The following is a 57,671-nucleotide window of genomic DNA, read 5'->3' on the forward strand; positions in this document are numbered from 1 at the left end:
TTGCCCCTTGCTCTCAGCCGGCCAGCTTATGCAGGGGCATTTTTCTGTTTCATCTCATCCAACTGTTGCCGCAGCTCCTCCAGCTCCTTCATTGCCTTGTCATAATTTTCAAGCATCTTATAATAGATCTCTTCTGATATCACAATTCCCTTCTGCATCCTGCGTTCCTCCTTCCTCTGATTCTCCATTTAGGTAATCTTTAAGCTTACCCATATTTATAAGATATTTACTTCCCGATTTCCGATAGACGATCCTGTTCTCCAGGCACCATTTCCTGATACAGCCATAAGACAGACCAGTCTCATCGGCTGCCTGCTGTATCGTCAGCATCCGTGGTACAGTTCCCATGCCTCACACCTCCCTTTAATAAAAATCCGTAATGCGCAGCTCACCATAATCAAAAATGATAAGATTCTTAAACCTTCTTTTATTTTCCTCGTCATAAGTAGTAGCAAAAACACATACTTTTCCTTCTGGAACACCGTCTTTATCTGACAGCGTATAAATGGTATGCAATTTCATTCCCAGAAGAAGGTTTATTGCCTCCTTTTCACTAACTTCGTGTACAGGAACACCATTATTTCCAATTTTCTTAGCAATATGCTTGACTATTGCGCGTACTCCAATTTCAAATACAGCATTTTCAAAAGTTTCGCTTTCATCCGCAGTCTCTCGGATCTGGATAGCCATGTATTTCTTATTTCTCAATTCTTCCTCGGTATAACCCTCCGCAAAATCCTCAATGAATTCTCTAAATTTTTTCTTCATGATTTTTCTCCTTTATTAATGTAGGTATTGTAAGTATTAACGTTGTAACTACACGCCCCATTCTCTTTTTAATTGGTTCAGTAGCTTCATTTCCGCCGATGTATCAATTCCTGGGTTACTATCCGGATGATAGGCTTTAGATAGTGTACGGTAAAACTTTTTGAGTGTAATCTTTTCATCTTCGCTGCAGTTACTAGGAATGCCATCCGTGTAACTACTGTTTGTGCCTCCACTGTAGTTGTTAAAGAATTTATCGTAGTAACTACGGCTGTTCTCCTTACTCTGCCGCTCATATTGCCTACGTTTTTTATACTCCATCTCTATTTCCCGCAGCTTATCCGGATAATGTAGATTACCAAACACATCATAGCACTGGTCATATTCATTGCTGGAGGTTCCATACATTTCATTAAATTTGACCTTCTTTGCAGCATATATGGTAGTGATCCGCTCATGCTCCTGATGTACACTGTATTCCTCTGTCTGCTGAAATTCAGCGACTACACTGTCCTGGATAGGCTGCAGCTTCCTTTCTATCAGTTCATACATTGCCTTCTCATCTACCTGCAGAGTATCCGCCGTGGCTTCTATCTTGCCCCCGCCCCAGTCATACAGGGAGAACATATCTGTTGCCAGGTCATAATAATTGACAGTACATATTGCGAACTGCTTTTTGCGGACCTTACCGTTCTCCCGGTAACTTTCGTGTATGCTGATTCGGTATGCTTTCCTTATAGGCCGTTCAAACCGTTCATAGCCATAGTGATGATAGTAGTGACTGCAGTCTTTTCCCATAATGGTACATTGCATAAATTCCGATATCAGTTCTTTGGGATATCCGTTTTTATTCGGCTTTTTTGTCTCTATTTCCTGTATTACACAAAACAACTTCATCCTCCATTTCCGGCCTCAATACCCAACAAGGACCCCGAAAATTTTAGGGCACCTCTCATGCTATTTGTAAGTAACATTCAGCTTCTTACCGCTTTCAGATGTAATTTCGGTCGGATAGCCATGACAGTTAAGCCAATCTTCTACCTTACCGCATACACTTTCCTTATACTGCACGTCCACTCCACTGTGACCATTCCGGTTATATGGGGTATTCACGCACTCTTCCGCGGAGATCTCTAGTTTACTGATGATTGCCCCTACAGCCTGAGGATGTGGTTTGCCTGATTTTGAGCATATCCCGAATTTCTCAGCAATGGCTGTCTTGTCGTACAGGTGCTCATCTTCCGTCAGCAATGGAATCCCTGAATCATATCCGGTGCTTTCTTTGTACAGATTGTTAACCGCTACTGCTATGAATAAGGGGTCAACCCCAGCATCTGTATATGTATCCTTCAGGATCTTGGCTGCGGTATTTACCGGGGAAGGAATCTGGATGGTATTCGTTGATTTCCTTGCTGTATTGCTAAGTTTCTTCTCTTCTTTCATCCGGAAATACTCATCCATTAACTTATCGTGGATTTCCCAGGCAAGGTCTGTGTCCATAATCTTAATGAGCTTTGCATAGCCGCGTTCTGATAGTATGTAAATGTGTTCTGATTTGGAAATCTGCATTTGGGTGTACCCCAACTGTTCCAATAATTGTTGTGCGTCTTGTGCACAGCTATAAAAATGTGGTCGTTCCGAACGACTACTTTCTAAATTGTTATCGTTCAGAACGATAGCTTTTAAATCAATAATATCCACTGCCAATTTGAATCTTTTGATATTCCGGTTAATCAGTTCCCTGACATGTTTAATTTCAATCCCATGTATCTCTGCCACCGTCTTATCTGAGATGCATTTCGCATTCTCCCCGAAACCTCCAGCTACCACTGGGATCTCTTTTCCCATAAATTTCTGACTTCCTGATACTCTTAATTCGTTCATAATTTTCTCCTTTCATTAAATCAATGTCACTTAACGAGTGACATCTTGAGCAAAAAAAATTTCGATTGGATTTTCGATAGATAGCTCTCTAATCATAATTTCAATCTCATCACTATCAAAAATACCTTTTTTCATTTTACCGTAAAATGTTTTAGGGGTTACTCCAAGTAGTCTGGCCACACCAGATTGCGATAGCCCATTTTTTGCAATTATCCCTCTTAGGCTGTTTGTATCAACCATAATTATTAACCCTCCTTTCTCCACGCTACTTTTTGTCACTCATTGCGTGACACCATAATATCACTCCACTTGTAACGTGTCAAGTGCATTTTTTTATTTTTTTGTTGCATATTAAGTAATTTATGTTATAATGTATCTATACTCGGGAGGCAAAATTATGGGATTAAAAGAAAATATTAAAGCGAAGCGAATAGAAAAACAAATGACATTGGAAGAATTAGCATGTAAAGTAGGCGTAAGTCGGCAAACTATCCAGAGATATGAAAGCGGCACAATCAGCAACATACCTTCTGATAAAATTGAATTAATGGCAAAAGCGCTTGAAACTACACCTGCCTATTTAATGGGATGGAGTGATAGGTCTTCCTCTGAAGAAGTCATCGCTAATATAATGTATGACGTAATGATTAATGAGGACATGCAAATATTATTAGAAAAGACAAAAAAAATGAATAAAAATACTTTTAAGCGTTTATCAAGATATGCTGATTTTCTTTTAGAAGAAGAAAAGGAGGAGAAATAATCTCTCCTCCCGTTTAGCCATGTAATTCAATTTCTCTTTTAATAAGATTAATGAGTATCCTCAAAAATGACACACTCTTCACTTTACGCACCAAAATTGATATAGTTTCTTGATATTCATTAGCATCGTCCGTATTCATATAGCTCCTCCTTTAGAATTAATAAATTGGTTATCATAATATGTAAAGCAATTGCTCTTGTTATTAATAATATATCAAGAGCAATTGCTCTTGTCAAGCTATATTGCTGGTTTCCATTATTTACCATTATTAATGAAACTATTCTTCTTGCCTTAGTGTTTGAGAAGATATATAATTAATATAAAGCAAATGCTCTTGATATAGACGGAGGTATGAAATGGACGAAAATTATATAGGAAATAGGATTAAGCAATGTCGCTTAGAAAAAAAAATGACTCAAAAACAATTGGGAAAGATTATGGGAATATCTGAGACACTAATCAGTCAGTATGAAAGAGGAAAACGGAATCCCAAAGTAGATCAATTGAGAAAAATAGCAGATGCACTAAATATTCCCTACAACTATCTTGTTACAGAACCAGATAAGGAAAATCTACACCAAAGAAAAGGACCAATTGAAATATTGGACGTAGACCGTCTAACCGTTTCAGGGGGTAATGACGACAAAACAACACGACTATATAGTGAAACACTGAAGTTTTTACTTAAAATCCTTCAACTTAAATCAGGACATATAGATTCAATTTCAACTAATAAACGGGAGGATTACACTTCTCTAATAAACAGTTTTTCTGAAGAAGAATTAAAAGAAATTGTTGCTTTTGTCAAAAGTATCTCTACTGAAGAACTATAAATCTATTTATATTATATATTTTATAACAATTAATTCGCTTTGGCGTTTTAATCAAATTCATAAACTGGGGGAATTATATGAAAAAGAAACTTTTATTATTACTCTTTTGCCTATTGATAACCGGTTGCGCAAGTGCCGATAAAAAAGAGAAAACCATTGACCATTCAAAAAAGGATGAAATATCGACTGACAAGGATACTTCTGAAAATTTATCTTCCGAAAGTGTCGAAGGTATTATAAATAAATTTAAAAAAGGTAAGATACCTATCCAATACAGTATTATATATACCAATGAAACAGATCCCAATGGATCAGGTAGCCATGATTATCTCGAAAAAGGTAATTTTTCTGATTCTAGGATAGAAAGTAATTTTGATAAACAAGAACCGTTAAGTGGCACCATAGAAGTATTCAATGATAACGAAAAGGCCAAGCAACGCGCTGAACGTCTAAAAGATTTAGAAAATGGTGAAACTATTGATAATTTTCCTAATAGAATTTTATCCGGTAAAATATTGATACGACTTAGTGGGGATTATACTGAAGAACAGCTCGAACAATTCGTTAATATAATAGACGGTGAGTTATTGATAGAAGAATTAGGGTCTGAAATCAATTTAGATGACTACCCAACTGCAACATATGATGAGATATTGACAGGGAAATATAACGGTCAGACTGTATGTATAGACGCTATCATTGACAGAATAAGCAAGCCCAGCAAAAGTATTTTAGATTTCGCCCTATGGCTGCCTTCTGGGGAAACATACATTTATGATGGCTCATGTCGGTTGCCCTATAAGGTAGAAGAGACCATCAAATCAGTTTTTGATAATGCAAATAATGGTGATATAATAAAATACGCAACTCAAATACATAAAGACGGATCCTTTGGTATTACTGGAATAATTGATGCTGAGGTTATTGGACAGCAAAATCTCGACGATGTGTATGCTGCATATAAAGAAAATTGCATAGATATAAATTATGAAGATCTGCAGCGAAATCAAAGCGATTACAGCGGAACCAATTTTAAAGTTTCTGGAACTGTTTTTCAAATTGTAGATGAATCGTCATTGAGTGCAGAATATCTGATATCAACTGATTCAGGCTACATATATGTTACATGGTACGACAATTCAACTGCTAGGGGAAGTAGATTTTTAGAGAATGATAGTGTATCTATATACGGAAAATTTAGTACGCTAAAAACTTACGACACTTTAATTGACCAAAAAACGGTGCCCGAAATATCTGTTACTTTTATGGAGCTTAACCAATAACTTATAAAAAACCGCCCCGGTGCGCCAACACCAGGACGGCCATATCTCCTGAGAGATACTTCATTAACTTCGCAATTAATATTGTATCATCTCCGGAACAGCCACGCAAGCGGAACAAAAGTTCGCTGGCTGTTATTTTTATACCCATTTTTAAGGAGGATAATATTATGGCAAGTGTAAGAAAAAGAGGAAATGGATACCAGATAACGGTAAGCAACGGCCGACGTGCTGACGGCAGCCAAATATTAGAAATGATGACCTATACTCCAGATCCAGGTATGACAAAACGGCAGATTGAGAAAAAGCTGGAAGAAGTAAAAGTGGATTTTGAAAGAGAAGTACGCTCCGGCCAGAACGTCAAAGGTAAACGCATGACACTGAAAGAACTGTCAGAACTATATATGGAAGATATGAAGCCCACTGGTGATGAAGATAAAGATTTCATGTCTATCACCACCTGGGCCAACTACAAGACCACTCTCCGGCTCCGTGTCGTTCCCAGGCTAGGGCATCTGAAGATAGGCAATATCATACAGAAAACATTGAATGACTATGCGAAGGAGCTCCGCAAGGATGGGGTTAGGAAAGACGGCAAACCAGGTGGCCTCTCTGAAAACACCATACATAAAGACTGTTGCCTGGTCAGTTCTATGCTGTCCTACGCCGTAGGAGAAGGCCTGCTGGAGATAAACCCTATCCTCTACGCTGGCAAGCAGAAACACTCCAGGAAGCCCCGTAGAGAGTATAAGGTGGACTATTTTACCATTGACCAGACAAAAGCCTTCCTGTGGGCACTGGACAACCCCATCGGCATAAAACACAAAGCTCATGACCGGGTACACAAGAACGGTAAAACTTATCATGTGCCTGAATACCTGCAGGAATGGCAACTTTCACTCCAGTGGCGTGCTTACTTTTACATGGCACTCTTTATAGGGGACCGGCGGGGTGAAAACATATCATTTACCTGGGAAGATATTGATTTTGAAACCGGTGAGGTCATGATCAATAAATCAACTGCATATGCCGAACGGCAGATACACCATAAAAGTACAAAGACATATCAATCAAGAGTACCTGTAATACCGGATATAGTGGTAAATATCTTGAAGCAATGGAAATCCGAACAACAACGCATGTGTTTGGAACAGGGATCTTACTGGCAGGGATACCGTGGAAAAGATTTTGACAAGAACTATGTCTTTATCCAGGAGAATGGAAAGCAAATGCATCCATCAAGCCCTTACCACATGTTTAAGAAAATTATCCGGATATACAATGAGAATATTGCCACAGATGAGGAACACATGATACCTCCGGATGCCACTCAGCACGATCTCCGGCACACCGCTGCATCCATCCTTATCTCAAATAACATGGATCCTCGCTCCGTGGCTGGTGTCCTGGGGCATTCTAACCCATCAACCACTCTAAACATCTACTCCTATTTCTTCAAAACAAAGAATCAGGAGGCAGCAGATATCATGAAAAGCTCCCTTTTAAACGCAAAATAATCCGCGTTAGTCATATGTTAGTCAAGCCACCAAAACCGCCCTCCCCGGACGGTTTTTCTCTCCCTTAAAACAACAAAAAACCCTTGAATTTTCAAGGGTTCCCATCAAGCTGCCTAGCGGATTTGAACCGCCGACCTCCGCCTTACCAAGGCGACGCTCTACCAACTGAGCCAAGGCAGCATTCCTTGTGATGCGCTGTATAACTCGTCATCACAATTAAGAATTCTATCAAAAGTTGTGTCAAATGTCAAGATATTTTTGAAAACTTTTTAATTTTTTTGTCGCAGCAGCCAGAACGGTGTAGGGCAGTCTCTGTGCGGCGTCTAAACTTCAGCGCCGCACGGAGGTCCGCTGTCTTATTTTTTGTTTCCGCTGCAGTATCCTGCCTGGAAATCCATTAGATTTCTAAGCTTCTGCCCCTGCATATACCGCTTCAGATTCTCCGTGCAGATATTCACCACCTTATCCAGTGTTTCCGGAAGGTGATAAAAGCCTGACACATGGGGCGTAATGAATACATTGGGATAACCCCACAGTCTGTGTTCTGCCGGAAGAGGTTCGGGTTTTACCACATCCAGGGCCACGCCCGCCAGACGTCCCTCATCCAGCACCTCACAGAGATCTTCGGTACAGACCGCATCACCGCGGCCTCCGTTTAAGAAGAATGCGCCCGGTTTCATAAGATGAAACAGCTCTTTGTTGAATAATCCTCTGGTCTCCGATGTACTGGGCAGGAAGGAAACCACCACATCCGCATGGGGGAGCAGTTCTCTGCAGTCCTTCATCAAATGCGGTTCGTCGATATACTCCGGACAGTTCCCCGGACTTTTCTTAACGCCGATCACATAAGCACCCAGAGCATGGGCCATCTTGGCGAAATGGCGGCCAATATCCCCCATTCCAAAGATAAGCACGGTGGAATCGGCAATAGATGTCACCGTCCCATGTTCATCCCAGATGTGCTTATTCTGGCTGTCACGGTAGAGATGCAGTTTCTTCTGCATGGCCATCAGCATGGCGAACATATGCTCAGATACGGTTTTGCCATAAGCCCCGTTGGATGTTGTGACAATGGTGTTTTCATCCAGGATACCCTCCCCGGCATATGCGTCAGCACCTGCGGAGTTCAATTGCAGCCACTGCAGTTTTTTTGAGGCTCCGATTTTATCTGCAGGCACATTTCCAAGTATCACATCCGCCTCCTGCACCTGCTCCCTGCTCACCTCTTTGATCGAAGAGTATACAAAATGGTTCCCCGGCGCTGCCTCCTCCAGAAGCTCTCTATGTTCTTCTCTCACAGGTATTACTACCAGAATTGTTTTTTCTTTCATGTTACTGCCTCCCGTCCTATTCGCTGAAACACTTTACAGCTCTACTTCGTAACTGTTCAGTATCCTCACAGTTACCAGCCAAAAAGCCATTAAAAACTGCCTTTGACAATAGGAATTCTGCCCGGCTGCTGAACGTTTTCTTACGGCCTCACAGTAAATGCGCAGGCATGCTGAACCGTTACTTTACTTCTTACTATTTTAACAGGGTAAAGGATTTTCGTCAATCAGATGGAGCGTGGTATTGCCGATTCTGTGATTTTCCACAGAGTGCACTTTTACCCGCACACCTGAGAATTCGCACTCAAACCGCTCGCCGTTCTTTGGCACCCTTCCGATAATACTGCAGATAAATCCGTTGAATGTGTCATAAGTATCGGTTGGAAGGCGGACGCCCAGAGCTTCCGCCACGTCATCCAACGGTGCACAGCCCTGTATCTTCCACTCTTTTTCTCCGATTTTCTCAATCTCTTTCGGCCGCAGAGGTTCCTCCTCCTCGTAAAGCTCCCCAACAAGGGCCTCCATCAGGTCATGGAGAGTGATGATACCTGATACACCGCCGTACTCATCGACCAGTACAGCAAAATATGTCCTGTTCTTTTTCATATTGGAAAAGAGCACATCTGCTTTCATTCCATCCGGCACAAACCACGCCTTATCCACAGCCTGCTCCATGACAGCCTCACGTGACCTGTCCTTCATGCGGAAATAGTCCCTGGTATCCAGAATTCCCACAACATCGTCACAGCTCTCACCGCACACGGGATAAAAAGAATGACGGCTGCGGCATATGGTATCCTCCCATTCCTGCATATCATCCTCCAGATACAGGGCATCCACATCAATACGGTGGGTACAGATCTGCTCCGCATCCATATCGTCAAAATCAAAAATATTCTGGATCATCTCATTTTCCTGGGTATCAATGGTTCCCTGGGCATTTCCTTCCATGAGAAGCATACGGATTTCCTCCTCGGAAACCTTCTCCTCCTCTTCTTCCGGATTGATACCCATAAGTTTCAAGATCAAGTTTGTGGAGACCGTCAGCAGAAACACCAGGGGCGCAAATGCTCTGGACACTGTATAGAGCATGCCCGACATGGACAGCGCCATGGAATCGGCCTTTTTCATGGCAATCCTTTTGGGCACCAGCTCACCAAATACCAGATTAAAATAAGCCAGTATCAGCGTGATCAGAAATACAGCTATGGATTTCAGCACTGATTCCGGTATGGACACCCCTGCGGCTATAAGCTTTCCTACCAATGGCCCGGCAAAATTTTCCGCAGCAAACGCACTTCCCAGCAGTCCCGCCAGGGTAATGGCAACCTGGATCGTCGCCAAAAATCTGGCCGGCTGTTCTGTCAGGGCAGACAGCTTCACAGCCCTTTTATCACCATCTGCCGTCAGCTTCCGCAGCCGTGTCTCATTCATGGAGATCACTGCAATCTCCGCGCTGGCAAATGTAGCATTCAAAAAAATCAAAATAACCTGTAAAAGTATTGCTCCTATCATAACTCATATACCTCCTAAAATCGTACTATGGAATTTCCCCTCATGACAGCGGGGTTTTAAAAAAACACAAAAAGGCACAGCCTGTATCCGGATCTCTCCGTATACAGACCACGCCTTACTTATCCATAATACGACATGGGGCAGCTAATCTGCTATATGCACTATCACTATCGTCGCTATCCTCCATGTGCGCAATCACATCCCTTCGTCTTATTGTGTACTAAGATACCACCAAAATGTCCATATGTCAATGCTGTTTTTTACTCTAAAAATTCTCTGATCTTCCCTCGTATTCTCTGCAGGGCGTTGTCTATGGACTTTGGGCTTTTTCCCATATCTTCTGCAATCTGAGTATACGTCATACCCTCCAGATAAGAATCCAGCACCTGGGTCTCAAAGGGGCTTAAATGCTGTCTGATCTTCTCCTGTATGACATTCACATTCTCCCTGTCAATGACAATGGCCTCCGGATCCTGCTGCTCAAAGACCAGGCTGTCCAAGATAGGGCTTTCCTCCTCGCTGAGGGAAATGTAAGAGTTCAGGGGCTTATTTTTAAGCCTTCCCGACATTTCAATGGCCTTATAGAGCTGCCGTTCCACACACAGGTTGGCAAAGGTTGCGAATGTGGCGCTTTTCCCCGGCTGATAATCTCTCAGCGCCCGAAACAGGCCGATCATTCCCTCCTGGATCAGATCCTCCCTCTCACCGCCCACAATGAACATGGCATGGGCTTTTTTCAGGACCATCCCCTTGTATTTTTCCATGAGATAGTCTTCCAGCTCCTGCTCACCGCTTCTCAGCCGTTCAATCAATTCTTCGTCCGTAAATCGTTCGTAATTATCCATATTTTATCCTAAAAGCCGCTGCCTCACAATTTCATAAGCCAATACTCCTGCAGCCACAGAAGCATTCAGGGAATCAATATCCCCTTTCATGGGGATGGAGGCCACAAAATCGCATTTTTCCTTTACCATCCTGGATACGCCTTCCCCTTCGTTTCCGATCACAAGGCCAATCGGACCTTTTAGATCAAGCTGGTACATGCTGGTGCCGCCCATATCCGCACAGACGAACCACAGGCCTTCCTTCTTCAGCTCCTCAATGGTCCTGGCAATATTGGTCACTCTTGCCACCGGCGTGTAATTCAGGGCGCCTGCCGAGGTACGGGCCACAGTGGCCGTAAGCCCCACCGCCCTGTTTTTTGGTATGACAACCCCGTGGGCACCTGCCAGGTTGGCAGTACGGATGATGGCCCCCAGGTTGTGAGGGTCTTCAATGTTGTCGAGGACCACCACAAAAGGCGGTTCCCCTTTCTCTCTTGCCTTATTCAGAATATCTTCCACCTCAGCGTAATCATAGGCTGCCGTCATGGCAATGACTCCCTGATGTTTTCCTGTCTCTGACATCTGGTCCAGGCGCTCCTTTTTCACGAACCGCACCATGGTATCATGCTTTTTCGCCTCTCTTAGGATGGTGCGGACAGGGCCGTCCTCGCATCGCTCCAGCACGAACAGCTTGTCCACTACCCGGCCGGAACGAAATGCCTCCAGCACTGTGTTGCGGCCTTCCACTTTACTCTCCTGGAATTTCTCTTCCATCTGCTTCTCCTTCTTCCATACCTGTTTTAATCAGCTCCAGCATCCGTTCCCACTGCTCCGTAAGATACAGATATCCCATCAGCGCCTCAAAACCGGTTGCCCTTCTGTAATCTGACATGCTGGCATTCTTGGCCATGGTATAAGATTTTGCATTTCTGCCCCGCTTAAATACCGCTGTCTCCTCCTCTGTGAGATGAGGTTTCAATTTCTCTATCATGGCGGACTGTGCAGACGCCTTCACGAGCCTGCTTGCCCGGTTATGCAGCTTATTTACCTGCGTGTTACCCTTTTCCACCAAAATGGTGCGGATGACCAGCTCATAGATGGCATCCCCGATATAGGCCAGGGTCAGAGGAGAATACGTTCTGATATCCGTATCCTCCAGGCCAAACATGTCTTTCAGCATTTTTAAGCTCTCTTCCATTGTACACCTTCTCTTGTATCTTTCAAAATGATGCCCATGGAGGCAAGCTGGTCACGGATCTCATCCGCACGTGCAAAATCCTTTGCCTTTCTGGCTGCCTGGCGTTCTTCGATGAGGCGCTCCACATCAGAGTCCAGAACTTCTTCTTTTTTATTCACGAGCAGTCCCAGTATATCACACAAGCCTGTGATCTTATCAAAGAGCAGCTTTACAAATGCCTTTGTGCTGCCGCTTCCCGCCTGGGTGTTGGTGAATTTCACAAGCTCAAAAACAGCTGCAATGGCATCCGCTGTGTTGAAATCATCCTCCATGGACTCCTCGTATTTTTTCACATAGCCTTCGATCTCAGGAAGCAGTGCCCGCTCTGCCTCTGAAATCTCCTCACCCCCGGCATTTTCAAGCAGGTGTTTTAACTGGTCCACACATGTCACAATACGGTCCAGAGCGTTCTTGGAAGCCTCCATCAGCTCCGCACTGAAATTGAGAGGACTTCTGTAATGGGCATTCAGCATAAAGAAGCGGAGCACCTGCAGGTCGTATTTCTCGCCAATCTCACGTACTGTAAAGAAATTGCCCAGCGATTTTGACATCTTCCTGTTGTCAATATTCAAAAATGCATTGTGCATCCAGTATTTAGCGAAGATCTTGCCATTGCAGCACTCAGACTGGGCGATCTCATTCTCGTGGTGAGGGAATACCAAGTCCTCACCGCCTGCATGGATATCAATCTCCTCACCCAGATATTTTTTAGACATGACAGAGCACTCGATATGCCAGCCCGGCCTTCCCTCGCTCCAGGGGGATACCCAGTAAGGCTCCCCTTCTTTTTTCGGCTTCCAGAGTACAAAGTCTAAGGGGTCTTCCTTCTGGTCCTCGCCTGATACCTGGATGGAGCGGAATCCTGACTGCAGATCATCCAGATTCTTGTGAGACAGCTTTCCGTACTCACTGAAATTCTTCACTCTGAAGTATACCGTACCGTTTACCGCATAGGCAAACCCTTTGTCAATAAGGGTCTGGATCATATGAATCATACCGTCGATCTCCTGGGTTGCCAGGGGATGGGTAGTGGCAGGCTTTACATTCATGTCCGCCATATCCTTTTTACATTCTTTGATAAAGCGCTCGGAAATCTCTTCCGCGGGAACGCCCTCCTCAATGGCCTTTGCAATGATCTTGTCATCCACATCCGTGAAATTGGATACATAATTTACATCATATCCTTTGTACTCCATATATCTTCTCACGGTATCAAATACGATCATGGGCCTTGCATTTCCAATGTGGATAAAATTGTATACGGTGGGTCCGCACACGTACATTTTTACTTTTCCTTCCTCCAGGGGAACGAAATCTTCTTTTCTCTTTGTCAGGGTATTATAAATCTTCATGTCTTTACTCCTTTTCTTCTATTACTTCCTGAAGCGCGTATTCCAGCTTTTGCAGCTTGGACTTCAGGTGTTCATTCTCACTCTGCAGTTTTCTGATGTCCTCCAGTACCGGGTCAGGCAGATGCACCTGGTCCATATCACTTCTGGGTACCTTCTGGTTTTCCCGCTTCACAATACGGCCCGGCACACCGACTACGGTACAGTTTGGCGGTATTTCCTCCAGCACTACGCTTCCGGCACCGATCTTGGAATTTTCCCCTATGGTAAAGGAGCCGAGTATCTTCGCTCCGGCACTTACCATCACATTGTCCTTCAGGGTGGGATGGCGCTTGCCGGTCTCTTTGCCCGTACCGCCCAGTGTCACACCCTGATAGAGGGTGACATTATTCCCAATGACTGTGGTCTCACCGATGATCACACCGGTTCCGTGGTCAATAAACAGTCCCTTTCCTATTTTTGCCCCGGGATGGATTTCAATACCTGTTTTTCTGGCTGCCCTCTGGGAAATCCATCTGGCAAGGAAATAATGACCTTTTTCATAGAGCTTATGAGCCCTTCGATACTGGATCATGACTCGAAAACTGGGATACAGAAGGACTTCCAGCGGCGTCTTGATCGCCGGGTCCCTTTCCCGGATAACCTGAAATTCTTCTTTTATATGTTTGACAAATCCCATGGTTTTATTTCCTTTCTATTATAACAAAAAACGTCCCTATATGGCTGTTAAGGCCATATAGAGACGAAGATATCACTCCGCGGTTCCACTCTATTTGAGGACAATTGTCCCCCGCTCACACCCTTAACGCGGGCTTACGGACCTTCCTGCAAAAGGCCGGTCAGCTCCCGGACGCACTTTCACCCTTTCCTTTTTGGACAGCTCTCAGCCGGTGACTGTCCTTCTCTGTAAAAATTCCCGGAGTTACTCTTTCCGTTCACAGCTTTTTCCATATCTTTTTATAGTTTATGCATAAATGCCCTGTTTGTCAATGGATTTTTCACCTGCTGATGCAAAAACCGTCTTTATCCGACTTTTTCACCCGGTACATAGCCGTGTCCGCGGCCCGGTAAAGCTGGGAGAAGGTGCAGCCGTCCCTGGGGCTTATGGCAATGCCGATACTGGCAGATACCAGCCTCCCGGCGCCTTGGATCTGAATATCCCTTATGGCCTCCAGTACCAGGGCCGCTTTCTTTTCTGCCATTTCAGAATCCACATTTCCCTGCAGGAACACTGCGAATTCATCCCCGCCCATACGCACCACCAGATCGTCTGAGCGAAAGGTTTTGTTTAAAACTTCACCGACTTTTTTCAGGACAATGTCCCCCACCTCGTGCCCCCACTTATCGTTGATGCTTTTAAAATCATCCAGATCGATCATAAAAAGGACACCTGCGGCATTCTCTTTTAATCTCTGTGATATTTTTCCCACTGCGGATTTGTTGTAGGTGTTGGTGAGCACGTCTCTTTCACTGATCTCCATCAATCTCTGTTCCCTGTGTTTGACCTCTGTAATATCCTGCAGCTTGCCCACCACCACGCTGGCGCTTGCTTTTTTGTCAAATATGGCCTTCAAGTGGCAGGAATACCAGTTATACCGGCCCTCCTTTCCCTTTACCCTGAGCTGTATGCTGCGGGTATCCAGAGAATGGGGCATTTCCTTTAACGTTCTGTACACGATCTCCCTGTCATCAGGGTGTACGCTTCCATTGTCAAGCCTATGGGAAAACTTTTCAAAGCGCAGGGTATCAAGGCCCAGCATGTCCCTTGCGTTGTTGGTAAATTCCAGTACATCCTGCCCGCAGAAATACTCAAACAGTACCGTATCGGAAAACTGGGAAAGCGCTGCGAAGCGTTTCTGTTCCATCACCCGCGCTCTCTGCTGCTTTCTCAAAACAACAAAGACTACACTGACAACAGCTATTGTGAGTAGGATGAGGAGCATTCCCGTGAGGAGCACATTTCGGTAAACGGTATGGGAACTGACCAGCACATTGTCCTCACTGACGAAGTTGGCAATATACCAGCCATTATAATCCATTTTTTCCACAGATACATAATAGCTTATTTTGTCCAGGGAGATCTTGTCCGTAATTTCCGTATTTCTACTCTTTTCCAGCATATCCCTGACTTTGTTCTCATCGTCCTTTGATATCCCTCTCTCCTCCAAGATCCCGAATAGACTGCTGTCCGTGGCAAAATCAGGAACTTTGGAATAGACGATCTCCCCGTCCCTGGCCGTTATAAAGGTGCTGACCTCCTTATACATCCTGCTTTCCTGTGTCACAGATGTGAGGATCGTAGCCGGGATTTCCGTCTGCAGGATCCCGGTAACACTTCCCCCTTTGGATACGGGAATACCCACTGCAAAATAATACTTTCCCTCCTCGTCCACACGAAAATGGTCTGAGACGGTGGAACCGTTTTGAAGAAGCTGCTGATAGACTTTCTGTTCTGTGAACCAGCAGTCCCCCTTCTCCAGTTCCTTTCTTATTTCATCCATATCCAGATACTCCAGATGATACCCCTTATTCTTATCCCCAATACGGTTGAGAAACGGCCCGAACCAGTCCTCTTTGGCCGACAGCCCGTTGGTATCCATCACAGCCGCCACGGCCCCCATGGTACTCAGAATGTCTGATATCTTTCCATTGAGCTGTCTCTTCTGGTTTTTTGTGTAGGCAGAGAGGTTATTCCCGATCAGGGTGTCATACTCCTCATTGAGTTTGTTCTGCTGCACTGCAAAAATGGCGGAGACCAGAATAATAAATATGAGACAGCAGGTCCCCAGCACGCCCAGCAGCTTCCCTGTTCTTTCCGGATGTTCCTTCATATCCATCAGCCCTTTACGTTTTCTCTTGCCATCAGCAGACCGGTAAACGCATCTGCCGGCATCGGTCTTGCATAATAATACCCCTGTCCGTATTCACAGCCGACAGAGCGCAGAAACTCTCCCTGCTCTTTTGTCTCGATCCCCTCCGCAATGGTACGCATACCGAGTTTTTTCGCCATCCGCACCAGGGAAGCCAGGATCTCAGGCCCTCTGCCGGAAATACCCTGATTCTCTAAAAACTTCATATCTAATTTCAGGATATCCACCGGTACGTCCTTCAGCATATTCAGAGAGGAGTATCCGCTTCCGAAATCATCCATCAGCACCTGGAACCCATAATTCTGAAGCTCTTTCATGGCTGCCAAAAGCTGCTGAGGATTGTCCGTATAGGCACTCTCCGTAATTTCCAGGCGCATCATACCCGGCTCCAGCCTGTAACGCTCCGTCAGATCAATAATGCTTCTGCAGAGATTGGGATCATAAAACTCCAGCCTGGAAACATTGACAGAGACAGGGATACTGCAAAGACCCCTGCGCCTCAGTTCCAGGATATTTCTGCAGACTTCCTCTCTTATGTAGGCATCCAGCTTGATGATAAAACCATTATGTTCAAAAAAAGGAATGAAAAATCCGGGTGACACCATTCCCTTTTCCGGATGGTTCCACCGCACCAGCGCCTCTGCACTCACTACTTCCCCTGTCTTCAAATCCACAACAGGCTGGTAATACACCTCGAACTGCCGCTGGAGAAGCGCCTCCTCCATGGAATTGGTAAGCTGCTGTTCGCTGAGGACCACCTGGTGGAGTTCGTCATTATATACCGCGTAGGAACGGTTTGAATTTCCCTTGACTGTGCGCAGCGCCAGGTTTGCCCTGTCGCACATCAGATCCACGGACATCTCTCTGTCTTCTATGGTATAGACTCCATAATAGAGATTGATCTTCTGCTCTATCTTCACAGATGACAGACTTTTATCCATCTGCTCCCGTACATACTGCAGTTCCTCCGTTCCCGCAGGCAGACATACGGCAAAATGGTCTGCCTCCAGCCTGCCATAGGTACCTTTGCTCTTCAGGCATTTCTGAAGCCCCTCAGCTATGAGGAGCAGTATCCTGTCTCCCATAAAATTGCCGTACAGCTCATTGATCACTTTAAAACGCTCAATATCAAACTGCACCATATTATAAGTGCCTTCCGGGTTCTGTTTCAGAAAATCCGCGGTCTTCCTGCAGAAAGTGGAACGGTTATAAAGCCCGGTGAGGGCATCATGCTCCAACAGGTATCTCAGCTCCTGATTTTTCTGTTCTATGAGAAGTTCGTTCTCCCGGCTCTCCGTCACGTCAATATTTACAATGCGGTAAATGGGGACTCCGTCCTCCTCCTTGTATTTCAGCGCATTCAAACTCAGCCATCTAAGGCCTTTGTCCTTTCGCCTCACCTGATGGACCACGGAGATCCTTTCATTGCTGTCCTGATTTTCCCTGAGCCGCCCGAGAATATATTCCGTATCACCGCCAACCCACAAAGCGGTCAGGTCTTTGCTGAATCTCTCCTGAAACTCCTCCCGGTCATAGCCGAACTGGCGGCAGAACCCGTCATTAAAATACTCCACCTGCACCTTATCTGTCACCTTCCAGACACCAATACCGCCCGGAACAGAATCAATCAGGGAATTCAGCTCATTTCTGGTCTCAAAAAGGGCATTCTCAAGTCTTTTCCGCTCCAGAATATGCTTTACCACAATATTCTCCACACGTTTTTTCACCACCATGGCCCGGTACGGCTTGTTGATAAAATCGTCCGCTCCGAGTATCAGCGCGTGCTCCTCTGATTTTTCCTTCTCTGAGGTTGCCATGATGACCGGAATACCGGATAGGGCCTTGTCCTCCTTCATGGTCTTCAGAACCTCAAATCCGTCCATACGCGGCATGACAATATCCAATAGGACCACATCAACCGGCTGGCTGCGCAGGATCTCCATGGCTTCCGCTCCGTCTGCGGCCTGAAGAATGCTGTACTCATCCTCAAATATATTCTCCAGGAGCGCTCTGTTCAATTCTACGTCATCTGCAATCAGCATGGTTTTTTCTCTCTGCATCTATTTACAACCCTTCCTCGTTTTTCTCCTGTCTGTTCCCGGAAGCCTCCGGCACCCCGCAGAATTTTTCTATCATATCCTGCATCTTCTTCACATCCACGGGCTTTGCCAGAAAACCGTTCATACCGGCTTTTTTGGCTGCTTCCACATCCTCCTGAAACGTATTGGCCGTCATGGCTACGATAGGTACAGAACCTGCATCCTCCCGCTCCATATCCCGAATGGCGCGCGCAGCCTTCAACCCGTCCATAACCGGCATCTTCAGGTCCATCAGTATCATCCCGTAGGTATCCGGCCCGCTGTGGGCAAAGCGCAGCACAGCCTGCCTTCCATCCGCGGCCACATCTGTCCGGATCCCCCACATTTTCAGGAGTTCCGCTGTTATCTCCGCATTGATCTCATTGTCCTCCGCCAGAAGGATTCTCAGATTTTCCCATCTGCACGCATACTTTGGAGCCTCTTCCCCGCATATGCTTCCCCTTCCGAGAGGCAGCGTGAAATAAAATGCAGCGCCTTCACCCAAACGGCTTTCCACCTTCAGGGAACCTCCCATTAGCGCGGTCAGGCTTCTGCTGATAGAAAGGCCCAGTCCGGTTCCCATCTGGCGGTTTTTTGCCCCTTCCACCTGCTCAAACGCTTTGAATATCCGCTCCTGGTCCTCCACGGCGATTCCCGGCCCGGTGTCCTTTACCAAGAAACGTACCGGCAGAACCCCCTGTTTCTCAGGCAGAACTGCTGCCTCCAGACAGATACTTCCGCCCTCCGGCGTAAATTTCACCGCATTGGACAACAGGTTCAGGAGAACCTGCTTGATGTGCATACTGTCACCTTCCAAAACATCTTCCTCATTCTCTGCACAGACTGTAAAACGGATCTTCTTTTCCTTTGTCTGCATAAGCAGAATGTCTCTTATCTCTTTCATCATCACCTGAAGAGAGAATGAAGTTTTTGTTATCTTCATTTTTCCGTTCTCGATCTTGGACATATCCAGTATATCATTGATCAGTGCCAGAAGGTAGCCGGCAGACACCTTGATCTGCTCCAGCCTGTCTCTGGAACCGCCAGAGCGCTCCTCTGTTCTCAGCGACAATTCCGTAAGACCGATGATGGCATTCATGGGCGTACGGATCTCATGGCTCATCCTGGACAGGAAATCAGACTTGGCTCTGTTGGCCCTGTCCGCAGCCTTCAGTGCCTCCTCCAGTTCCCGGCGGCTGTCCTCCTCTTTCTTCATCACATCGTGCACATCCCTGGATGTCATCAAATACATATCCCGCTGTCCCTCAAAGCAGCAGATGCGCAGTTCCTTATACCTGCCATCACCGGAGAGATAGATAAACTGCACCAGGTCCGTATCTTTCTGAAGACATTTCCCCAGATTCTCAAGGCTTATTCTGGAAAGCCACAAATCCCTGTCCCTCTCTGCCACATAATGTCCGGAAAACTGCTTTGCTGTTGCATCATACACTCCCGCAAGCGGAATGTCCGGATATGCCTCCTTATCTGAAAACCGCATGGCATACTGATTCTTTTTCGCGTCTATAATGCTTAAATATTCGTAATCATGCTCCATGGTAAAATCATAAATAGCCTGAAGACGAATGTTGTCCAGCTCTGTATTTTTTTCTTTTGTGATATCCTCGGCAATTCCAATGACAGAAACCGGTGTCCGCTCTGCCCCGTATTCCACCACAGATAAAAAGGACCTGCACCAGGTTCCCGTTCTTTTCATCCGGAATTCGCAGGATGCCGTCTTATTCCCCTCATAAATCCGGGCAAACATCTCTCGGTATTCCTGCGCAAATTCCGCCTCCACAAACTCCTCAATAAAGCTTTCCGGCATATGATCATATTGTTTCCTGCACCCGAAATACCGGCAGGTGCGCGCTGAATTTAGGAGTGTCCTCTTTTCCGGATAGTAATAGAAATCATAAAATGCCGTATTTTCCAAGGAAAATCTGAGAAGTTCCCGGCTGGCCTCCACCTCTCTTTTGAGATTCAAATTCCTCATCTCTGTCTCTTTGCGCTTGTGGATGTCAATAAATACACTCTGGAAGACCAGCTCCCCATCCATGTCATAGAGAAGCTCCGCATTTCCTACAATCCAGCATTTTTCCCCATCCCTTTTGAGAAGTCTGTATTCATATCCTTTCCGGTCGCCTGCTTTTCGGAGGGTGGAAAACTCCCTCATCACCCGTTCCCTGTCCTCTTTTGCCACCAATGCAGGCAGATTCCAGTCTTTTTTTGCCCAAAATTCTTCCGGGGTATAGCCGAAAATGCGCACAGCCTCATTGTTTGCCATCCTGAATTCCACTTTCATGTCATCCGTAGCCTTATACTGGACAATACCGCACAGGACAGACTGCATAAGTCTGTCATACCATTCCTTCTGCCGTTCGATCTCCCGGCTGTGCTCCACCTCATCGGTAATATCCCGGATCGTACTGATGCAGATCTCCCTGCCGGAGTCAGAGACCACCTTTCTTCCTATATCATTGACCCAGATATAACTGCCGTCCCTGCGCCGCATTCGGTACTGCACCTCGTATTCCTCATCTTCCGCAAGGGCTTTTTCCACTATCTCGTCAACCTTTGGGGCGTCCTGGGGATGCATACAATTCATCACTTTTCCGTCTATGTCCCCCACATATCCTTCATAGGAATCATATCCCAGATAATTGAGAAGCTGGTCATTGATAAAATACAGCGGAAATCCTTCCTCTATGTATCCCCCCATCATACCTCCGGGTATACTCCGTTTGATCAAGTCCATAGAGCGGTCTGAAATCTGCTTCTCCATTTCTTTTCTGGATCTCCTGCCTGTGGAGTCCGGAAAATATGTCTCTTCCTCCTGATCCGCTGCTGCTATGGATGCGTGGATAGATACAATGGTCCATCCCTTTTCTTCCCTTTTACAGAACGCAGTGACCCGAAGGTTAATGGAGATCTCCCCGCGCTCAACCTGCATCCGGACCAGAACAGAAGCACACACATCCAGGTCCCTGCTCTCCACGTATTCAAAATCTATATGATAAGGCATGGGGTCCATACGGATCTCTTCCCTGAGTGCCTCTAAAGCCTCTGCTTTGTTCCTGGCAAACTCCTGTTCGCCGGTACCGATCCACTGGATATCACGGTGCAGAAAACCCTCTGTCTTCTCCACGCTGCGCTCCACCAGATAGGCGTTAAAAAACGATTTTACCAATCTTTCCGCAAAAGGGTTCTTCATGCATACCTCCCCTGCATCTTCCTGCAGTCTTCACTATTCTTTATTATAGCTCACAGCGCGCCTGCAAACAAGATTTTTCCAGACAAAAACGGACGCAAAATCCTGTGATTCTGCATCCGTTTCTTACAAGAGGCTGATTTCTATCTATTTCATTTCTATTTTCAAGGAAGGCTGTTCAAATCACAAAAACTTAGCAGATGCCCTGTGCAAGCATTGCTTCTGCAACTTTTTCAAATCCGGCTACGTTGGCACCCATTACATAATTGCCCTCATTGCCGTATTTTTTCGCTGCATCCGCCATATTGTGGCAGATGTTGACCATAATACCCTGTAATTTTGCGTCTACTTCTTCAAAGCTCCAGCTCAGGCGCTCACTGTTCTGTGACATTTCCAGTGCGGATGTGGCAACACCGCCTGCATTGGCAGCTTTGCCCGGCGCAAAGATAACTCCGTTCTCCTGCAGATATTCGGTAGCCTCCAGTGTGGTAGGCATGTTAGCGCCTTCGCATACTGCAAAGCATCCGTTAGCGACTAACTGTTTTGCATCTTCTAACTGCAGCTCATTCTGGGTCGCACACGGAAGGGCAACGTCCACTTTCACGCTCCATACCCCTTTGCCCTCATGATATTCTGCGTTAGGTCTGTAATTTTTGTACTCTGTCAGACGGGCACGTTTTACTTCTTTGATCTCTTTTAAAGCTGCCAGGTCAATGCCTTCCGGATCATAGATCCAGCCTGCGGAGTCGGAGCAGGTCACCGGTTTAGCACCTAACTGGTATGCTTTCTCAATGGCATAAATGGCAACATTACCTGCACCGGATACTGCCACTGTCTTGCCGGCAAGTTCTTTGCCGTTTAATTTCAGCAGCTCTTCTGTCAAATATAACAGACCATATCCTGTAGCCTGTGTTCTCACCAGAGAACCGCCGTATGTCAGGCCTTTGCCTGTGAGAACGCCTTCGTAAGCGTCGCGGATCCTCTTATACTGTCCAAACATAAAGCCGATCTCTCTTGCGCCAACACCGATATCACCGGCAGGTACATCTGTGTCCGCACCGATATGTCTGTACAGTTCTGTCATAAAGCTCTGGCAGAATGCCATAACCTCTCTGTCGGATTTTCCTTTCGGGTCAAAGTCAGAGCCGCCTTTACCGCCGCCGATGGGAAGCCCGGTGAGAGAGTTTTTGAAGATCTGCTCAAATCCCAGGAACTTGATGATTCCCAGATATACGGACGGATGGAAGCGGAGTCCTCCTTTGTACGGTCCGATCGCACTGTTGAACTGTACACGGTAGCCTTTATTCACCTGCACATTGCCATTGTCATCCACCCACGGTACGCGGAACATAATGATGCGTTCCGGCTCTACCAGACGCTCCAGCAGTGCTTCTTTGCGGTATTTTTCTTCGTTTGCATCAACAACCGGTTTCAAAGACTCCAGGACCTCTCTGACAGCCTGATGAAATTCCGGTTCACCTGGATTTTTCTTAACTACTGATTCAATTACCTCATCTACGTATGACATGACAATCCTCCTATAGTGATATGTGTAAAACTTATGTAGGTTATTATAAAACCTGCTGCCAGATTTTGCAAGTTTTATTTTTAGTTCCTGCAGATTTTTTCATAAATTTTACTTTTTCCAGACTTTTTCAAAGAAAAGTGAATCTTTCTTTTGTGAAAGTGTCATATACTTCTCCCGTTTAAAGTGTTTTATTTGTAGCGTATTGACAATAAAGATTTCCTGTCAGATTCTGGTTGTCCACTCTGAGCAGTCCCACACCTTGGATACCAGGCCGTCGTAGAACTCCGGTTCATGGCAGACCATGAGGATCGTACCTTTATATTCCTGCAGGGCGCGCTTTAACTCCGCCTTGGCATCCGCGTCCAGATGGTTGGTTGGCTCATCCAGCAAAAGCAGGTTGCTCTCCCGGTTCAGGATCTTGCAGAGTCTGACTTTTGCCTGCTCCCCGCCGCTCAACACGCGTACCAGGCTCTCAATATGCTTGGTGGTCAGGCCGCATTTTGCCAGGGCCGCCCTCACCTCATACTGGGTGTAAGCGGGAAACTCCTCCCATATTTCTTCAATACATGACCGCTTGTTGCCCTGGGGCATTTCCTGTTCAAAGTAACCGATCTCCAGGTAATCCCCCAGACGTACTGTGCCGGACAATGCAGGGATCAGTCCCAAGATACTTTTCAAGAGAGTCGTCTTGCCGATGCCGTTTGCTCCCACAAGTGCGATCTTCTCCCCCCGCTCCACGGTCAGGGTCAGGGGTTTTGATAATGGCTCCTCATAGCCTATCACCAGTTCTTTTGTCTCCACCACAAAACGGCTGGGGGTTCTGGCTGTGAGGAAATGAAATTCCGGCTTTGGTCTTTCCTTTGCCAGCTCGATCACATCCATCTTGTCCAGCTTCTTCTGTCTGGACATAGCCATATTCCTGGTAGCCACCCGGGCTTTATTGCGGGCAACAAAATCCTTCAGCTCGCTGATCTCCTGCTGCTGCCTCTGGTACGCAGCTTCAAGCTGGGCCTTCTTCACGGCATAGACCTCCTGGAAATGGTCATAGTCCCCCACATACCGGTTCAGCTGCTGGCTGTCCATGTGGTAGATCAGATTTACTACCTGATTCAGGAAGGGGATGTCATGGGAGATCAGTATAAAAGCATTTTCATATTCCTGCAGATACCGTTTCAGCCATTCAATGTGCACCTCGTCCAGATAATTGGTGGGCTCATCCAAAAGCAGGATATCCGGTTTCTCCAGAAGCAGTTTCCCCAGTAAGACCTTGGTCCTCTGCCCCCCGCTCAAATCCGTCACGTCCTTGTCAAGACCGATATCCGTAAGGCCCAGTGCCCTTCCCACTTCCTCCACCTTGGAGTCTATAATGTAGAAATCGTGCACGGTGAGCAGGTCCTGAATGGTGCCCAGTTCCTCCATCATCCGGTTCAGTTCCTCCTCGGAAGCCTCCCCCATGCGGTCGCAGATGGCATTCATGTTCTCCTCCATCTCAAAAAGCCAGGCAAATGCAGATTTCAGCACATCCCGTATGGTCATTCCCTTTTCCAGCGCGGTATGCTGGTCCAGGTATCCCACGCGGACATTCTTAGCCCACTCAATCTTTCCCTCATCCGGCATCAGCTTGTTGGTGATAATATTCATGAAGGTGGATTTTCCCTCACCGTTGGCCCCCACAAGACCGATATGCTCGCCTTTTAAAAGGCGGAAAGATACATCCTGAAAAATAGCCCTGTCACCGAAGCCGTGGGACAGATGTTCTACGTTTAATATACTCATGTTTCCTAATCCTCTCCTGTTGTTCTTACTTTGTAACGGCTGCTTTCCTTCACAGCCGCTTTTTTCTTTGGAGGCTGCCGAAACGCCACATTACTTTTTCTGGCAGCAGCCGCCGCAGCCGCTTTGCATGCGGTCATCCATCATCAGGTCTCTGGCGTCTGTGAGCGCGCAGATGGCCTGGGCGGAAATCCCCTCCCCTGCCCCTGTAAAGCCAAGGCCTTCCTCTGTGGTGGCCTTTATATTGACCTGGTTTTCCTCCAGATGCAGGACCTCTGCTATATTTTTCCTCATAGTATCAATATGAGGCAGCATCTTTGGTTTCTGGGCAATAATAGTTGCGTCAATATTATTGATCACATACATATTTTCTTCCAGAAGGGTTCCCACATGGGCAAGCAGCTTCATACTGGATATGCCCTTGTATTTTGGATCTGTGTCCGGAAAATGCCTGCCGATATCATGAAGCGCCGCAGCGCCTAAAAGTGCGTCCATAATGGCATGCAGAAGCACATCCGCATCAGAATGTCCCAGAAGGCCTTTCTCCCAGGGGATGTTCACGCCTCCCAGTATCAGATCCCTTCCCTCTGTCAGTTTGTGTACATCATAACCCATACCTACACGTATCATAATATATCTCCTTTCCCGCCGTTCTTTTATCTATTACGCGGGTCTGCGCCGGGATTTTTCCGGGGTTTGCCGCTTTCTTCAATTTTCATTTTTTCGGCCATACGCAAAGTATAACAGATAATCCGTCTGCATGACAAGGCCGTCCTGTGCGCTATCGGCAGCAAAAGGCAGAACGTTACTGTCCACTCCGTGTCCGGTAACACGCTTCGCGATGCACAGATATGGAGCATTCTGCCCCATATCGCGCTGGCTGCCTCGGGATTTTCATGCTACCGGCATGAAAACGCCTTCCGGTACAGTGGCCTGTGAACAGTAACACGCTTCGCGATGCACAGATATGGAGCATCCTGCCCCATATGGCGCGGCCTGCCTCGGGATTTTCATGCTTCCGGCATGGAAACGCCTCCCGGTACAGTGGCCTGTGAACAGAAACGGCAGAACACCCCTTTTCATGGATGTTCTGCCTCTTTTAAACCTTTGTTTTTACAGGTAATGCGAAGACCTGCTATGCAGTTATTTCCGTCACTTCATATCCCGCATCCACAACCGCTTTTTTCAGCGCGTCCCCGGATACGTCCCCGCTGGTTTCCACATAGGCGGCCTTGTCCTCCAGGTTCACGTCTGTCTTTGTCACGCCCTCCACAGCGTTCAGGGCCTTTGTCACTGCTGCCTGGCAGTGTGCACACATCATTCCTTCGATCTTCATAGTTATCATCTTTGTTTCCTCCTTATTTTCCGGCAGTGTTCTGCCTTGATCTCCATTGTCAACGGTTTCTGTCTGCTCCTTTTTGGCAGGTTTCTTCAGTACATGGAAGAAGCGAAGCCGCAGGGCATTGGTCACAACAAAAAAGCTGCTGAGACTCATGGCTGCCGCGCCGAACATGGGGCTTAACTTTAAGCCGAACATGGGATAAAGAAGCCCTGCCGCCAGTGGGATCCCACAGGCGTTATAGAAAAATGCCCAGAACAGATTCTGTTTAATATTGCGGATGACCGCTTTGCTCAGGCCCACCGCTGTCACCACATCCAGAAGATCACTCTTCATGAGTACAATATCCGCACTCTCAATGGCAACATCTGTACCTGCGCCGATGGCGATCCCCACATCAGCTCTGGCAAGTGCGGGGGCGTCATTGATACCGTCGCCAACCATGGCTACAGTCCTTCCGCCCTCCTGGAGCCTTGCCACTTCCCGCTCTTTGTCCTGAGGAAGCACCTCGGCAATGACGGTGTCTATAGAAAGCTGCCGTTTGATCGCCTCGGCAGTTCTTCGGTTGTCTCCTGTGAGCATGATGACCTCAATACCCAGTTTCTTCATCTCCCGGATCGCCTGGGCACTTGTTTCCTTCACCACATCCGCTGCGGCAATGATCCCAAGTATCTCATTCTCGTCAAAGAACAGAAGGGGTGTCTTACCCTCTTTTGCCAGACGTACCATATCCTGATCCCGGCTCTCCGCAGCAAGCCCCTTCTCCTTGGCAAACTTCTGATTGCCTGCAAAGTACCGTTTGCCGTTTATCTCCGCCTGCACACCTCGTCCGGGCACAGCAAGGAAATTCTCCGCTTTGGCAGGTTTTATGCCCTCAGCTCCTGCTTTCTCCAGAATGGCTTCTGCCAGGGGATGTTCACTTTTTTCCTCCAGGGCGGCCGCCACTGTGAGCAGCTCTTTTTCCGAACGTTGAAACGCAAGGATATCCGTTACCTGGGGTTTGCCCTGGGTGATAGTACCTGTTTTGTCCAATACAACACTTTTTATGTTGTGGGTGATCTCCAGTGCCTCACCGGATTTGATGAGGATACCGTTTTCCGCGCCTTTTCCCGTTCCTACCATAATGGCCACCGGTGTGGCAAGCCCCAGTGCGCAGGGGCAGGAGATGACCAGCACCGCAATGGCACAGGAGAGCGCAAATTCAAAGGTCGCTCCCGCAATGAGCCAGGCCGCTGCCGTGATCAATGCGATCCCCATGACAATGGGTACAAAAATACCCGCGATCTTATCCGCGATCTTGGCAATGGGCGCTTTGCTGGAACTGGCTTCCTCCACCAGGCGTATGATCTGGGAAAATGTGGTGTCATCCCCCACTTTTGTTCCCCGGAAACGGATGAATCCTGCCTTGTTCATAGTAGCCGCAATTACCGTATCTCCCACACTCTTCTCCACAGGTATGCTCTCCCCGGTGATGGCAGCCTCATCCACACTGGTGCTTCCCTCGATGATGATACCGTCCGCGGGAATGCTGCTGCCGGGCTTCACAAGGAAGATATCTCCCTCCAGGGCTTCCTCCGCGGGAATCTCGATCTGGCGTCCATTCCGCTCCACAACAGCCGTTTTGGGTGCCATATCCATCAGTTTCCGGATGGCCTCACTGGTCTTGCCTTTGGAACGTGCTTCCAGATATTTTCCTACATTAATGAATGCCAGGATCATCACAGCAGACTCAAAATACAGATCATGCCTGTACTGGTCCACAAGGGCGATATCCTGCACACCCAGCCCGTAACCTATCCGGTAGACGGCAAATACACCGTATACAAGGGATGCCGCAGAACCGATGGCGATCAGAGTATCCATATTGGGCGCCCCGTGCATTAAGGTGGAGAACCCTTTGGTATAATACGCCCGGTTCACAAATGCCACCGGAAGGCAGAGCAGAAACTGGGTCATGGCAAACCCCACCGCGTTCTCCGGACCGCTTAAAAATCCCGGAAGAGGCAGCCCTGCCATATGCCCCATGGAGACATACATGAGGGGAATCAGAAACAGGAAAGAAAGGATCATCCGGTTCCTCATCTCGTGCATATGTTTTTCCACCGGAGATTCCCCGGGCTTTGCTGCTGCCTGAGAGGCTTTCCCGGCCCCGGAAGTCTTCCCGGCGGTTTCCGCATTCTCGTGTTCACCTGCAGCCGCGGCACCGTAGCCGGCGTGTTCCACTGCATTTTCTATATCCTGCACAGACAGGGCGGACTCATCAAAATCCACCTGCATGCTGTTCGTCAGCAGGTTTACGCTGACATCCTTGGTGCCGGGCAGCTTTCTGACACATTTTTCCACCCGGGAAGAGCAGGCGGAACAGGTCATGCCCGTCACATCAAATTTCTGTTTCATAATATTTCGCTCCCTTCAGCTGCTCGTGATCATTTTAATATTTTGCCCAACATAGTCACAAGTTCATCCACCTTTTCTTCTCTTTCTTCATCCGTATCCGCATTTTTGATGCAGTTTTTCAGATGGGCTGTGAGAATTTCCTTGTTAGCCTTGTTCAAAATGGCTTCTGTCGCCATAAGCTGCTGGGAAACGTCAATACAATACCTGTCTTCCTCCACCATCTTCAGAATGCCGTCTATCTGCCCGCGGGCTGTTTTCAAAAGACGGCTGATCTTTGCTTTATCTGCCTGCATGTACACAGCTCCTTTCCTGTATGCATTTCTCCATCTATCACTACACCCCTGGGGGGTGTTATTTCTTACAAGACAACAATAACAAAAAATGGAGCAAAAGTCAACACTTTTACTCCATTTTCTTTCTCACCATTTATTTCTTACTTTTTCCGCAAATCCCAGCATGTGGCGAATCTCCAGTTTTTTCCCGTCGTCTAACACCGCAGTGCCGTCAAAATGTCCGAACACCTGATGCTGGTCACTCAGGATGATTCCCGCAGAAGTATACGCTTTGCGGTCCAGCACAGGGGTAAAGGTCAGATCCAGCCGGTCGTCCGACGATGTAAAATACCAGGGTTTCAGATATTGTTCCTTATGCTCCTTCTCACCGGGAATATGAAATCTCACCTGGTTCAGCTTATGGGCATGGCCGTCATAGAACAGCATATTTTCAGAGGCCGCAGAGGTATCCCCAAACCCGTAACCCAGATTAAAGCCGAAAACTTTTCCGTCGATCAGCCCCTGCATGGCGCTCCAGTACCAGGTGTTGCTGTACGTCCACACGCCCCGCCCCCAGTCCAGCAGCCCGAAACTGTCTTCGCGGCTGAAAGAATGGCGCCGGCCCTTGTACTCCACCACACCTTTTGCCCGCATACCGATGATCTTCTGGTTATAGTAAAATGCCTTTTCCTTTTCAAAAGGAGTGGCGATCACCATGCTGTCCCTCGGCTCATCATCCAGTATGATCTTCATCCGGATCGGCTCCTTTTCCTCAAAGTCTTTCATCCAGGCCCTGAGTACCCGTCTGCCCTCCTCCACCTGAAACGAAAAATAACATTTCCTATCCCGGTATCTTGTCTCTCCATACCGGGAGTCAGGCGGCAGATTTGTCTTTCCCATGGGAAAAACCGTCATTGGACTCACTGTCCGCTCTGTCCTGTTGTCAAAATCCAGAAAGGAGATGCTCATAAGCCCCATATAGCTGTTGTCATCCACGGTCAGCGCCACCCCGAAATGCGGATCATAGATCAGATAATAATCCCACTCCTTAATCCTGAGAGGGTTGGCCTGAATCTTTTTCCTGTCATATTTTTTCACCAGTGACATGGCATATCCGGCCTGGGCCAGATTCCCCTGTTCATCCAGCAGTTCCCCGGGTTCCAGTTTTTTCTGCATGTAGATCCCCCTTTCACACAGACGCCTGCGTGCTGCCGTTTTGCTTTCCGGTGTGAACCGGACAGCCGCCGCCACGCATGATTTATCCAAGTGCCACATCTAATATCATCATTATCACAAACCCAACGGCAAAACCGATGGTCGCGATATTTGAGTGATCTCCCTCACTGGCCTCCGGTATCAGCTCTTCCACCACCACATACACCATAGCACCCGCTGCAAAAGACAGCAGATACGGAAGAACAGGGGTGATATAAGACGCCAGAAGGATCGTAACCAGCGCTCCTATCGGCTCCACGATCCCGGACAGCGTTCCCATACCAAAAGCGCGAAGCCTTGAATTCCCCTCGCTTTTCAGAGGAAGGGAAATAATGGCTCCCTCCGGGAAATTCTGAATGGCAATACCAATGGAAAGGGCAAATGCGCCCATCATACTGATATCCGAATTCTTCGCCAGCATACCTGCGAACACCACTCCCACTGCCATCCCCTCCGGTATGTTATGAAGCGTTACAGCCAGCACCAGCATGGTATTCTTTTTCAGGCTGCATTTTTTCCCCTCCGGTTCACTGCATCCCAGATGGAGATGAGGGATCAGCCGGTCCATCAACAGTAAAAACAAAATTCCAAGGCCAAACCCCACCGCTGCCGGGATAAACGCTAATTTCCCCATATGCTCCGACATATCCATGGATGGAATGAGGAGCGACCACACAGAAGCTGCTATCATAACCCCCGATGCAAATCCCAGAAGCATTTTCTGCACCAGTGGTTTAATCTCGTTTTTCAGGAAAAACACACAGGCAGCCCCCAGTGTCGTTCCCGCAAAGGGAATTAAAATCCCCAAAAATGTATTCATGTTCTTTCACCTGCTTTTCTTTTTATATGCTTACCGCATCTTTACTTTGCAGCAAATGGAATCCGGACATCCGCTCCAGCTCCTGCTTTGCTGCCTGTTAACTTAAGTTAAAATTATTGTAGCATAATGCCGGACAAATTGCACTATTTTTGTTAAGTTTTCTGTTGGATGGAATCAATTCCCGTTGCTGAACACTGGGAAGTGTGTTGCCGGGCACAGCGTGAACAGGAATCAATCCCCGTTTACAAATAAAAAAAGCCCTGTAAAAGAAACAAGCATAAAACCGCTTCTTTTACAGGGTCCGAATATGTATGGGCGTGATTACTGAGCCAGCGCTTTTCCCAGCTTTCTGCAGGCCTCTTTCTCCTCATCTTTGGGTTCCTCGTTGCAAATGACACTGTCGCAGACAAGTACCGCTTTGTCTTTCCTGCAAGTTTCCTCCCAGGAACGCATCCATTCACCGTCTCCCCAGCCATAAGAACCGAAAAGAGCAATTTTTTTGCCGTTCAGTTTTGGCTCACAGTCGGAAAATAAAGGTTCAAATTCTGTCTCCTCCAGTTCCTCGTCCCCCATGGACGGGCATCCGAAAGCCACTGCGTCGAACTCCTCTATCTTATCTACGCTGAATGTATCCGGGGTAAAGGAAGCGGCCTCTGCTCCCGCTTCTTTTGCACCTTCTAAAACAGCCTCTGCCATCATCTCCGTATTACCTGTTCCGCTCCAATATACAACTGCTATCTTACTCATGCTTTCATCCTCCATATTTTATGATCATCTGCCGGCAGTTTTTATGCCGCCACTGCCAGCTCCCGGACAGGTCTGCCCTGCTGCCAGAGTCTGAGATATATCTCCCTGCATTTCCGGAATTTTTTAAACAGTTTCATGGTCTCGCATTCATTGCAGTATACTTTCCAGCATCCCGCACACTTACTGTTTTTTCCTGCGTTTTCAATAAATCCCCTCACATCTCCCAAGGGGTATCCCAGAAACAGGCCTATTTCATGAGGGAAGTCCTCACCTTTCTCAAGCCGCATGCGCAGCCGTTTGATCGCCCGGTCAACGTCAATATCCGTATATCCGCATCCTTCCAAAAATCCCGCAACGCCGGGCCTTGCCAGGTCTTCTTTCAGTTTCTGCCTTCTGTACACATAGATCAGGGCTGTACCTTCCCGCTTTCTCACAACCGAAAGGGAAATCCCCTTCTCCGCAAACTGCTGCGTCAGGCTTTCAAGCTGGCTTTCCAGCCCCTCCCAGGAGTCATAGGGCATATTAAACAGATTTGCCGTCTTGATGGATGCCAGTGTGGGAGAACAATGTTCTATCAGATAGCGTTCCAGCATAGTCACTCATTCCTTTCCTGCATATTCTTCTAAAACACTGTGCAGAGCCGCGGCACTGCTTGTGTGCACCCTGGCTACCGGAATCTGATTCTTCTTTGCCTCCTGGAGGGCACTTACCACCATCTTATGAGAAACCGTGTTGGTGAATAGGATCATTAAATCCGGGCAGCCCAGTTTTTTCTTCATGGCGCCTTTCTCCTTGGCAAAAACCTTTGCCTTACAGCCATGGCATTTACAGATATTCTGATACTGACAGACCATTCTCTCATTTCCGCCTACAATGACAATACTCATGGGCAAATTCTCCTTTCAAAAAGTTAGTGTTAGCTAACTCGTATTTTTTATTAGAGCGGATGTATGGAAATACATCCGCTGATTGGGTTGTGTATGTTTTTGTGGAGTGATATCTCAGTTAGCTTCAGCTAACTTATGTCATATACTATACACACTTTTATGGTATGTGTCAAGATGTTTCTTAAAAAACAGCAGAATAATCGTAACAGTTGTTACTATTCACGGCTGTTATCCCGCGAGGTGTTTTTATGCGCTTGCACATGAAAATCCCGAGGCAGCCACGCGCACCTCGCTGCATAATACAGAGGCAAGGAACGTGATCGAGTGTGATCAAACCTTCTCTACAGGTATCCAAATTTCGTTATAATCATCATCGGGGGAGTCACACGGCGGTGTATACATCTCAATATTGTAGTTCCCTGCAAGCTTGTATGCTCTGCAGGACGGCATCCACTCGCTCCATATCTTTGTGTTCACATCCTGCAATGCTTTCGGCAATGCACCATGACAAGGAAATATAGCCCAGGTACCTGCCGGGATCACTTTGGTTTCATAGCCTTCCGGAACCTCATTCCAGGGAATATAATTATCGGCAATGAGGTAATCCAGGCTTTTACCATCATTGTCCATACATATTCCATACATGCCGCACACAACTTCGCTCCCCCCACTTTTCATATGTTCCTGCCAAAACATGGGGATTTCACTGTAAGCAGTTTCTGTATTGATCTTGCGGGACTTTCCCATAACGGTAAACTGTGACTTTTCAACAATCTTATACTCTAACATTGTACTGCCCTCCAATATAAGCTTAATTTTCAGCGGTGCAAAAGAATTCAGTTTACTCCCCTGTTTCCTTGCTGCAGAGGGGCTTATCCCATGAAATCTGGTAAATGCCCTTGCGAAACTATCCGGTGAATCATAACCGTATTTCAGCGCAGCATCGATCACTTTTATAGGTGTAGAGCAAAGCTCCTGTGCCGCAAGTGACAAACGGCGGTTTCTTATATACTCACCAACCGTAAACCCGCATAACACATGAAATATTTTTTGAAAGTAAAAGCTCGACACATACGCTTTTTCCGCTATTTTATTTATATCAATATCTTCCGTCAGATTTTCTTCCATATATGCGATCGCATTGGTAATGCCTTCATTCCATCCTTTCATAAGACACCCTCCTTCCTTGTTTCGCTGTGATCCTATTGTACCGTTACGCGTACCTCTGTTCCCGACTCTGACTGCTCTTTTATGTCGGACTCTAACGATCCGCTCTCCCGCTCCTTACAGCTCAAAGCATTCCATATCTTCCGGCACAAAAAGATTTCCGCTGTAGTATCCTTTGCCTTCCTCTGTATAAAGGCGTTTTCTCTCTTCCAGGTTTTTGTCCTCTGTATGATACAGGATAAGATTTGACACACCCAGTTCTTCCGCCATCATACAGGCATCCTTTACGGTACTGTGGTGCTTTTCATATGGTTTAAATGTCTCTCTCTGGGAATAGAGACAAAAAGCTTCATGCATCAGCCAGTCACTGCCCTTTATAAACCCTTCATCTTTTGCATTATACGGTTCATCTCCCGCACAGGTCAGTCTGACCCCCTCTTTTGTTTTCAGAGTGAAGCCAAACTGCTTTGCTTTTGTGGAAAAGATATCAAAAAATGTTGTCTCACAGCCCAGAATCTCTGCCCGGCTTCCGTGTTCCACTGTGATAAAACGGATGCGTTCTCCCAGGTGTTTTGTCACCTTCTTCTGTATGGTCAGCGTAGTGATCGTAGTTAAAATATCTTTCAGTCCTTCATGGCAGTAGATCCGCAGCTCCCCCCGGTACTTTCCCTGTTCTATTGCAGTGCCGATCATGCGTATCATCCAGACAACACCCAGGAGATGATCCACATGTTCATGGGTCACAAATATATCATGGATATCCAGTATGGAGATCTCCGCCTCATTGAGCCTTCCCAGGATTCCGTTTCCGCCTCCCGCATCTACCAGAAAATGCCGGTTTCCCTCTGTCAATGCAAAACAGGTATTGTAACATTTTGTCACCGCAGCGTTACCGGTGCCAAGTATCGTAAGTTTCATAGATATCCTCCTTTAGCAGATGACTTTCTGCCCAATATTCTCTTTCAGCCCGCATAATAAATACACGAACCTTTAGAATTGTTCCATAAAGTATCATAGACAGTTTTGTGCAGAAAATCAATTTCTTTCTTTGTTTTTTTCTTCTGATCTTTATTTTCTGTCTTTTATGCCGCCTCTCTTGACTTTTGGTCCTCTATTGGCTATATTGGCTGTAACGAAGGATTTCCGGCAGCCATGCGGCCGGTCTGCACACTTACCTGGCTGCCTGTAAGAAAGGAGGATGCCTTATGAAGATCAAATTACCTGTTACACTTTACCAGCGCATTCTTAGTATCCTGTCTTTTCTGCTGCTGATCGGGCAGCTGCTGTGTCTTATTTTACGCTGGAACTCTCTGCCCAATGAAATTCCCACCCACTTTGGGCTGAATGGACAGGCGGACGCCTACGGCCCCAAAGGATCACTGGTCATACTCCCGGTAATCACTGTTCTTATCTATCTGTTGATGATATTTGTAGAGAAATTTCCTGAATTCTGGAATGTACCCGGCCATGTGACACCCCAAAACATAGGCTGGATCTATGGAAATATGAAAAGTATGCTTGTCACCCTGCGTTTTGCCGTCACCTTTATATTCTTTTATCTAAATTACTGTTCCGTATTCTGCCTGGATCTGGGGGCATGGTTCACACCTGTCTTTCTTCTCCTAACCGCAGGACCTATGGTCTTCTTTATCTGGAGAGCTGTGCATTTTAATAAATGAGATAAAAAGAGACACACAACCGCTTGGAACTGCCCTTAACTTATTGGGGGCACTTCACATTTTACTTGGCTGTGTGTCTCTTTTATAATTCGCCATAACGGAAAACCCGCCATGCGCAGTTTCTACTATTTCATAGTATCAACGGCTGCCCGTTCAATGGCCAGGCCTTCTTTGTATCTCCTGATAAATTTGTCATATCCTGCCACATCTGCCGGATCGGGAGCCATCTCACTGCCGGTTTCGCCTGCAAATACTTTATTGGTCAGATAATCATCCAGCGTTTCCTTCTCGTCTTTGTTCACCATGTAGGATGCCAGCAGGGCAATTCCCCAGGCGCCGCCTTCTCCCGCGGTCTCCATAACAGACACCGGCACGTCAATAGCACCTGCCATGATCTTCTGTCCCACACCTTTTGTCTTAAAGAGGCCGCCGTGGCCCAGGATCTTGTCCAGCTTCACACCCTCATCCTTTAAAAGGATATCAAGGCCAGTCTTCAAGGCACCCAGTGCTGTGAACAGGTGTACCCGCATGAAATTCGCCAGATTAAATCTGCTCTCCGGCATACGTGCAAACAGGGGGCGTCCCTCCTCAAATCCGGTGATATGCTCTCCTGAAAAATAGTTGTACGCCAGCAGGCCGCCGCAGTCGTCATCACCCTCAAGCGCTTTGTTGTACAGGGTCCCAAACAGTTTATTCATATCCACTTCCACGCCGAATGCCTCTGCAAATTCTTTGAACAGGGATACCCATGCGTTCAGATCAGATGTACAGTTGTTGCAGTGCACCATTGCCACCAGGTTGCCGGTAGGTGTTGTGACCATATCAATCTCTTTATATACTCTGGAAAGCTCTTTCTCCAAAACCACCATGGCAAATACAGAAGTTCCGGCAGAGACATTGCCTGTACGTCTTGCAATGCTGTTTGTTGCGGTCATGCCTGTACCTGCGTCCCCCTCCGGCGGGCATACGGGAATGCCAGCCTGCAGGTTTCCGCTTACATCCAGAAGTTTTACGCCTTCCTCTGTCAAGACGCCAGCATCCTCACCGGCACTCAGGACTTTTGGCAGAATCTCTCCCAGTTTCCAGGAATACTTTTTGTCAGCCACAAGTTCATCAAACTGCTCCATCATACGGGCATTATAATCTCTTGTGTTCATATCGATAGGGAACATACCGGATGCTTCGCCCACGCCCAGAACCTTCTGCCCGGTCAGTTTCCAGTGGATATATCCCGCCAGTGTTGTCTGGAATTTAATTTTTGAAACATGCTCCTCATGATTCAGGATCGCCTGATACAGGTGGGCAATGCTCCATCTCTGAGGGATATTAAACCGGAACACTTCTGTCAGTTTGTCAGAAGCCTCCTCCGTCATGGTATTTCTCCAGGTGCGGAAGGGTACCAGCAGTTCATCCTTTTCATCGAATACCATATAGCCGTGCATCATGGCACTGAATCCTACTGCCCCCAGTTTTGTGATGACAGCACCATATTTTTCTTTTACATCCTCTGCCATCTTCGCATAGCTGTCCTGCAGTCCCGTCCAGATATCCTCCAGGGAGTATGTCCAGATATTATGTTCCAGACGATTTTCCCAGTCGTGGCTGCCGGACGCGATGGGCGCGTTATCTTCCCCAATGAGCACTGCTTTGATACGGGTAGAACCGAATTCGATACCCAGCACTGCCTTTCCGCTTTCAATCACATTTTTTACCTTTTCCAAATTCAAACCCATAAAATCTTACCTCCGTGATTTTTATTTCTGTCCGTAGTAGGCATCTGCCCCGTGTTTTCTGTAATAATGTTTGTCCTGCAGTTCCTGGGGAGCCGGTTTTACCTGCGGGTTGATGGTCTCACACCGCGCTGCCATCTTGGCAACCTCTTCCAGGACCACTGCATTGTGGACTGCTTCGTGTCCATCCCTGCCCCAGGTAAATGGTCCGTGGTTCTTGCAGAGGACTGCCGGGACCGCTTCATAGTCATTCTCCTTAAAATATTCCGCAATGAGAAGGCCTGTATTCTTCTCATATGCGCCGTCTATCTCCTCTTTTGTCAAACATCTGACACAAGGGATTTCTCCGTACATATAGTCCGCGTGAGTGGTACCGTAGCAGGGAATGCCCCTTCCGGCCTGTGCCCAGCTTGTGGCCCACGGGGAATGTGTATGTACGATCCCGCCGATGTTTGGAAATGCTTTGTAAAGCTCAAGATGTGTGGGCGTATCGGAGGATGGATTGTATTTCCCCTCGATCTTATTTCCGTCCAGGTCCATGATGACCATATCTTCCGGGGTCAGCTTGTCGTAGTCAACGCCGCTGGGTTTGATGGCAAAATAGCCTGTCTCCCGGTCAATCTGGCTTACATTTCCCCAGGTGAAGGTTACCAGTCCGTACTTTGGCAGAAGCATATTTGCTTCGTATACCGCTTTTTTCAGTTCTTCCAACATGATTTATCTCCTCGCTTCCGCTTTTATTTTTTTCAGTCTCTTCATTACATCATTGCCGCCCCGCCCGAAGTAGTCGTGCAGGGTTTTAAATTCCTGATACAGCCTGTCATAGACCGCTGTATGTTCGGGGTTTGGTCTGTAGGTCCTCTCCTCCACCCGTCCCATGGCTTTTGCCGCCTCAAAAATCGTGTCGTATCCGCCATTTTTCTTCCCTGCCGCCACAGCGCCGAACATGGCGGAACCAAGTGCAGGGGACTGGTCCGAGGCACCAATGAAGATCTCACGGTTTGTTACATCCGCATAAATCTGCATCATCATGGCATTTTTCTTGGAAATGCCTCCGCAGGCGTAAAGCTCCTTAACCGGTACTCCTGCCTGTTCAAAGTTGTCAATGATCGTACGCATTCCGTAAGCTGTGGCCTCGATCAAAGCCCTGTAGATCTCCTCCGGTTTGGTGGTCAGTGTCAGGCCCAGTATCATCCCTGTCAAATCCGCATCCACCAGCACAGAACGATTGCCGTTCCACCAGTCCAGGGCAAGGAGCCCGCTCTCCCCTATTTTGAGACGGGATGCCTTTCCGGTGAGAAGCTCATGGATCGATATGTTCTGCCTGTCTGCCTCCTGATAATAGGATGTGGGCACACAATTCTTTACAAACCATTCAAAGTGGTCGCCCACACAGGGCTGTCCCGCTTCATATCCATAGAGCCCCGGAAGGACTCCATCCTCCACCACGCCGCAGATGCCGGGAACCATCTTCTCCTCCCTGCTGCACATAATGCCGCAGGTGGAGGTTCCCATGATCATCAAGAGCTTGTTTGGCTCTGTGATCCCTACCGCGGGAAGGGATACGTGGGCATCCACATTGGCCACACCCACTGCCATGCCCGCACGCAGCCCCAGTCGGTCTGCCGCCTCATTGGTCAGTTCCCCGGCTTTTGCTCCCTGGGGATAGACTTCTTTGCCAAGTTTTTCCTCTGCCACATGTTCCAGGCGTGTATCAAGAGCCTTGAAAAAATCAGAGGAAGGGTAACCTTCCCTCTTATTCCAAAAAGCCTTATATCCGGCCGCACATCCGCTGCGCTTCTCCTGACCCGTCAGCTTAAAGATAACCCAGTCCGCAGCCTCCACAAACCGGTCTGCCTGTTCATAGACTTCAGGAGCTTCTTTCAGGATCTCCATCAGTTTAGGAATCATCCATTCGGAAGAAACCCTCCCGCCGTATCTTGAAAGGAATGTCTCCCCCCGCTCCCCGGCAACCCTGGTACAGATATTGGCCTCTTCCTGGGCTGCATGGTGTTTCCACAACTTCAGCCATGCATGGGGAACGTGTTCCCACTCCTCACGCAGACAGAGAGGAGTGCCTTCCCTGTCCACCGGCATAACCGTGCATGCCGTAAAATCAATGGACAGGCCTATGATATCCTCAGGATCCACACCGCTGTCCCTCAGAACAGCAGGTATGGTAACATCCAGCACCTCCAGATAATCCAATGGGTGTTCCAGCGCCCAATCCGGAGGCAGTCTGGTTCCGTCCGGCAGGTATTCCTCCATCACTCCGTGGGTGTAGGGTTTGGTGCTCTGGGCAGCTACCGTTCCGTCGGACACATCTACCAGGACTGCCCGTCCGGACTGGGTGCCATAATCCACACCGATCGCATATTTTTTCTTCATCTGCCTTAAATCTCCTATCCGTTCTCCGTATTTCTGTTTTTGGTGGACCCCCGCACAACCAGTTCCGGCTGGATCAGGCGCGGAATCCGGCTCTTCTCCTCCGGTACTTTACGGATCTTTTCCAAAAGCAGTTCAGCGGCCATCTCACCCAGTTTTTCCTGGGGATGAGCGATGGTTGTCAGCCCCACGGTCCCCTCTGCGATGACAGAGTTGTCATACCCTGTCACAGAAATATCTTCCGGCACTCTCTTTCCGTTTTTCTGCAGAGAACGGATGACCTCCAGTGCGATCTGGTCGTTGTAGCATACAACTGCATCCATCTCCACCTGCTGCTGCAGCAGAAGATCTATCATCTGCGCCGGTTTCATCTTACGGTCCTCCGTGTGAAACCATACCACCATATCCGGGTCATAGGAAAATCCGGCCTCCTGGAGTGCCTTCACATATCCCTTGTGCCGTTCTCTCCCCTGAAAGTCATCCGCCTTAAAAATCCCCAGTATTTTGCTGTGCCCGCTGTCCAGCAGATGTTTTGTGACAAGGTAACCGCCTTTACAGTCATCCATAAGAATGTGCGGCTTGTCCATCATCTGTGGATATACGCCTTGGATAAATACATAGGGGATCTCATACTGGTCCAGCATTGCATACAAGTTTGTATGCCTGCAGAAAATCTGGCTTTTACTGGGTTCGATGATCAGCCCCTCTATGTCCTTAGTCAGGATATCCTCCAGGACCCGTTCCTCTTTTGTCCGGCTGTTGGCCGTATTTTTCAGGATGATGCTGTATCCGTTGGCTGTCATCACCTTATCCATGCCCTGGATCAGGCGGGGAAAGATATAGTCGGATATGTAGGTTGTCACAACTGCGATATTCCTTGAATTCTTCATGTGCCCCATGCGCTGGGAACAAAAGGTTCCGCGGCCGTGTTCCGCTTCAATATACCCTTCATTAATGAGAATTGACAGGGCTTTGCGCACCGTATGGCGGCTGATCTGATAGCGGGCAGACAGTTCGTTTTCCGAGGGCAGCTTTTCTCCCGGCTTGATCTCACCGCTCAAGATTGACTGCTTCAGTTCCTCCATGAGCACATAATATTTTGTCTTTCCGTTTTCGTTTGTCATATGCCCCTCCTTATGGTTCTTATTTTACAACTTGTATGGTTCTCTTCACAAGTTGTTTCCGAATAAAAAATCCAACCGAAACTTCACCCGTTACTGTTCAAAGACCACTGTACCGGGAGGTGTTTTCATGCCGGAAGCATGAAAATCCCGAGGTAGGCAGCGCGATATGGGGCAGTATGCTGAAATTAACTTTCCTCATTCTATGTATTTCAAATTTCCGGTCTTCAACTCTTCCAATTTCCCTTCAAATATTTCTTCCAGCACCTTCTCACAAGGAACTTTACATAGCCTTCTTTCCTTTGAAGTATCCTGTATTTTAAAGGTCCTCTGATTTGTTTTGGAACATAATCTTAAATATGCATCGACATAAGGGGCTGCTTCCTCTTTTTCAAATCCACCTTCTTTATGTAATCTCAAAAAAGCAGATAATACGCTGATGCATTTTACTCCACCAATACTCACGATACCATTTCTGGCATTCTTATCATCAGAGCAGAACACATAGATTTGTTCTCCACTCATGATAAACAATACCTGTAGTAAAACGTAGGTCTTTAGTTCACCCAGATTCTGCCCTTCGCCAATTAAGTCACAATCAACTTCCAGATTGTACAGAAAATCTGCCTTTGTAACGTTTCTATAGTCCAGTTGTCGAATACACTGGAATTTTTCCTCAAAATATCCTTTACGATACGCTTCACAAGCAGTCTTCATCAACTGCATATACATTGCGCTGGCAGAAGCTCCATATACATTTTCAAGTTCATCCAAAATCTGCTCATCATCATAGCAAATGATGGTTCCGTTGGATTTCATTTTACACAGCCACTCTGGAGCGCCTGCTATATTATGTCTTGATAATTCAATATGAATCTGTTCATGACAATAAAATTGATAGCCCGGCATCTCCATAATTCGATTTATCATAGGGTTTTCATTATCTTTACGGATGAGATGCATTTTAGAAATAAAGTCCGTATCCAGCAGAGCATATTTTTCGTTTGTCATATGCCAACCTATCTTTCTTCCCGAAAGCCTTTCTCAATTTCTTTAAGATACTCTTTATCAGCCGCTTCTCTACTATCCGTAAGCAATTCATTTTCTGAATTAAACTCCAGATTATCATAGAGACTGCCCCAATATACCTGATCACTGCTATCAACCTGCCACTGTCTGGCCTTACCTGTTACTGCAATTCTTTCCGAAACATATTCCACACTATTTGCAAGAAGTTCTTTTGCCGTAGATTCGGATATGATCCTGCCCTCAAAAAGGCGTAGCACTGTTGCTTTATATGGAAGCGCAAACAAATCCATCAAAGTCAGTATATTATCAACTGTGATATCATTTCCTGCAATTCCAAAAATATCGGTCTGCTCGCGCATTTCTTTATCTGTCATCAAAAGCAGTCCTGCAAATGCATTTGCTTCCAAATCTTCCTGTGTTACCGCAGCCTCATCACCTATTTGAGAATTTAAAAGGGAACCACCTGTAATCGTGCTCTGGTTGATATCTTCCACATAACAATAAATATGGTACAATTCATGAGCCACTGCAAATATCTGTTTGCAAAGAATCAATTGGGAGTTCACACATACGAACAATCTGCCTTTTTTAACAAAAGTAAATGCCCACAATTCTTCATCCATAAAGGGATATCTCAAGATTTCCAATTCAACCTCATTCTTTCTTGCATAGTTTGAAACGATTTCAAAGATAGAAGACCTGAGAATTGTTGTGCCGCAATATACCCCTGCAAAATGTTTTGACAGATCATTAATCTTCTCGAACTGCTTATCCTGTTTTTTATATAAACTTCCGTCTAAAACATTGCTCATCAATTTTCCTCCCAGGACTTCATCATCTCTGTACCATTCTCACGAACACGACTATGAAACAGAATCATATCTGAAACCTCATCCGCTATTGACAGCGCTTTTTTTGCTTGTTCAGATGAAACTTTTCCCATAAATGCAAGCGCAATATTAGTATCTGCAGTAGTCTCCGGGATTTTTGTCAGTTCTTCCATTTTAACACCAAGGAAATCTGCAGTCTTTTTCAGTTCAATGGCATTGATCATCCGTGAACCATTCAGCATTTTATTCACAGTCTGCTTATTAGTATCCAAAGCCGCCGCCAAGTTAATTTGTTTTTTATTTTGTTTTTTCAAAAGCGCAAGTATATTGTTTGCGATTGTAATATTCATATCCATGATCATATGTCTCCTTTCTTGAAAGGCTTTTCTTTTCACTTATATTATATGTACTCCCGCAAAAGCAGTCAATATTATAGTTACTTATTTTTATGTATTTATTGCTAAATATACTATATAACTACTTTTTTAACGTAACTATCACATTACACTATTTACCCTTTTAGTTTTTTCTGTTCCGAATCATCTAAAAATGAATCAGTATTGCCAATAGTATCAAAGCTGTTACACCAGTCAATATCACATACTTGCATTTCAATCTTTTCTGGCCGTTAATGACCCTGATGATATTTTCTAAAATAATCTGTCAAATTTGTTTTTTGCATAAAAATACTCCTTTTCGATAAGAATTATCTTTCTGATTTCTTATCGAAAAAGAGTTGTTTCTACGGATATCAATTTTTCTCCACTCACCACTGCAATTCATCATGTTCTTCGTGACTCGTATCTACACCTATAGGGGTGGAAGAATCCTCACCTTATCTTGCTAAAAATTTTCAAACATATGCTCTCTGATCTCAGAGATGATCTGATCCATCTCTTCCAATTCATCTTTTTCAAGCTGGATGCCGCACTCCTCGCAGATATCCTGAAGTGCTGCAAATACCCACGGATTTCTGGCCTTGAGGCGCAGCATCCTTCCGTTTTTCTGCAGATAATCCACAAAAAAATCCAGCACTACATCAATTTCCGAGTCCTCCGGATTCACCATCTTCATGTCCAGGACCATACCTGACGCGTGGTCCAGGGTCACAAACAGAAGGGGGCTTATGGGACGTTCATATTTTTCCAGCTCGATGCTGGCATGGACATAGGCAAAATCCACAGATATCTCTGTTCCCACTTTCGGCCTTTTTTTCAGACGCCTTCTCAGCACCTCATCCTGCAGCACAATAAGCGGATATTCCCGTTCCACCATGGGAATAGACTCTGCAAACATATTCCACAGCCCTGTTTTTTCATTATAAGCTCTCCAGAGTATCTCACCCTTATCCCAGTCCACAAAAATCCGCTCCTCTATCACAGCCCGGACTGCCATGAACAGGTTCTGGAACGTCTCTGTGAGCACTTCCACCTCCCGCGCATCCGGTGTACAGGGTACGAATCTGGGCATACAGGACTGGTAAAAAGGCCATTCTCCCCGGCCTCTGAACTTATATCCCAATTCCTTTATGATTTTTTTCTGGTCCGGCGGAACCTCTTCCCGGTCTCCAAAATAACAGGTAAGAGAACTTTGCTCCAGCATTGCATAATCGGGAGGGATCCCCGTTTCCTCGGTGGAGGCAATCATATCAAAGTCCCTCAGACCTTCCAGCCCTTCATAGACACTGATCCCATAACAGTTTCCGCCGCATCCCATAATGCTGGCGAAAACAGGTTCCTCGCTGTCTTTTAAAAAGATAGCTATGAGCTGGGTATCCCAAAAATATTTCCATGGCTCCAGAGCCTTCAGATTACAGGTGACTTCATATAATTTCTCCCACTGTTTTGACGATGCCTCTTCTCTCATACACAATCCTCCTCTTAACCTTTTGGCTGTTTTCCCGGTCAGACCCGCAGCCGCATCTCACTTACAGGAAATCAGTCATGGGATGGTATGTACTGGCGGATCCTGCCGCAGAATTCCCCGAAGTTCTGGGTCTGCAGGATCACCTTTCCCGGTCCGGTAAGTTTTGTGAGGAACAGACCCTCACCGCCCAAAAACATATTCATACCGCCTTTTACCATCTCAATCTCATACTGCACGCTGCCCTCAAAGGCCACCACATTTCCGGTATCTACTTTGATCACTTCTCCCGGCAGAAGTTCTTTCTCCACTTTATTGCCGTCCACTTCCAGAAAGACCATGCCATTGCCCTGCATTTCCTGAAGGATGAACCCCTCACCCCCAAAGAAACCGGAAGATACTTTTTTTGTAAATGCCACTTTAGTCTCCACTGCACTTTCCGCACAGAGGAAAGATCCCTTCTGGCAGTAAAAGCCTCTGTACGCCCTTAAGTCAACCGGAACGATCTCCCCGGGAACCGTGGAGGAAAACGCGATCATAGCCCCATCCATTTCAGCCTGATAGCTTGTCATAAAAAAAGATTCCCCGGAAAACATACGGCCTAAGCCCCGCATAAGGCCGCCTCTCGCATTGGTGCTCATGCTGATGCCGGCACTCATCCAGCACATTCCCCCGGTCTGTGTATAGATACTTTCCCCTCTGTTCAACAGCATTTCCACCGCCGGCATAACAGTGCCTTCCAGTTTGTATCTCATAATACATGCTCCTCCTTTTCTTTCATTACTCTATCCACCAGTATTGGCTGTATCTCCGGATAAGTCAAAGCCTCCGGCAGCCGGTCAAAAAACTCAATTTTTTCTATTTCGCTTTCCATTCTGCCAAAGGAAGTGATTTCCGCATAAAAAAGCATGCCGTAAGTCTCCTCCCCGGTATCATTGACCCGGTTTTTGCCGGTAACAGAATAGACGGATACAGGCTTCAGTGTAAATGCCATTGCCCCCGTCTCCTCTTGCAATTCTCTTGCCGCTGTTTCCTCAATACTCTCCCCGGCCTCCCTGTGGCCCCCGGGAATCTCATAGGTATCCCGTTCCCTGTGCCTGACCAGAACCATTTTTTCTCCCGCCATTGCCAGGATCACGGCAAATTTCAAAAGATGGTCCTCAGCCTGCCTGTAGAATTTTACTTCCAACATAAAACCCTCTCCTCTGCCGCTTGTCAGATAAAATTTACTCAGATACAGCATTTCTTCCCTGGGATAAAAGGCCAAAAACCCCACATCCCCTGACGCATCCTTTACTATATAATAGGTATATCCGTTATTAAGCTGCTCTATTATAGCAGGAACGGTCTGAAATAACTGTATCATATAGTCATTCTGTGCGGCTCCGATCATGGGGTCGAAGACTTCCTTTACAATGGAAGACGCCAACTATGACAAATCCTCCAGCCGTCTTACATCCTACCCCGATATCTGTTCAAATTCCAGTTTCCTGTGTTCTGTGTATCTCATAATGTATTCTATTTCTCCGGTTTCCGAATCTGTCTCTGAACTTTGTATGGCAAAACCGTATTTTTTATAAAAGCGGACGGCATTTACATTTTTTGCATATACTCTGAGGGACAGATCACGGTAACGTCTGCAGGCCTCTTTTAAAAGCGCTGTACCGATCCCCCGTCCCTGATCTTCTGTCCGTACAAAAAGTCCGGCAATATAATGATCCTGTATCCCTATAAAACCTTGTGTCTTATGCTCTGCCTTACAGACAAGGATCTCTGCCCCCGGAAGTTCCTGCCTGACATATTCATAATTACTCTCCCAATAAGAAGAGGGTATAAAGCTGTGTGCCTGACAGTTGGCTTCCAGCCAGATTTCCATTACATCCTCTATATCACCGGAAGTAAATTCTCTGATTTCATATTTCATATGGTTACCTAACCCTTTTTTATCTTATCAGGAAACCCCCAACACATTTTTCTCCGCTTACCGCCCCGCCCGGCAGTTTCTGCCCAGATAGCGGAAAACTCGTCTTCTGTACTCCTTGTATTCTATGCCAAACGCATGTTCCAGGTATTTTTCCTCCTGCAGGATCTGCAGATGCAGCATAAGAATTGCAAAACAGGTAAATACAAGAAGCGGAATATTAAAAAACATAAGTAAAATTCCGATATAAGTCAGGTCAAATCCGCAAAATGCCGGATTTCGGCTGATGGAATAGATGCCGTCAGATACCATTTTCGTCCTGTCGCGCTCCGGAATACCGGCACGCCAGCTGTCACGCATGGTATAGACAGAAATCCCAAAGACCATCACACCAGCTGTGGCGATGATCAGTCCAGCGATCCGCATGTTCTCAGATGCCTGATTGATTCCCCATAAGATAGATACCAACTCATAAACAGGTACGCCGATCGTGGCTATTTTCATGATGAACTCTATGTACATGAGTTCCTCCGCCTTTTCCCCCTTTGCGATCTGGTTCGTCCTGATCCCTTTCTTTTTCTGACCCAGCATTTTGCCGAAATAGATGCCATAAAATACAAGCAATAATACAAGGCTGCTCGTCTGAAACTTGTCCATTTGTGGTATCACCTCTGTTATGTTATTGTCCGAATCCACTTTCTGTCCTTTGAAAGGCAGTGCCGAATTCTTTCAATACAGTATACCCTACATGCCCCGGGATTGCAAATATTAAAATCCCAGGGCAGTTTTCACTTTCCCTGAGATTTTATTCCCGCAGGCAATGAGCCAGGCGGGCATACTTGTATGTACATTTGGGGACTGCCGCGAAGATCAACACCCCCGTTGCCTGCGGGTTTGTTGTCTTACATGGGCATAAAATCAAAAATGTTCATCTGGCTGGCACTATGTTTCTCCTCAAACTTGTGCAGATAAGAGAAAATCCTGTCCACACTGCTCTCCAGGCCATTCCTTCTGCAGATTTCATAAAAAACGGACATAAGTTTTTTCTCATTGGGGCTGCCAGCCTCATAAGCATTTCCGTAATTCTCAATATATTTTCTGCGAAGGCCCGGAAAATGCTGTTCCAGTTTTTCGTAAAAATACTGCCTGTCCCCATCCCGCAGCGTGACTCCCATGCCAAAGTTCAGTACACCATATGTTTTCGCTCTGACTGCATAGTCCATGATCCCTCTCACATTTTCTTCCGTATCGTTGATAAACGGCAGAACAGGGGAGAACCACACAACTGTGGGAATCCCTTCTTCCCGGAGGATATTAAGCACCTCGGCCCTCCTTTTTGTAGTACATACATGAGGTTCCAAAATACGGCACAGTTCCTCATCCGCGGTTGTCAGGGTCATCTGCACAACGCACTTTGTCTTTTCATTGATCTTTTTCAGCAAATCCAAATCCCGCAGGACCAGATCAGATTTTGTCTGCAGCGCTGCTCCAAACCCATAATACTCTATAAGCTCCAGGCATTTTCTGGTAAGGCCAAGCTTGTTTTCCAAAGGCAGATAAGGGTCGCTCATAGCCCCTGTGCCTATCATACATTTCTTCCGCTTGCTTCTCAGCGCGGCTTCCAGTAACTGAGGGGCATTTATCTTGACTTCTATATCTTCAAAATCATGTTTCATCCCATAACAGGTACTCCTGGAATCACAGTAAATACAGCCGTGGCTGCAGCCTCGGTACAGATTCATGCCATTTTGGGCGGACAGGATGGATTTTGCATTTACCTCGTGCATATTTTACTCTGCCTCCTACGATGCGGCGAACCGGTAGCCGGCCTGTTTCAGACACTCTACAGCCTTTGGAAAATTCTCTTCTTTTGTGAGAATGTAATCCGTGTTATAAGTGGACACAGCGAAAATCCCGATCTTGTTCTCCGCTAAGACAGCAGAGATCGCAGACAAAATCCCTATCAAAGAAAAATCCAGAACGCCCTGGATCCGGAACGCTTTCCAGCCGTCATCACGTTCCAGCGCATCTTCCGGTACCTGTTTTGCTGCACATACCAGCGACAATTCCTCATCCGTTCTCCCTACAAAACAGAATCCGTCTTTCAAAAGCTCCGGTGAAAATTCCTTTATCTTACATACAGAAAAATCTTGGTCAATAATTTTAAGTTCCATCTTTCCTCCTATTATAAGCTGCCTGCAAGGGGCTTATCTCATACAGTTCCTTACAAGCCGTTCCGGCACACCCATTCTCTCAGCCGTTTCCTCCACACCCATGCCGCTGTCCAGAAAACGTCTGCACACAAGTTTCAGACTCTCGCCCACTTCAAGCACATGACCATCCGGATCATAAAACCGTACCACCCGCTGTCCCCAGTTATGCTCATACACCGGATGCACAAGCTTTACATCTGTTCTTTTCTCCAGTTTGGAGACGAAACGGTCGAAATCCTCCTCCTCAAAATAGACCTCACTGTTCTTCCCGCCGTAAGTGATATCCCCCTTCTCACAACCAATGAATTCCAGCCAGCTCTCCTCTGTCTGCAGGGACAGTCCTCCGGTCAGTACGGCATTTGCCCCCAGATCAGTGACCGTACGCAGTCCCAGTACCTCTCTGTAAAACGCTTTTGACTTTTCCATATCCTGAACTATCAGCATGGGATTTTTTAATTTCATTTCTCTTCCTCCGTCAACTTACTTTCTCGTCCAATCGTAACTAATCTGTACAGTTACAGGCAAAGATCCATGCAGAACCGCCTTTGGCGATGGGAACTTTGTTTGGCTGCAAAATGCTTTCCTGCGGTCTTCGCAGTGAATGCGCAGACCTATTGAATCGTTACGTCCAATCTTGCTGCCCCTTTCCGGAACGCACTATCCACTTCCCTGCAGAGGCTCTCATAAAAAGCCACTGCCGCCGCTTTTCGCTCCATGGCAATCTCCCGGCCTCTTTTCGTATAAAGCATATCATAAATCTTTATGAGTTTCTGCTTATATTCATGGAAAAAGGAATCCTCGGTCTCTTCCTCTCCGTCCGCGATCCGTCCGTCGGGCAGGCGTGTATATATAGGCTCAGACACCTGGCCTCCGTATTGAAGCGTCCGCGCAGCCCCCAAAGCACCCGTCACGTCAATCTTATCCGCATCGAATAATATTTCCGCCTCTATACTCTCCGGGAGTATTCCCCCGCTTTTCCGGAAGGAGTGTGCCAAAATACAGTGTTCTACTTTAGAAACATATTCCCTGTCATACCCCTGGCCACTCAAATAACTCACAGCCATCTCCGCGCCTGCTTTTGCATGGGAGATCTTCTTGTTCTCAATCTGTGCTTTTCTGCCGATATCGTGCAGGAGGCAGGCACAGATCAGAACATCATAATCCACATCTTTCTCATATTCCGCTATATCCAGAGCAACATACAGCACACGGTAAATATGTTCCACATCGTGTGCGCTGTCCTGCATACAGGATCTCATATATTTTTTCAGTTTTTCATATGTCTTTTTATCCATCTCTATATCCACTCCTCCCTGAGCAGGCCATACTCATAAGTATCTTTCCAGATTGGATCACCCTCTTCATTGCAGAAAAAATACACATTCTGCTTCAGTTCCCCTTCTCTTCGCATACCAAGGCGCTCCATCAGCCGCCAGGATGCGGTGTTTTTCGGATCACACATGGCTACAACACGTCTGACATCCCATTCTCTGAATGCCACATCCAGCAATGCCTGTGCACTCTCACTGGCATAGCCGTTTCCCCAGTATTTGCGGTTAAATACATAGCCAAGCTCCCAGGTGTTAAAATCTCCCTTACTGAAATACAGATTGCCGATAAGCTGCCCGTCTTTTTTACAGACTGCCCAAAAGTCATTGTTTTTTGCTCTTCTGCCTGCTTCCTCCCTGGCCTCTTCCGGACTCATGGGGGTATATGGTTCATACCGCACTACTTCCGCATCCGAAAGATATTCGTAAAGCCCCTCCCCGTCTTCCGGCTGAAACGGTCTGAGTATTAATCGTTCTGTCTCTATCTGCATGGATCCTCCTCCAAAAACTCCCTCTCAGGAACATTTTTTCTATCTCTGATCTGCCAGTCACTGACATGGCCATCACTTCCGGACTATCGTCACATATCCAGTGCGATCCGGTTCACACGCTCCACAAACGCCTCCACCTTTTCCATATCCGGGTTATCCGGCAGACAGCTTTCTCTGGACGCCTTCTCCATCCGCCCCTCATAATCTGCAAGCAGATCATAAAATTCTCCGGAGAATGTTCTATCCTCTTTTTGGAACCCGCCGTTTCTTATTTTCATAAGTAACTCCAGGTCGTCCTTCCGGTTGGTGCGTATTTCCCCTTTTTCCAGAATATCAATTGCCATCATAAACAGCCGTATTAAGTGCATGGCATGTTTGTTCAAATGATCATCATCCTTCTTCCGGTTACGCTTTCCGACCTTATCGTAATCCTTAACCACATTATGCATGGCTGACCACATATTTTCATAATCACGAAGGGGCAGATGCTTATACTGCGCATCCACGAAAATCTCTGTCTCCAAATCCTGATTTTCTGCTTTGTCTATATACAAATGTATACTGCCCCTGTCAAAACTGCTGTACCGTCGTTCAAAATCCTCCAGAGCATTTCTGACCGAATTCAGGATATGCTTCTCTCTTTCTGTCTGCGGAAGCGAATCCCTGGCCGAGGCATTTTGCAGCCTTCTCAACTGTGCCCCCGCGTATCCCCCAAATGATCTCACTGCCCGCTTTGACAAAAACAGTCCCCTGTTATCCAGAAGTTCCTGTCCCAGCTCCGTCTTGATCAGATACTGCTCCTCATCCAGCCCCAAGATCTCACAGGTATTTGGATTACAGTCTAACAACAGCCTCACCATCTTATTAAAAGCATAGATCACCGTGTCCGTCTCCCTGTCCTCAAACTGTTCAAAAGAAGACAGCCCCAAAAGGTCAGAAGGCAGGTTCAATGTGATCCCTCTAAAATCCACATCACTGCTCTCGTGATACGTCCCATAAGCATAACTCCCGCCCAGCCCCAATAAAATGATCCGGTTCCCCAGCCTCTTATCTTCCCTCAGAAAATGATAGGCCTCGGATTCCATCCGTTTCTTAAAATCCATTCCTCTATCTGCAAACTGTCCCACATTCCCTCCTGATCAATAATATACCAATTAAAACATGACAGCAGTGTGTCATATTAAGCATTCTCTTTCCTACCGCCACTCCTAATTCCTGCTGCATTCCTACATGCCAAACATATTTCCCTTTAACTCCACACCGGCCAGCTCCGCCAGCCTTATAATCCCCTCCTCAGCCAGCGTCACCGTAGACTCCACGTGGATAAAATCCGTCACACTATGATCAAAAAGAATATTTCCCTGTGCCGGAAACTCCTCATCGCCATCCCAAAACAAATACTGCATAGGGATACAAGAAAATGCATTTATAATATATCCCGCATCCCCCTGCCGCACCGGCTTTCCCCCCATTTTTTCCGCTGCCGACCTAAGCTCTTTCGTCATCCCTGCAAAAGTCAAAGCAAAAGGCCTCAAGATATTCCTTTCAAAAGCCGGTGCAAAAGGCCCGGCATTCCTCACATCCCTGAAAGGCACCCACCGCCCCGCAAGTCCCGCATTCTCCTTAGAATACCAAAACAGGTTATAAATATTCATCCTTGTCCCATTACTGATCGGGCCGCTGTCCTCCATAGCCTTTATAAATCCCTCTTCTCTATGGATCCCATACTTTCTCCCAAAATGTACAACCGTCAGATATTCTCCCTCCACTTTGATCTCCGGCAGTTTCTTTCGCAATGCCTCCTGGTCCATCTCCAAAAATTTCCCCCTCCAGGTTTCACTGAGCTTATCATAATTAGACTGCTGCGGTTTCCGAACATCCATTCCTCATTCTCCTCTCTTCCCTACCTGCCAAACCTTCAGATAAATCATCTCATTACCTAATTTATTTCCCAGTAAATGACCGTACAATCCTTTACTTTGAGTTAAACTAGATTATACAGGATTCCTTTCCTGATTACAACGAAATACCCCCGCCCACATCAACATTCAGCAGCCAATCCCCCATTCTCTTCCGTCCGCTTCCAAGTCAATCCCCCCAAAAAAGCCAAAAAGACGCATACCTCCACAAGATACGCGCCTTTTACCATCTTTAATCCAATTCAATCTCTATAAGTTCCGCCGCCGGAAGCTTTTTACTAGACCCCGCCTTATATTTCTTCAATTCCACGGCAGCCTCTTTCAGCGGCACATTTGTCCCTGCCCCAGCCATACATCCGCCCGGACACCCCATACCTTCTATCAGGCACCCGTTCATCTTCCCGGCCTTCGCAAGGGTAAGCACCTTTTTACACTCTGCCAGTCCTTCCGCATGTTCAATATGTACCGGAATTTCCGGATGATATTCCTGCAGACATTCCTCAATGGCCTGCGCCACACCACCGGCAACTGCATACCCTCTTCCTGCCGCAGTGGCATTATGAAGGCTTCCCTGCTCCTCCATTTCGGATGGCACGATCCCTTTGGCATCAAACATCCCCTGCAGTTCCTCAAAAGTAATAACAAAATCCACATCACTGCGGACATCCGTTCTGGATGCCTCCAGTTTTTTCGCCGCACAGGGACCTATGAAGACCACACTGGAATTCGGGTATTTCTGCTTAATACTTCTGGCAGATGCGACCATGGGCGTAAGCTCCTGGGACACACTGTCAATCAAATCCGGAAATTGTTTCTTAGCCAGCATAGACCATGAAGGACAGCAGGACGTGAGCAGAAACGGCAGTTCCCCGGTGCTCACTTTTTCCGCGTAGTGATGGGCTTCCGCAATCGCCCCTATATCCGCTCCCAGCGCAACCTCGTATACTTCCTTAAACCCAAGCTTTATCAGTGCTGCCTTAAATTTTGCCGTGGTTACATCCTTTCCAAACTGTCCTACAAATGCAGGTGCCACCTCAGCAATGATCTCTTTCCCTTCCCGCAGTGCCCTGGAAAGCTGGAATATCTGGGATTTGTCTGAAATAGCCCCAAACGGGCAGCTCACCATACACATTCCGCAGGACACGCATTTTTCCGGGTCAATGGCAGCTCTTCCCAGATTGTCACTGCCGATGGCTTTTACACCGCAGGCCCTGGCACAGGGGCGTTCCATTTTGGATATAGCATCATAAGGGCAGATGGCTTTGCATTTTCCGCATTTGATACATTTTTCCTGGTCAATCACAGATTTGCCACTGACTATTGATATGGCATTCTTGGGACATACCTGCTTACAGGGATGAGCCACACACCCTCTGCACATATTACTGACCTGGTACTTATTCGGTTCACAGGCATCGCAGGCAGACGGGATCACCTGCATAAGAGGCGGCTCATAATATTTCTCATCAATATTACTGTTTTCCATTCCTGCCGTGATATGAACGGCTTCATTTTCAGGGCGCAGAGACATACCCATAGCCAAACGTACCCGCTCGCTGGCAACTGCTCTTTCTCTGTAAATACTCTCCCTGTAAGAAGCCCGCTCCTTTACAATATGGTACGGTATCGCTTCTATTTCACCATTAAAATTGTCCTTTGTGGATTCAAAAGCAACCTTGCAGATTTCTGTAAATACTTCACGCCTGATTTTTTTTACCGGGGTTTCTACACTTCTCATTTTAAGATCTCCTGTTCTCAATCGCGCTGGTGCGTGTCCGAAAATGATTCAGACACACGCTGCTGCTATCCCATCTATCCGCACATAAAATGGTTAGAATCTATAGTTTCATACATATTTTATTCTATGGAATATCAGGAGAATTGCAAGTTTTTTATTTCATACACAGTATTGACATTATATTCAGTTTTCTCTTTTCTTCATCCTGTAAGTCACACAAACCGGCTTCCCTGTCCACGGGTCCTGGCTGATGCAGGCATCCAGGGAAAATACATCTGCCAGGGTTTTATTTGTCATGATCTCTTTTGGCGTCCCCTCATACAGTATTTTGCCGGAGCGCATGGCAATCATCCAGTCTGAAAACCTGGCGGCCAGGTTCAGGTCATGGATGACCATGGCAATGGTCTTCCCCTGCCTTTTATTCAAGTCCTCCAACAATTCCAGTATTTCAAGCTGATGTGCCATATCCAGATATGTGGTAGGCTCATCCAGAAGGATCAAAGGGGTGTCCTGGGCCAGGGCCATGGCGATCCAGGCCCTCTGTCGCTGCCCTCCGGACAGTGCGTCCATGTCCCGGTCAGCCAGTTCATCCGTGTTGGTAATGGACAGCGCCCATCTGACTGCCTCATGGTCCTCCTTTTTCAGACGCCCAAATCCCTTTTGATGGGGATATCTGCCGTAGGACACCAGTTCTTTTACCGTAAGCCCTCCTGGCGCCTGGGGCGCTTGAGGCAGAATGGCCATATTCCGTGCCACCTCCACTGTGGACATGTGGGCAATCTCCCTGCCGTCCAGAAGCACATGGCCTTCCCGAATGGGCGTCATACGGGAGAGGGCTTTTAAAAGAGTGGATTTTCCACAGCCGTTCGGACCGATAACAGAGGTAATGCGGCCCCTGGGAATTTGCACATCCATTGCCGGGATGACCGTGTTTTGATGGTATGCAACGGAAATGCTTTTTCCTGTAAGTACAGCATCCATATAGAAATCTCCTTTACGTTTTGATCAGTAAATATAGAAAATACGGTGCTCCGATCACCGCTGCCACGATCCCCACCGGAATCTCATTGGGGGACAGCAGCGTCCGGGATATCATGTCTGCGTATGTCATCAGCACAGCACCTGTCAGCACGGTGGCCGGAACCAGGATCCTGTAATTTGGCCCCACCAGGCGTCGGGCCAGATGGGGGCAGACCAGCCCTACAAAACTCAGGCCTCCGCCTACTGCACAGCAAAGGCTGGACATGGCAATGGCGGCACCGAGAAGGAACACCGACTGCCCGGACACCTCCGCCCCCAAGCCTGTAGCTGTCTGGTACCCTAGAGACAGCACATTCAGGGTACGGCTTTTATAAAAGATAAATGCTCCCAGAATAAAAAGGCAGAAAAAAAGCAGCCGCACATTTGGCCAGTTAGCTCCCCAGATACTGCCCGACAGCCAGTTCTGTACAAATGCATGATCACTGTCCGGCAGCCGGAGCATCAATATGGTGGTCACACTGGACACAGCCGTGGAGACCGCCACGCCCATCAGCAGCAGTCTGCGCGGGGAAATGCCCTGTTTTGTAAGGGCAAGCCTGTAATCCACTGCGGCAGCTGCCATGGAACCCGCGAAGGCCAGTATGGGAAGCAGGATCGTCAGGCTGACGGAGCTTTGGGGAACAAATACAAAAAATGCTGCCACAAAAAGCCCGGCGCCTGCATTGATCCCCAGAATCCCCGGCTCCGCCATTTCGTTTTTGGATACCCCCTGGATCACACAGCCGGAGACAGCCAGACCTACGCCCACCAACAGGCTGGTGAAGACCCTCGGAAGCCGTAAGTTAAGAAGTGTATAGCGGACACTTTTCCCACCGCCGCCCCGAAAGATCTCCCACATTTCTTCCAAGCTTATTTTCCGGTATCCTGCATTTATCTCCAGCCAGATACCGGTAAGCAGCAGTAAGATCAACAGGGTAAATACCGTACCCGTACGGATCTTGCGTCTTCTCTCACTCAAAAGTCCTCTCCTCCTTCCGGGCCGTAAAGATAAAGAACGGCACGCCGATCACAGCAAAAACCAATCCGATAGGAACCTCCCCCGGTGCATTGATGATCCTGGAAATAATATCTGCTGCCAGCATGAAGAAAGCCCCTGCCACCATGGAACAGGGGATGACCGATCTGTAATCAGCACCTGTAAAATACCGTACAACGTGAGGCACCATCAGCCCCACAAAAGCCACCGGTCCGGCAAGAGCCACAGCGCCTCCCGCAAGCACCAGCACTACCGAAAGACAGGCTGTGCGGGAGCCTTCCACGGCAAGACCAAGCCCTCTTGCCGCCTCCTCCCCCAGACTCAGCAGGGAAACCCGCCCGGAAAGAAATACTGCGGCGGCAAGGCCTAAAAGGATCACCGGCCCGGCAAAAACAAGCTGTTTTGCACGTATTCCCGCCACACCGCCTGCGGTCCAGAAAGTGAGATTATATCCGATCTTACACAAAATCGCCACTGCCTGGCTCAGAGACGAGAGAAAAATACTCACAGCACTTCCCGCAAGTACGAGTCTCACAGGATCCAGCCTGCGCCGTTTCAGGCTCATGAGTCCATATACAACCAGCATAGCGGCTGCCGCTCCCAGAAATGAGAAAAACACAACGCCTGAAAAATTCAGCCCCGGAAGAAAAGCAAGGCAGAGAGCCAAAGCAAATGAGGCTCCCGCATTGATGCCCAGCAGTCCGGAATCAGCAAGCGGATTTCCGGTCACCCCCTGCATCATGGCTCCCGCTGCGGAAAATGCTGCTCCCACCAAAATACAGCCCACGGTCCTGGGTACTCTCAATTCCCGTATGACCAGATGCTGCTGGTCTGTAAGATCCGGTTTTATCACAGCCCGCACCACCTGTCCAAAAGGTATACCGGTACTACCGTACAATACGGAAAGGACTGCGGCCAGTAAAACTGCCGCAGCTCCTGCTGTCAAAAACCATGCTGTCTTCTTTTTTGCATCTATGCCCATTATTTTCCCTCAAATCCTCTGAAGAAATCAATAAAGATATCAAGCTGTGCGCTGTAGGTGATGGGGTCTCTGTGCATGAAAGAAACCTGTTCATAGGGCAGCACCCTTCCTTCTTTTACAGCATCCAGGCTGTTCCAAAGCTGTGACTCTTCCACAAAAGAGCTGTCCGTATCTGCCAGCACGCCATAGAAAATAAAATCACCGGTATATTCGGGCAGCGCTTCCAGGGAAACCACCTGATACTGGGTATCACCATCCACCATATGGGTCTGCACTGCCTCCGGTGCTTTCAGCTCCCACATGTCATAGAGAATGGAACCGCCCCTTGCAAAATGACTGCCCATGGTGTAAATCTGCTGGGGCCATACTTCCACAATAGAAACTGTCCTGTCCCCCACAATACCCCGGATCTCATCCTTAACGTTCATGACACGCCGGTTGAAATCGGCAATGTAAGCCTCCGCCTCCTGCCTTTTTCCTACCAGGTCTGCAATATAGCGGAATACGTCCTCATCACTGCGCTTTCCGTCCTGAATATATACCGTTGGAGCTATTTCCGAATACTTCTCATAGTCTGCTTCCGTAATTGTCACGATCAGATCCGGTTCCTGGGCTGCTATCATTTCAAGGGAAGTCTCCGCACTGGTAATGTCCATCTCCTTGATCCCATCCACTTTATCAGACAAAAACGGATTTGACAGGGAGTAAGGAGATGCTATAGCAGGTTTTACATCCACCGCCAAAAACTCGCCCAGATAATAATCAGAAACTATGGTCCGGGGATCTTCCGGTATTTCGACCTCTCCTTTATCCGTCTCAACAATGCGCA

Annotated in this window: 57 protein-coding genes, 1 tRNA gene and 1 other annotated feature (1 of these 59 cut by a window edge); of the genes, 5 read left to right on the forward strand and 53 right to left on the reverse strand. The window is 47.1% G+C overall.

What is annotated here, in order from left to right; translation table 11 throughout:
- Positions 1-26 precede the first annotated feature (26 nt).
- From CI595_RS26530 to CI595_RS01630, 6 genes are all read right to left on the reverse strand, one after another.
- Complete coding sequence (locus tag CI595_RS26530; RefSeq protein ID WP_279233382.1) at positions 27-158, reverse strand: hypothetical protein; 132 nt, start codon at positions 156-158, stop codon at positions 27-29.
- Complete coding sequence (locus CI595_RS01610) at positions 118-348, reverse strand: helix-turn-helix domain-containing protein (RefSeq protein WP_243135077.1); 231 nt, start codon at positions 346-348, stop codon at positions 118-120. The genes CI595_RS26530 and CI595_RS01610 overlap by 41 nt, the downstream gene beginning before the upstream one ends.
- 15 nt (positions 349-363) lie before the next feature.
- Positions 364-768, reverse strand: a complete 405-nt coding sequence (locus CI595_RS01615) for a hypothetical protein (RefSeq protein ID WP_095171045.1) — start codon at positions 766-768, stop codon at positions 364-366.
- Between the two features lie 48 nt (positions 769-816).
- The gene (locus tag CI595_RS01620) at positions 817-1,656 is read right to left on the reverse strand and encodes a hypothetical protein (RefSeq protein WP_095171047.1); all 840 of its coding nucleotides are present in this window, start codon (positions 1,654-1,656) and stop codon (positions 817-819) included.
- Between the two features lie 66 nt (positions 1,657-1,722).
- Complete coding sequence (locus CI595_RS01625) at positions 1,723-2,649, reverse strand: ORF6N domain-containing protein (RefSeq protein ID WP_095171049.1); 927 nt, start codon at positions 2,647-2,649, stop codon at positions 1,723-1,725.
- A gap of 30 nt (positions 2,650-2,679) precedes the next feature.
- Positions 2,680-2,889: a helix-turn-helix domain-containing protein gene (locus tag CI595_RS01630; protein ID WP_095171051.1), complete on the reverse strand. Its 210-nt coding sequence runs from the start codon at positions 2,887-2,889 to the stop codon at positions 2,680-2,682.
- A 157-nt stretch (positions 2,890-3,046) separates the two neighbouring features.
- Between CI595_RS01630 and CI595_RS01635 the strand changes: the two genes are divergently transcribed.
- The 4 genes from CI595_RS01635 (at position 3,047) to CI595_RS01650 (ending at position 7,042) form a co-directional block, all read left to right on the forward strand.
- A complete protein-coding gene (locus tag CI595_RS01635) occupies positions 3,047-3,412 on the forward strand; it encodes a helix-turn-helix domain-containing protein (RefSeq protein WP_095171053.1) in 366 nt (121 codons plus the stop codon).
- Positions 3,413-3,768: 356 nt separating this feature from the next.
- The gene (locus tag CI595_RS01640) at positions 3,769-4,245 is read left to right on the forward strand and encodes a helix-turn-helix domain-containing protein (protein WP_095171055.1); all 477 of its coding nucleotides are present in this window, start codon (positions 3,769-3,771) and stop codon (positions 4,243-4,245) included.
- A 77-nt stretch (positions 4,246-4,322) separates the two neighbouring features.
- On the forward strand, positions 4,323-5,528 hold the full coding sequence (locus CI595_RS01645) for a hypothetical protein (RefSeq protein ID WP_095171057.1): 1,206 nt from the start codon (positions 4,323-4,325) through the stop codon (positions 5,526-5,528).
- A gap of 167 nt (positions 5,529-5,695) precedes the next feature.
- The gene (locus tag CI595_RS01650; RefSeq protein ID WP_095171059.1) at positions 5,696-7,042 is read left to right on the forward strand and encodes a tyrosine-type recombinase/integrase; all 1,347 of its coding nucleotides are present in this window, start codon (positions 5,696-5,698) and stop codon (positions 7,040-7,042) included.
- 107 nt (positions 7,043-7,149) lie between these two features.
- Here CI595_RS01650 and CI595_RS01655 read toward each other — a convergent pair.
- From CI595_RS01655 to CI595_RS01770, 23 genes are all read right to left on the reverse strand, one after another.
- Positions 7,150-7,222: transfer RNA gene (locus tag CI595_RS01655), tRNA-Thr, on the reverse strand.
- A 176-nt stretch (positions 7,223-7,398) separates the two neighbouring features.
- The gene (locus CI595_RS01660; protein ID WP_095171061.1) at positions 7,399-8,373 is read right to left on the reverse strand and encodes a D-2-hydroxyacid dehydrogenase; all 975 of its coding nucleotides are present in this window, start codon (positions 8,371-8,373) and stop codon (positions 7,399-7,401) included.
- A gap of 198 nt (positions 8,374-8,571) precedes the next feature.
- Positions 8,572-9,885, reverse strand: coding sequence for a hemolysin family protein (locus CI595_RS01665; RefSeq protein ID WP_095171063.1), 1,314 nt, complete (start codon positions 9,883-9,885; stop codon positions 8,572-8,574).
- Positions 9,886-10,145: 260 nt separating this feature from the next.
- Entirely contained in the window at positions 10,146-10,730 is a 585-nt protein-coding gene (locus CI595_RS01670) for a sigma-70 family RNA polymerase sigma factor (protein WP_095171065.1), read from the reverse strand.
- A 3-nt stretch (positions 10,731-10,733) separates the two neighbouring features.
- Positions 10,734-11,483 carry a 23S rRNA (guanosine(2251)-2'-O)-methyltransferase RlmB gene (gene rlmB / locus CI595_RS01675; RefSeq protein WP_095171067.1) on the reverse strand — a complete coding sequence of 250 codons (750 nt, stop codon included), beginning with the start codon at positions 11,481-11,483 and terminating at the stop codon, positions 10,734-10,736.
- A complete protein-coding gene (locus CI595_RS01680) occupies positions 11,458-11,907 on the reverse strand; it encodes a Mini-ribonuclease 3 (RefSeq protein ID WP_095171070.1) in 450 nt (149 codons plus the stop codon). The genes rlmB and CI595_RS01680 overlap by 26 nt, the downstream gene beginning before the upstream one ends.
- Positions 11,892-13,298 carry a cysteine--tRNA ligase gene (gene cysS / locus CI595_RS01685; protein ID WP_095171072.1) on the reverse strand — a complete coding sequence of 469 codons (1,407 nt, stop codon included), beginning with the start codon at positions 13,296-13,298 and terminating at the stop codon, positions 11,892-11,894. The genes CI595_RS01680 and cysS overlap by 16 nt, the downstream gene beginning before the upstream one ends.
- 4 nt (positions 13,299-13,302) lie before the next feature.
- Positions 13,303-13,974: a serine O-acetyltransferase EpsC gene (gene epsC, locus CI595_RS01690; protein ID WP_095171074.1), complete on the reverse strand. Its 672-nt coding sequence runs from the start codon at positions 13,972-13,974 to the stop codon at positions 13,303-13,305.
- A gap of 56 nt (positions 13,975-14,030) precedes the next feature.
- Positions 14,031-14,243, reverse strand: a binding site (T-box leader).
- 50 nt (positions 14,244-14,293) lie between these two features.
- Positions 14,294-16,126, reverse strand: a complete 1,833-nt coding sequence (locus CI595_RS01695) for a sensor domain-containing diguanylate cyclase (RefSeq protein ID WP_162291784.1) — start codon at positions 16,124-16,126, stop codon at positions 14,294-14,296.
- Positions 16,127-16,131: 5 nt separating this feature from the next.
- Entirely contained in the window at positions 16,132-18,225 is a 2,094-nt protein-coding gene (locus CI595_RS01700) for a two-component system response regulator (protein ID WP_095171078.1), read from the reverse strand.
- Between the two features lie 4 nt (positions 18,226-18,229).
- Positions 18,230-21,454: a PAS domain-containing protein gene (locus CI595_RS01705; protein ID WP_095171080.1), complete on the reverse strand. Its 3,225-nt coding sequence runs from the start codon at positions 21,452-21,454 to the stop codon at positions 18,230-18,232.
- 190 nt (positions 21,455-21,644) lie between these two features.
- Positions 21,645-22,979, reverse strand: coding sequence for an NADP-specific glutamate dehydrogenase (gdhA, locus tag CI595_RS01710; RefSeq protein ID WP_095171082.1), 1,335 nt, complete (start codon positions 22,977-22,979; stop codon positions 21,645-21,647).
- Between the two features lie 222 nt (positions 22,980-23,201).
- On the reverse strand, positions 23,202-24,755 hold the full coding sequence (locus tag CI595_RS01715) for an ABC-F family ATP-binding cassette domain-containing protein (protein ID WP_095171084.1): 1,554 nt from the start codon (positions 24,753-24,755) through the stop codon (positions 23,202-23,204).
- A gap of 90 nt (positions 24,756-24,845) precedes the next feature.
- The gene (gene ispF / locus CI595_RS01720; RefSeq protein WP_278278002.1) at positions 24,846-25,379 is read right to left on the reverse strand and encodes a 2-C-methyl-D-erythritol 2,4-cyclodiphosphate synthase; all 534 of its coding nucleotides are present in this window, start codon (positions 25,377-25,379) and stop codon (positions 24,846-24,848) included.
- 508 nt (positions 25,380-25,887) lie between these two features.
- Positions 25,888-28,488 (reverse strand): heavy metal translocating P-type ATPase, encoded by a 2,601-nt coding sequence (locus tag CI595_RS01730; RefSeq protein ID WP_095171090.1) that lies wholly within the window; start codon positions 28,486-28,488, stop codon positions 25,888-25,890.
- Positions 28,489-28,517: 29 nt separating this feature from the next.
- Complete coding sequence (locus tag CI595_RS01735) at positions 28,518-28,781, reverse strand: metal-sensing transcriptional repressor (RefSeq protein WP_065542703.1); 264 nt, start codon at positions 28,779-28,781, stop codon at positions 28,518-28,520.
- Positions 28,782-28,907: 126 nt separating this feature from the next.
- The gene (locus CI595_RS01740) at positions 28,908-29,936 is read right to left on the reverse strand and encodes a DUF2804 domain-containing protein (protein ID WP_095172336.1); all 1,029 of its coding nucleotides are present in this window, start codon (positions 29,934-29,936) and stop codon (positions 28,908-28,910) included.
- 82 nt (positions 29,937-30,018) lie between these two features.
- Positions 30,019-30,795 (reverse strand): ZIP family metal transporter, encoded by a 777-nt coding sequence (locus tag CI595_RS01745; RefSeq protein ID WP_095171092.1) that lies wholly within the window; start codon positions 30,793-30,795, stop codon positions 30,019-30,021.
- Positions 30,796-31,116: 321 nt separating this feature from the next.
- A complete protein-coding gene (locus tag CI595_RS01750) occupies positions 31,117-31,542 on the reverse strand; it encodes a flavodoxin (protein ID WP_095171094.1) in 426 nt (141 codons plus the stop codon).
- Positions 31,543-31,583: 41 nt separating this feature from the next.
- Entirely contained in the window at positions 31,584-32,135 is a 552-nt protein-coding gene (locus CI595_RS01755) for a DUF3793 family protein (protein WP_095172337.1), read from the reverse strand.
- 6 nt (positions 32,136-32,141) lie between these two features.
- On the reverse strand, positions 32,142-32,429 hold the full coding sequence (locus CI595_RS01760; RefSeq protein ID WP_065542705.1) for a DUF2325 domain-containing protein: 288 nt from the start codon (positions 32,427-32,429) through the stop codon (positions 32,142-32,144).
- Between the two features lie 330 nt (positions 32,430-32,759).
- Complete coding sequence (locus tag CI595_RS01765; RefSeq protein WP_095171096.1) at positions 32,760-33,599, reverse strand: AraC family transcriptional regulator; 840 nt, start codon at positions 33,597-33,599, stop codon at positions 32,760-32,762.
- 114 nt (positions 33,600-33,713) lie between these two features.
- Positions 33,714-34,514, reverse strand: coding sequence for an MBL fold metallo-hydrolase (locus CI595_RS01770; protein WP_095171099.1), 801 nt, complete (start codon positions 34,512-34,514; stop codon positions 33,714-33,716).
- Between the two features lie 287 nt (positions 34,515-34,801).
- Between CI595_RS01770 and CI595_RS01775 the strand changes: the two genes are divergently transcribed.
- Positions 34,802-35,275: a DUF1648 domain-containing protein gene (locus tag CI595_RS01775; protein ID WP_095171101.1), complete on the forward strand. Its 474-nt coding sequence runs from the start codon at positions 34,802-34,804 to the stop codon at positions 35,273-35,275.
- A 125-nt stretch (positions 35,276-35,400) separates the two neighbouring features.
- Here the strand turns inward: CI595_RS01775 and CI595_RS01780 are convergent, their stop codons facing one another.
- From CI595_RS01780 to CI595_RS01895, 24 genes are all read right to left on the reverse strand, one after another.
- A complete protein-coding gene (locus tag CI595_RS01780; RefSeq protein WP_095171103.1) occupies positions 35,401-37,008 on the reverse strand; it encodes a xylulokinase in 1,608 nt (535 codons plus the stop codon).
- Between the two features lie 21 nt (positions 37,009-37,029).
- Positions 37,030-37,719, reverse strand: a complete 690-nt coding sequence (locus CI595_RS01785; protein WP_095171106.1) for an L-ribulose-5-phosphate 4-epimerase — start codon at positions 37,717-37,719, stop codon at positions 37,030-37,032.
- Between the two features lie 3 nt (positions 37,720-37,722).
- Positions 37,723-39,393: a ribulokinase gene (locus tag CI595_RS01790; RefSeq protein ID WP_095171108.1), complete on the reverse strand. Its 1,671-nt coding sequence runs from the start codon at positions 39,391-39,393 to the stop codon at positions 37,723-37,725.
- A 14-nt stretch (positions 39,394-39,407) separates the two neighbouring features.
- Complete coding sequence (locus tag CI595_RS01795) at positions 39,408-40,514, reverse strand: GntR family transcriptional regulator (RefSeq protein WP_095171110.1); 1,107 nt, start codon at positions 40,512-40,514, stop codon at positions 39,408-39,410.
- Positions 40,515-40,709: 195 nt separating this feature from the next.
- Positions 40,710-41,522, reverse strand: a complete 813-nt coding sequence (locus CI595_RS01800; protein WP_095171112.1) for a hypothetical protein — start codon at positions 41,520-41,522, stop codon at positions 40,710-40,712.
- 8 nt (positions 41,523-41,530) lie between these two features.
- Complete coding sequence (locus tag CI595_RS01805) at positions 41,531-42,352, reverse strand: ImmA/IrrE family metallo-endopeptidase (protein WP_095171114.1); 822 nt, start codon at positions 42,350-42,352, stop codon at positions 41,531-41,533.
- On the reverse strand, positions 42,352-42,726 hold the full coding sequence (locus CI595_RS01810; protein ID WP_243135078.1) for a helix-turn-helix domain-containing protein: 375 nt from the start codon (positions 42,724-42,726) through the stop codon (positions 42,352-42,354). The genes CI595_RS01805 and CI595_RS01810 overlap by 1 nt, the downstream gene beginning before the upstream one ends.
- A gap of 487 nt (positions 42,727-43,213) precedes the next feature.
- Positions 43,214-44,236, reverse strand: coding sequence for a DUF7309 domain-containing protein (locus tag CI595_RS01815; RefSeq protein ID WP_095171116.1), 1,023 nt, complete (start codon positions 44,234-44,236; stop codon positions 43,214-43,216).
- A gap of 71 nt (positions 44,237-44,307) precedes the next feature.
- A complete protein-coding gene (locus tag CI595_RS01820; protein WP_095171118.1) occupies positions 44,308-44,988 on the reverse strand; it encodes a TIGR00266 family protein in 681 nt (226 codons plus the stop codon).
- Positions 44,985-45,662, reverse strand: a complete 678-nt coding sequence (locus tag CI595_RS01825; RefSeq protein WP_330397231.1) for an NUDIX hydrolase — start codon at positions 45,660-45,662, stop codon at positions 44,985-44,987. The genes CI595_RS01820 and CI595_RS01825 overlap by 4 nt, the downstream gene beginning before the upstream one ends.
- Before the next feature lie 30 nt (positions 45,663-45,692).
- Positions 45,693-46,157, reverse strand: coding sequence for a GNAT family N-acetyltransferase (locus CI595_RS01830; protein ID WP_095171119.1), 465 nt, complete (start codon positions 46,155-46,157; stop codon positions 45,693-45,695).
- Positions 46,158-46,214: 57 nt separating this feature from the next.
- The gene (locus CI595_RS01835; protein WP_095171120.1) at positions 46,215-46,811 is read right to left on the reverse strand and encodes a methyltransferase family protein; all 597 of its coding nucleotides are present in this window, start codon (positions 46,809-46,811) and stop codon (positions 46,215-46,217) included.
- 245 nt (positions 46,812-47,056) lie between these two features.
- Positions 47,057-47,941 (reverse strand): SPL family radical SAM protein, encoded by an 885-nt coding sequence (locus CI595_RS01840; RefSeq protein WP_095171121.1) that lies wholly within the window; start codon positions 47,939-47,941, stop codon positions 47,057-47,059.
- Positions 47,942-47,956: 15 nt separating this feature from the next.
- Positions 47,957-48,328 (reverse strand): ACT domain-containing protein, encoded by a 372-nt coding sequence (locus CI595_RS01845; RefSeq protein ID WP_095171122.1) that lies wholly within the window; start codon positions 48,326-48,328, stop codon positions 47,957-47,959.
- A gap of 33 nt (positions 48,329-48,361) precedes the next feature.
- A complete protein-coding gene (locus CI595_RS01850) occupies positions 48,362-48,829 on the reverse strand; it encodes a VOC family protein (RefSeq protein WP_095171123.1) in 468 nt (155 codons plus the stop codon).
- A 149-nt stretch (positions 48,830-48,978) separates the two neighbouring features.
- Positions 48,979-49,662 (reverse strand): HD domain-containing protein, encoded by a 684-nt coding sequence (locus CI595_RS01855; RefSeq protein WP_095171124.1) that lies wholly within the window; start codon positions 49,660-49,662, stop codon positions 48,979-48,981.
- 2 nt (positions 49,663-49,664) lie between these two features.
- Complete coding sequence (locus CI595_RS01860) at positions 49,665-50,186, reverse strand: GNAT family N-acetyltransferase (protein ID WP_095171125.1); 522 nt, start codon at positions 50,184-50,186, stop codon at positions 49,665-49,667.
- Positions 50,187-50,275: 89 nt separating this feature from the next.
- Positions 50,276-51,289: a nucleotidyltransferase domain-containing protein gene (locus CI595_RS01865; RefSeq protein WP_095172340.1), complete on the reverse strand. Its 1,014-nt coding sequence runs from the start codon at positions 51,287-51,289 to the stop codon at positions 50,276-50,278.
- Positions 51,290-51,412: 123 nt separating this feature from the next.
- Positions 51,413-52,069, reverse strand: coding sequence for a DUF3786 domain-containing protein (locus tag CI595_RS01870; protein WP_095171126.1), 657 nt, complete (start codon positions 52,067-52,069; stop codon positions 51,413-51,415).
- Positions 52,070-52,337: 268 nt separating this feature from the next.
- A complete protein-coding gene (locus CI595_RS01875) occupies positions 52,338-53,843 on the reverse strand; it encodes a 4Fe-4S dicluster domain-containing protein (RefSeq protein ID WP_095171127.1) in 1,506 nt (501 codons plus the stop codon).
- 183 nt (positions 53,844-54,026) lie between these two features.
- The gene (locus CI595_RS01880; protein WP_095171129.1) at positions 54,027-54,824 is read right to left on the reverse strand and encodes an ABC transporter ATP-binding protein; all 798 of its coding nucleotides are present in this window, start codon (positions 54,822-54,824) and stop codon (positions 54,027-54,029) included.
- Positions 54,825-54,837: 13 nt separating this feature from the next.
- Positions 54,838-55,842: a FecCD family ABC transporter permease gene (locus tag CI595_RS01885; RefSeq protein ID WP_095171130.1), complete on the reverse strand. Its 1,005-nt coding sequence runs from the start codon at positions 55,840-55,842 to the stop codon at positions 54,838-54,840.
- A complete protein-coding gene (locus tag CI595_RS01890; protein WP_095171132.1) occupies positions 55,835-56,842 on the reverse strand; it encodes a FecCD family ABC transporter permease in 1,008 nt (335 codons plus the stop codon). The genes CI595_RS01885 and CI595_RS01890 overlap by 8 nt, the downstream gene beginning before the upstream one ends.
- Positions 56,842-57,671, reverse strand: partial view of an ABC transporter substrate-binding protein gene (locus CI595_RS01895; RefSeq protein WP_095171134.1) — the 3' portion only. It continues 181 nt past the right edge of the window; only the last 830 of its 1,011 coding nucleotides appear in the window; the start codon falls outside the window, past its right edge — the gene reads right to left on this strand; the stop codon is at positions 56,842-56,844. Before CI595_RS01895 ends, CI595_RS01890 begins: the two co-directional genes overlap by 1 nt.

The organism is Blautia hominis (assembly GCA_002270465.1).
GTDB classification, from domain to species: domain Bacteria; phylum Bacillota; class Clostridia; order Lachnospirales; family Lachnospiraceae; genus Blautia; species Blautia hominis.

What these genes read in the sequence shown, in the direction of transcription:
- CI595_RS26530 (WP_279233382.1), bottom strand. Translation starts at nt 158, where the DNA reads ATGCAGAAGGGAATTGTGATATCAGAAGAGATCTATTATAAGATGCTT.
- CI595_RS01610 (WP_243135077.1), bottom strand. Translation starts at nt 348, where the DNA reads ATGGGAACTGTACCACGGATGCTGACGATACAGCAGGCAGCCGATGAG.
- CI595_RS01615 (WP_095171045.1), bottom strand. Translation starts at nt 768, where the DNA reads ATGAAGAAAAAATTTAGAGAATTCATTGAGGATTTTGCGGAGGGTTAT.
- CI595_RS01625 (WP_095171049.1), bottom strand. Translation starts at nt 2,649, where the DNA reads ATGAACGAATTAAGAGTATCAGGAAGTCAGAAATTTATGGGAAAAGAG.
- CI595_RS01630 (WP_095171051.1), bottom strand. Translation starts at nt 2,889, where the DNA reads ATGGTTGATACAAACAGCCTAAGAGGGATAATTGCAAAAAATGGGCTA.
- CI595_RS01635 (WP_095171053.1), top strand. Translation starts at nt 3,047, where the DNA reads ATGGGATTAAAAGAAAATATTAAAGCGAAGCGAATAGAAAAACAAATG.
- CI595_RS01640 (WP_095171055.1), top strand. Translation starts at nt 3,769, where the DNA reads ATGGACGAAAATTATATAGGAAATAGGATTAAGCAATGTCGCTTAGAA.
- CI595_RS01645 (WP_095171057.1), top strand. Translation starts at nt 4,323, where the DNA reads ATGAAAAAGAAACTTTTATTATTACTCTTTTGCCTATTGATAACCGGT.
- CI595_RS01650 (WP_095171059.1), top strand. Translation starts at nt 5,696, where the DNA reads ATGGCAAGTGTAAGAAAAAGAGGAAATGGATACCAGATAACGGTAAGC.
- CI595_RS01660 (WP_095171061.1), bottom strand. Translation starts at nt 8,373, where the DNA reads ATGAAAGAAAAAACAATTCTGGTAGTAATACCTGTGAGAGAAGAACAT.
- CI595_RS01665 (WP_095171063.1), bottom strand. Translation starts at nt 9,885, where the DNA reads ATGATAGGAGCAATACTTTTACAGGTTATTTTGATTTTTTTGAATGCT.
- CI595_RS01670 (WP_095171065.1), bottom strand. Translation starts at nt 10,730, where the DNA reads ATGGATAATTACGAACGATTTACGGACGAAGAATTGATTGAACGGCTG.
- rlmB (WP_095171067.1), bottom strand. Translation starts at nt 11,483, where the DNA reads ATGGAAGAGAAATTCCAGGAGAGTAAAGTGGAAGGCCGCAACACAGTG.
- CI595_RS01680 (WP_095171070.1), bottom strand. Translation starts at nt 11,907, where the DNA reads ATGGAAGAGAGCTTAAAAATGCTGAAAGACATGTTTGGCCTGGAGGAT.
- cysS (WP_095171072.1), bottom strand. Translation starts at nt 13,298, where the DNA reads ATGAAGATTTATAATACCCTGACAAAGAGAAAAGAAGATTTCGTTCCC.
- epsC (WP_095171074.1), bottom strand. Translation starts at nt 13,974, where the DNA reads ATGGGATTTGTCAAACATATAAAAGAAGAATTTCAGGTTATCCGGGAA.
- CI595_RS01695 (WP_162291784.1), bottom strand. Translation starts at nt 16,126, where the DNA reads ATGAAGGAACATCCGGAAAGAACAGGGAAGCTGCTGGGCGTGCTGGGG.
- CI595_RS01700 (WP_095171078.1), bottom strand. Translation starts at nt 18,225, where the DNA reads ATGCAGAGAGAAAAAACCATGCTGATTGCAGATGACGTAGAATTGAAC.
- CI595_RS01705 (WP_095171080.1), bottom strand. Translation starts at nt 21,454, where the DNA reads ATGAAGAACCCTTTTGCGGAAAGATTGGTAAAATCGTTTTTTAACGCC.
- gdhA (WP_095171082.1), bottom strand. Translation starts at nt 22,979, where the DNA reads ATGTCATACGTAGATGAGGTAATTGAATCAGTAGTTAAGAAAAATCCA.
- CI595_RS01715 (WP_095171084.1), bottom strand. Translation starts at nt 24,755, where the DNA reads ATGAGTATATTAAACGTAGAACATCTGTCCCACGGCTTCGGTGACAGG.
- CI595_RS01730 (WP_095171090.1), bottom strand. Translation starts at nt 28,488, where the DNA reads ATGAAACAGAAATTTGATGTGACGGGCATGACCTGTTCCGCCTGCTCT.
- CI595_RS01735 (WP_065542703.1), bottom strand. Translation starts at nt 28,781, where the DNA reads ATGCAGGCAGATAAAGCAAAGATCAGCCGTCTTTTGAAAACAGCCCGC.
- CI595_RS01740 (WP_095172336.1), bottom strand. Translation starts at nt 29,936, where the DNA reads ATGCAGAAAAAACTGGAACCCGGGGAACTGCTGGATGAACAGGGGAAT.
- CI595_RS01745 (WP_095171092.1), bottom strand. Translation starts at nt 30,795, where the DNA reads ATGAATACATTTTTGGGGATTTTAATTCCCTTTGCGGGAACGACACTG.
- CI595_RS01750 (WP_095171094.1), bottom strand. Translation starts at nt 31,542, where the DNA reads ATGAGTAAGATAGCAGTTGTATATTGGAGCGGAACAGGTAATACGGAG.
- CI595_RS01755 (WP_095172337.1), bottom strand. Translation starts at nt 32,135, where the DNA reads ATGCTGGAACGCTATCTGATAGAACATTGTTCTCCCACACTGGCATCC.
- CI595_RS01760 (WP_065542705.1), bottom strand. Translation starts at nt 32,429, where the DNA reads ATGAGTATTGTCATTGTAGGCGGAAATGAGAGAATGGTCTGTCAGTAT.
- CI595_RS01765 (WP_095171096.1), bottom strand. Translation starts at nt 33,599, where the DNA reads ATGAAAGGATGGAATGAAGGCATTACCAATGCGATCGCATATATGGAA.
- CI595_RS01770 (WP_095171099.1), bottom strand. Translation starts at nt 34,514, where the DNA reads ATGAAACTTACGATACTTGGCACCGGTAACGCTGCGGTGACAAAATGT.
- CI595_RS01775 (WP_095171101.1), top strand. Translation starts at nt 34,802, where the DNA reads ATGAAGATCAAATTACCTGTTACACTTTACCAGCGCATTCTTAGTATC.
- CI595_RS01780 (WP_095171103.1), bottom strand. Translation starts at nt 37,008, where the DNA reads ATGGGTTTGAATTTGGAAAAGGTAAAAAATGTGATTGAAAGCGGAAAG.
- CI595_RS01785 (WP_095171106.1), bottom strand. Translation starts at nt 37,719, where the DNA reads ATGTTGGAAGAACTGAAAAAAGCGGTATACGAAGCAAATATGCTTCTG.
- CI595_RS01790 (WP_095171108.1), bottom strand. Translation starts at nt 39,393, where the DNA reads ATGAAGAAAAAATATGCGATCGGTGTGGATTATGGCACCCAGTCCGGA.
- CI595_RS01795 (WP_095171110.1), bottom strand. Translation starts at nt 40,514, where the DNA reads ATGACAAACGAAAACGGAAAGACAAAATATTATGTGCTCATGGAGGAA.
- CI595_RS01800 (WP_095171112.1), bottom strand. Translation starts at nt 41,522, where the DNA reads ATGACAAACGAAAAATATGCTCTGCTGGATACGGACTTTATTTCTAAA.
- CI595_RS01805 (WP_095171114.1), bottom strand. Translation starts at nt 42,352, where the DNA reads ATGAGCAATGTTTTAGACGGAAGTTTATATAAAAAACAGGATAAGCAG.
- CI595_RS01810 (WP_243135078.1), bottom strand. Translation starts at nt 42,726, where the DNA reads ATGGATATGAATATTACAATCGCAAACAATATACTTGCGCTTTTGAAA.
- CI595_RS01815 (WP_095171116.1), bottom strand. Translation starts at nt 44,236, where the DNA reads ATGAGAGAAGAGGCATCGTCAAAACAGTGGGAGAAATTATATGAAGTC.
- CI595_RS01820 (WP_095171118.1), bottom strand. Translation starts at nt 44,988, where the DNA reads ATGAGATACAAACTGGAAGGCACTGTTATGCCGGCGGTGGAAATGCTG.
- CI595_RS01830 (WP_095171119.1), bottom strand. Translation starts at nt 46,157, where the DNA reads ATGAAATATGAAATCAGAGAATTTACTTCCGGTGATATAGAGGATGTA.
- CI595_RS01835 (WP_095171120.1), bottom strand. Translation starts at nt 46,811, where the DNA reads ATGGACAAGTTTCAGACGAGCAGCCTTGTATTATTGCTTGTATTTTAT.
- CI595_RS01840 (WP_095171121.1), bottom strand. Translation starts at nt 47,941, where the DNA reads ATGCACGAGGTAAATGCAAAATCCATCCTGTCCGCCCAAAATGGCATG.
- CI595_RS01845 (WP_095171122.1), bottom strand. Translation starts at nt 48,328, where the DNA reads ATGGAACTTAAAATTATTGACCAAGATTTTTCTGTATGTAAGATAAAG.
- CI595_RS01850 (WP_095171123.1), bottom strand. Translation starts at nt 48,829, where the DNA reads ATGAAATTAAAAAATCCCATGCTGATAGTTCAGGATATGGAAAAGTCA.
- CI595_RS01855 (WP_095171124.1), bottom strand. Translation starts at nt 49,662, where the DNA reads ATGGATAAAAAGACATATGAAAAACTGAAAAAATATATGAGATCCTGT.
- CI595_RS01860 (WP_095171125.1), bottom strand. Translation starts at nt 50,186, where the DNA reads ATGCAGATAGAGACAGAACGATTAATACTCAGACCGTTTCAGCCGGAA.
- CI595_RS01865 (WP_095172340.1), bottom strand. Translation starts at nt 51,289, where the DNA reads ATGGATTTTAAGAAACGGATGGAATCCGAGGCCTATCATTTTCTGAGG.
- CI595_RS01870 (WP_095171126.1), bottom strand. Translation starts at nt 52,069, where the DNA reads ATGGATGTTCGGAAACCGCAGCAGTCTAATTATGATAAGCTCAGTGAA.
- CI595_RS01875 (WP_095171127.1), bottom strand. Translation starts at nt 53,843, where the DNA reads ATGAGAAGTGTAGAAACCCCGGTAAAAAAAATCAGGCGTGAAGTATTT.
- CI595_RS01880 (WP_095171129.1), bottom strand. Translation starts at nt 54,824, where the DNA reads ATGGATGCTGTACTTACAGGAAAAAGCATTTCCGTTGCATACCATCAA.
- CI595_RS01890 (WP_095171132.1), bottom strand. Translation starts at nt 56,842, where the DNA reads ATGGGCATAGATGCAAAAAAGAAGACAGCATGGTTTTTGACAGCAGGA.